Origin of the sequence: Streptomyces sp. NPDC014870 (assembly GCF_043081505.1) — a bacterium.
Taxonomy (GTDB): domain Bacteria; phylum Actinomycetota; class Actinomycetes; order Streptomycetales; family Streptomycetaceae; genus Streptomyces.
Genome location: NZ_JBIBWQ010000009.1, coordinates 238,910 through 293,692, shown reverse-complemented (window position 1 = coordinate 293,692; position 54,783 = coordinate 238,910). Strand labels below are relative to the sequence as shown.

The following is a 54,783-nucleotide window of genomic DNA, read 5'->3' as shown; positions in this document are numbered from 1 at the left end:
CCCTCGGCTGCGCGCCCATGGGCCGGCTCGAAGCCGCGCCCGTCGTCGGCGATGTCGAGCACGACCTGGTCGTCGAGGTAGGTCAGGGTCACGGCGGCGGAGCGGGCGTCGGCGTGCTCGCGGACGTTGGCGAGGGCGCCCTGCGCGATCCGGAGCAGCGCCGACTGGACGCGCTCGGGCAGCCGGACCGGTGCGCCGTCGACCCGGAAGGCGGCCGACTCGCGTCCCGCGACCGTGCGCAGCGCCTCTTCGAGGCCGCCGCCCTCGGCGAGGTCGGCGGGGGCGAGGTCGTGGACGAAGCGGCGGGCCTCGGCGAGGTTGCGCTCGGCGATGGAACCGGCCGTACGGACGTGCCTGCGGGCGGTCGACGGATCGCTGTCCCAGGTCCGCTCGGCGGCCTGGAGCAGCATCTGCTGGCTGGACAGGCCCTGCGCGAGGGTGTCGTGGATCTCCATCGAGAGCCGCTGGCGCTCGGCGAGGGTGCCCTCGCGGCGCTCGGTGGCGGCCAGCTCGCGCCGGGTGCGGATCAGGTCGTCGATGAGCGCCCGCTGCCGGTCCGCCTGCCGCTGCGCGTGGACGAAGACGGCGGTGGCGATGGCGGCGACGGCGGGCGGGGCGACGATCAGGTTGGGGTCGAAGCCGTCGTCCGAGAGCTGCACCTGCGCGGTGACGACGAAGACCGTGAGGAGCGTGACGAGGACGAGGGCGGCGCGGGGCGGGAGGGTGCGCATGCCGGTGTAGAAGAGCGGCACCGCGCACCAGGCGAAGCTCGGCGCGAGCACCACCAGGAGCATCCAGACGGCGACGACGGTGACGAGCCAGGCGATCCGGCGCGGGGTGGCGCGGCTGCCGAGCGCGGGGCCGAGGACGTAGAGCACGGCGAGGGCGCCGGAGAGGGCGACGATCCAGGGGCTGCGCTCCTCCCAGGGGTGCCGCAGCAGGAAGCGGACCAGGGACGCGCCGAGGAGGAGGAAGAAGGCGACGTGCATGACCCGCGCGAGCCAGCGCCCGTCCGGGTCGTCGTCCGCGTTCCTGCCCGTCACCGGCACTCCTGCACTCCTCTGACCTGGGGATACGTATCCATCCTGGCCCAGGAGGACCAGAGGGGCATCAACCGATCGGCTGACACCCCCGTCGTCCATCATGCGCGACGGCGGCAGCCGGTCCGTGGACCGTACGGGCCCGGTTTCGGCCGGAGGATCGATGGCAGAGCGAAGGAGCCGCCCGCCCCGGACGGAGCCGACCGCCTCGACCACGTCCCGACCACGGTCACTTCTCGACCACGGTCACCTCTCGACCACCGCCCCGGCCCACGCCGCCGCCGCCTCAAGGAGTACGCCATGAACAAGAAGATCGTCTTCGGTGCCGCCACCGCCGCCGTCGTCGCCGCCGGTACCTTCGGCGCCGTCTCCGCGAACGCCTCCGCCCCGGCCGCCGCGCCCGCCGTCGCCGCCAAGGCCGACGCGTCGAACCGGAACCTGCAGCAGACCACGCACCTGACGATCGAGGCCGCCACCAAGGCCGCGCAGGCCACCCTGGAGGCCGCCGAGGACGAGAACCAGCGCGTCTCGGTCGCCGTCGTCGACCGCAACGGCAACACCATCGTGACCCTCCGCGGCGACGGCGCCGGCCCGCAGTCCTACGAGTCGGCCGAGCGCAAGGCGTTCACCGCCGTCTCCTGGAACGCCCCGACCTCGGTGCTCGCCGGCCGCCTCGCCCAGGCCCCGAACCTGAAGGACATCCCCGGCACGCTGTTCCTCGCCGGTGGCGCCCCGGTGACCGTCAAGGGCGCCCCGATCGCCGGTATCGGTGTCGCCGGTGCCCCGAGCGGCGACCTGGACGAGAAGTTCGCGCAGGCGGGCGTCGCGGCGCTCGGCAAGTAACTCGCCAAGTAAGGCGCGAGGCGGTCAGGCCGACAGGCCCCGCCTGTAAGGCTCGGCTCGCCCGCGCGAGTCGTACGAGAGGTGCCGCCCGGACCCCCGCCGGGCGGCACCTTCGGCGTACCCCCGCCTAAGATCGATTCGTGGACATACGCAGTCGAACCGCCCTGGCGACCGCCCTCGCCGGGCTGCTCGCGCTCACCGGCTGCACCGCCGGCGCGGGCGGCGCGGGCGGGAGCGGAGGCGTGGACATCGGCGGGGTGCACGGCACCCCCGGTGCGGCCGGGCTCCGCGACCCGTACTTCCCCAAGCTCGGCAACGGCGGCTACGACGTCAGCCACTACGCGCTCGACCTCCGCTACGACCCGCGGAGCGGCCGGCTCGACGCGACGGCCATGATCACGGCCCGCGCGACCCAGGACCTCAGCGCCTTCAACCTCGACCTGACGGGTCTCACCGTCGAATCCGCCTCCGTCGACGACGCGCCGGCCGCCGTCAACCGCGCCGGGAACGAGCTGACGCTCCGGCCGCGCGAGGACATCGACAAGGGCGAGGAGTTCCGTACGAAGGTCACGTACGCCGGTGTCCCCGAGACGATCACCGATCCGGACGGCTCGGAGGAGGGCTGGCTGCGGACGGCGGACGGGGCCCTCGCGCTGGGGCAGCCGACCGGCTCCATGGCCTGGTTCCCCGGCAACCACCACCCTTCCGACAAGGCGACGTACGACATCACGCTGACCGTCCCGGCCGGGACGCAGGGCGTCGCCAACGGCGTCCGCACCTCCGAGCGGACCGCGAACGGCCGGACCACGACCGTCTGGCAGGTCGCCGAGCCGATGGCGAGCTACCTCGCGACGGTCGGGATCGGGAAGTACACGACGAAGGCGTCGGCGACCCCGTCCGGGCTGCCCGTGCTGACCGCCGCCGACCCGACGGTCGCCGAGCGGAGCGCGAAGCTGCTGGACCGTATCCCCGAGCTGATCGCCTGGCAGGAGGAGACCTTCGGGCCGTACCCGTTCGCCGCCGCAGGAGCCGTCGTCGAGCGGACCGGCGACGCGGGCTACGCGCTGGAGACCCAGACCCGGCCGGTCTTCCCGCTGGACGCGTTCACGCCGGAGATCCTCGCGCACGAGCTGGCGCACCAGTGGTTCGGAAACTCGGTCACGCCCGAGACCTGGCAGGACATCTGGCTGAGCGAGGGCTTCGCGGTGTACGCGGAGTGGCTGTACGCGGAGGAGTTCGAGGGCGTGCCCGCGCGCCGCAGCTTCGACGCGGCGTTCGCGAGCGACGCCAACTGGGCCTTCCCGCCCGCCGAACCGCCCTCGGCGGAGAACCTCTTCGACCCGCCCGTGTACCAGCGGGGCGCGATGGTCGTCCACAAGATCCGGGAGCGGGTCGGCGACGAGACGTTCTTCGAGATCCTGGCCGGCTGGCCGGCGACCCACCGTCACGGCAACGCCTCCACCGCCGACTTCACCGCCTATGTCGAGGACGTGGCGGGCGAAGACCTGGACGACGTGTGGGACGTGTGGCTGTACGGGGACGGGAAGCCGGCGCGGCCGGACGGGCCGTGAGTGCGACGGTCGTGAGCGCTAGGGTCTTTCGTTTGGATCAGGCCGGATCAGGGAGCGGGGCCTGGTGCATGGGGTCTCCCCAGGCCCTCTGGGCCTAGGGGACGGATCGCAAGGCGGAGGAGGGAGTCAACGCGGAGCGTTGGGGACTGACGACAACGCGGCTGGGGGTACCCCCTGCTCGAAGAGCTTGGGGGAGCGGTGCCAGGGCCCGCGAGCCCGGCGTGATCCAAACGAGAGGCCCTAGGACCCGCCGGCGCCCGACCTGAACAGGATGTCCTCGACCGTGCGCTGGTCGCGGTGCCAGTACGTGGACCTGGGGTCGGGGCCGACGTTGCCCGAGCCCATCTCCTTCGGGAACGGGACATCGAGCATGGCCACGTCGGCGTTGCTGCCCGGGGCGCGGTCCTGGTAGCCGATGGAGACGGCTTCCACGGCGACCGTCCGCTGTCCGCCCCGGAACAGGAACAGGCCCGCGTACGCCTTCTGCTTGGGACCGATCGTGACGATCGCCTTCGGCTTGGACCCCATGGCCGGGATCGGGCCGTCGATCGTGGCGCCGAAGCCGATGCGCGGGTAGTGGTAGAGCGTGCAGGGCGTGTCGGTGAAGTTGGTGGCCGTGATGAGCAGGTGCTGGCCCGAGTCCATCCGCCAGGCCGAGGTCGCGATCGACAGGTCGTTGTCGGTGCAGGCGGTGGCGGTCGACGTGCCGCCGTCCCCCGTGCCCGTGCCCTTGTCCTTGCCGGGTTCGGGAGCGGTGGTCGTGGCGGGTGCGGTGGGCGGTGCGGTGGTCGGTGGAGCGGACGACGGGGCGGCCGTCGAGGGAGTCGCCGATGCCGTCGTGGCGGCCGGCGTGGGCTTCTTGGCGTCGCCCGGACCGTCGTCGGACTGACAGGCGGTCGTCGTCAGGAGCGCGGCGGCCGCCGCGAACCCGAGCGGGCAGGTCTTCCATCTGGCTGATCGGGACGTGCGCATGGTAGCCCCCGTGTACCTTCGCTTGGCTCGAAACGTGTGCTTGACCGTTCGAATGTGCCCTGGGGGGAGCGCGGACATCCGTGGCCCGGGGGACCGTTACGCAGTCCGGACGGGAGGTCGACATTCCGCCGGGGCCGGGGCCGGGGCCGGGGCCGGGGCCGGGGGCGCGGCGGCGCGGGGCGCAGGCAGGGGAGAGCCCCGGTGCGCCGAGCGCACCGGGGCTCCCTCGGCCATGGGCCGTGCGTCCGTCAGGACGTCAGGTACGTCAGAGGTTGACGCCGAAGTCGCGGGCGATGCCCTCCAGGCCGGAGGCGTAACCCTGGCCGACCGCGCGGAACTTCCACTCCTGGCCGTTGCGGTACAGCTCGCCGAAGACCATCGCGGTCTCGACGGCGGCGTCCTCGGAGAGGTCGTAGCGGGCGATCTCGGCGCCGCCGGCCTGGTTGATGATGCGGATGTAGGCGTTCCGCACCTGGCCGAAGTTCTGCGAGCGGTTGACCGCGTCGTAGATGGAGACCGGGAAGACGATCTTGTCGACGGTCGGCGGGAGGGCCGCGAGGTTGACGTTGATCTGCTCGTCGTCGCCGCCGCCCTCGCCCGTGCGGTTGTCGCCGGTGTGGACGATGGTCTGGTCCGGCGTCGCCTTGTTGTTGAAGAAGACGAAGTGCGCGTCGGAGGCGACCTTGCCGGCGCCGTCGACGCCGATCGCGGAGGCGTCGAGGTCGAAGTCGGTGCCGGTGGTGGTACGGACGTCCCAGCCGAGGCCCACGGTGACGGCGGTCAGGCCCGGGGCCTCCTTGGTCAGGGAGACGTTGCCGCCCTTGGACAGGCTTACAGCCATGGGAAGTCCCTTTCTTCGTGCCTTGGTGAGGTCCTGCGTCAGGTCCTGCGTAGGTCCTGCGTTCGTCACCGGGGATAACGCGGACGGTGCCCCGCCGGTTCCATGGTGCCGAACGCGTACGAAAACAGGATGACGTGCGGGAGCACGTCCGGGGAACATGGACGCATGTCCGGTCCGTATCTGATCCGCGGCTCCGTCTCGCTTCCCGAGGCCGAGCTCATGTGGCGTTTCTCGCGGTCGTCGGGGCCGGGCGGGCAGCACGTCAACACCAGCGACTCGCAGGTGGAGCTCCGCTTCGACCTGGCGTCGACGGAGGCGCTGCCCGAGGTCTGGAAGGCGCGCGCGCTCGAGCGGCTCGCCTCGCGGCTCGTCGGCGGGGTGGTGACCGTCCGCGCGTCGGAGCACCGCTCGCAGTGGCGCAACCGGGAGACGGCGGCCGTCCGGCTGGCCGCGCTGCTCGCGGAGGCGACGGCCCCGCCGCCGAAGCCACGGCGGGCGACGAAGATCCCGCGCGGCATCAACGAGCGCCGGCTGCGGGTGAAGAAGCAACGCTCGGAGACGAAGCGCGGCCGCCAGGGCCGCGACTGGGGCTGACCCGCGCCCCCGAGCACCCCGCGCCCCCGAGCACCCCGCGTCCCGGAGCGCCGCGCGCCCCCGAGCACCCCGCGCCCCCGAGCACCCCGCGTCCCGGACCCGCCGCGCGCCCCCGTTCAGCCCAGCTTGCGGTACTTGCCGCGGAAGTACGTCAGGGGGTCGTCCTCCGTCGCCGTCGGGACCTTCGCCGTCAGGACGCGGCCCACGACCAGCGTGTGGTCGCCCGCCACCACCCGGCTCTCCGTACGGCATTCGAGCGTCGCCAGCGCGCCCGAGAGCAGCGGGGCGCCGCTCTCCTCGCCCCGGACGGACGGGACGTCCGCGAAGAGCAGGCGGTCGCTCACCCGGCCCTTCATCGCGAAGCGGCCCGCGATGTGGCGCTGGCGCTCCGAGAGGACCGAGACCGCCCACACCGGCACCTCGGCGAGCAGGTCGTCCATGCGGGAGCCGTTGCGCAGGCTCACCAGGACCAGCGGCGGGTCCAGGGAGACCGACATGAACGCGGTCGCCGTCATCCCGACGTCCTCGCCGCGCGGGCCGTCGTCCGGGTCGTGGGCCGTCACCAGGACCACGCCCGCCGCCAGGCGGGACATCGCCGCCCGGAACTCGTCGTTGCTCACCCCCTCAGCATGAGGGATCGCCAGATCCGAGGCGGGGGGCGGGGAAGGCGTCGTCGTCAGCACACCCGCACGCTAGCCCCGGCCCACGCCCCATTACATCGGGCCCCGGGACCAGGCCAAGCACCCCGCCGGTCCTAGGACCATCGTCCACGAGACCGTACGGTGTTGTTCGTCCCGCGTTCACGGGGGCGCAAAGCAGGGCGCGGAGGCGCGCTCCGGCGGCCCGCCGGGACCCCCTCCCACCCCTACCCGCCCCTTGTGACTTGAGTCACAGAGTGCAGTATTTGTTGACCCTGTGTACCGGGTGCACAGCTCGCTGTGATTCAGTGGCGGAGACAATGCAGCACGAGAGCCGATGAGAACCCCTGGAGTTGCTGTCGAGGTCTCGGGGAGAGCGAGCGATGGAGACCGAGTCGGAGCCGTACGTCCGTCTTGCGACCCTGCGGCAGCTGCATCAGGTCGTGGCCGACCTCAATACAGCCCGCAGTCTGGCGGACACCCTGCAGACCGTTGCCGACGGCATCGTCGCCGGGCTCAACTACGAGCTGGCCTGCGTCAACCTCGTCCGCCCCGACGGTGACCTGGTCGTCGCCGCCTTCGCCGGCAGCCCCGCCGCCGAAGCGCTGATCACCGGCCGGGTCGGCTCCCGCGCCTCCTGGGAACGCCGCCTCTCCATGGGTGTCGCCTGGGGCGACCTGCGGTTCATCCCGCACACCGAGGGCTGGGTCCTCATCGAGGACGACGTCCCGCAGTGGCACACCGACGGGCCCGCGCCCCGCTTCGAGGACGAGTGGCACCCGCACGACCGCCTCTACGCCCCCATGTACGCCTCCGGCTCCGGGCGCGAGCTGCTCGGCGTCATCTCCGTCGACCGGCCGCGCAACGGCCGGCACCCCGGACCCTGGGGCCAGGAGGCGCTGCAGATGTACGCCTCCCAGTCGGCGATCGCGATCAGCAACGCCCGGCTGCGGGCCAACATGCAACGGGCCCTTGTCCGGCTGGAGCGTGAGCAGCAGGCCCTGCGCGCCAGTGAAGAGTCGTTCCGGCAGGCCTTCGAGTACGCCCCCTCCGGCATGGCCATCGCGGAGATGGGCGGCGACCAGCACGGCCGCCTGCTGCGTACCAACGACGCCCTGTGCCGTCTCCTCGGCCGGCCCGCCTCCGTGATGCGCCGCTACTCCTTCGCCGACCTCGTCCACCCCGAGGACATAGGGACGCTGCTGCGCACCTCCGCCGAGGGCGGCCGCGCCGAGCTGCGCCTCGGCCGCCGCGACGGCACGTACGTCTGGGTCTCCCTGCGCAACTCCGTCGTCGCCGACACCGCCGACGGCCCGCGCTTCCTCATGACCCACGTCGAGGACATCGAGGAGCGCAAGCGCCACGAGCTCCAGCTGGCGCACCGCGCCTCGCACGACGCCCTCACCGGTCTGCCCAACAGCGCCGAGCTGCGCTCCCGGCTCAGCGCCCGGCTCTGCGAGCGCCCGCACGCGACGCCGGAGGCCGACTACGAGGCCCGGTACGGCCACGAGCACGGCTTCGGCTTCGACGCGGGGCCCGTCGCCGGTGGGCCGTACGACCACCACGTGCACACCGTCGCCCCGGCCGGCGGGGACGTCGATGACGGGACGAAGGGGCTCGCGGTCCTCTTCTGCGACCTCGACGGCTTCAAGTCGATCAACGACCGGTTCGGGCACCACACCGGCGACGCCGTCCTCATCGAGGTCGCCCGGCGCCTGACCACCGGCGTACGGGACGGGGATACCGTCGCCCGCCTCGGCGGTGACGAGTTCGTCGTCCTCGCCGACGGCCTCGGCGCGGCCGACGCCGCCGACCTGGCCGTGCGGCTGCGCAACGCGATCATTCCGCCGATCCGGGTCGACGGGCGGGCGGTCCGGGTCGGGGCGAGTTTCGGCATCGGCTGGGCCGAGTGCGGGATGACCGTCGAAGAGGTCCTGAACTCCGCCGACCAGCGGATGTACATCGAGAAGCGGTCCCGCGCCAAGGTCCACCGCCGCGCCGGATAAGGGTGCGCGGACCCCTTGCCTGTCAAGGTCCGGATCGCCGGGTTCCCCGTTCGGGGTAGGCTCGGCCGGTCGGCGACGGCTGGCGAGCATGGATAGGAGTGACCAGGGATGGCTGCCGGTAACGACGGCGCGAACACGCCCGAGGACGACGATCCGTTCGGCTACCTGTACGCGGACGGCCAGGCGGCAGGCGCCCAGCCGCCGAGTCAGGGTGGTGGCTACGGCTACCCCGGACCGGCCGCGCAGCCGGGCGTGCCCCGGACCTCGTACAACCAGGTCAGAACGGTCGGCGAGCGCCAGTACGGCGGTGCGCAGGGTTACGGCCAGGGGCCGCAGGGCGGCCCCGGCGGCTACCCGCAGCAGCCCGGCCAGCAGGTCCCGCAGCAGCCCGCGTACGGCCAGCCGCACCCGCAGTACGCCGCCCCCGAGACGTACCCGGGCGGTTCGCAGACCCGGCAGTCGCCGATCCCGCACCAGCGCGGGGGCGGTGGCGGCGGGCGCGGCCCGAACACCAAGGGGCTGCTGATCGGCGCGATCGCGGTCGTCGCCGTCGTCGTGATCGGTATCACGGCCGCCGTGATCACCAACTCGGGCGGTGACGACACCAACGGCGGCACCGCGGGTGGCAAGCCGACCGGCGGGTCCACGCAGGTCCAGGAGGACCCGACCCAGACGCCGAGCACGGAGCCGTCCGAGGCGCCGCTGCCGCAGCAGGACGCGGCCACGCTCAAGCTGGGCGGCCCGGCGTCCCTCGCCAAGGACATCAAGGGCGCGGAGAGCACGGGCGGCGCGTACGTGACCGGTTTCAACGCGGTCGGCGCGTCCGCCACGTGGCAGACCGAGGTGCCGGAGGCCGGCACCTACAAGATGTCCGTGCGCTACGCGGTCCCCGCGAAGGACGCGAACGCCACCGTGACCGTCAACGGCAAGGCGAACACGAACCCGATGAACCTGAAGAACTTCATCGGTTCCTCGGACCCGAACCTGGAGAAGAACTGGCAGACCACGTGGTCCCAGGTCTCGCTCCAGAAGGGGAAGAACACGATCATGCTCTCCTGCGAGCAGGGGAACCAGTGCGACGTGATCCTCGACTGGGTGAAGATCAGCAACCTCTGAGGCAGCCTCAGAGCGCCATCTGAGTGAGCAGCCTCTGTGCGACAGACGGTGGAAAGCCCCCCGGGACTTCGGTCCCAGGGGGCTTTTCGCTGCGTCACGCGGGTTCGTACGGCCGTTTTCTCACGCGGCCGCCGGCTGCTCCGTCACCGTCACGCGCGGGAGCAGGTCCTCGTACGCCGGGCGGTCGAACTCGCCCGCCACCGGGGCGAGGACCGTCGCCGCGGAGAGGGCGACCGCGCGGGTGAGGCGGTCCGGCCAGTCGAGCTTCTCGACCAGGGCCGACAGCAGGCCGGCGACGGCCGAGTCGCCCGCGCCGGTCGGGTTGCCCTTGACCGGGGACGGCGGGGCCGCGCGCCAGAGGCCGTCCGCGGTGGCGGCCAGCAGGCCGTCGGGGCCGAGGGAGGAGACCACGGCGTGCGCGCCGCGGCGGCGGGCGTCGCGGGTGGCGCGGTGGGGTTCGCGGGAGCCGGTGAGCTGGGCGAGTTCGTCGGCGTTGGGCTTGACGACGTCGGGGCGGGCCGCGATGCCGCGCCGCAGGGGTTCGCCGCTGGTGTCGAGGAGGACCGGGACGCCGGCGGTGCGGGCGAGCCGGATCAGCTCCGCGTACGCGCCGACATGGATGCCGGGCGGGAGGCTGCCGCAGAGGGCCACCGCGGAGGCGTCGGCGAGAAGGGTGGCGTAGTGCGTGGTGAGACTGGCCCACTCGGCGGAAGTGATGGCCGGGCCCGGTTCGTTGAGCTGGGTGGTGTCGCCGGTCGCGGAGTCGACGACCGCGACCGTGCGGCGGGTCGTTCCGGCGGTCGGGACCAGGGCGTCGACGACGGGGCCGCCCGCGAGGTGGGCGCGGAGGACCTCGCCCGTCGAGCCGCCCGCGAAGCCCGTGGCGACCGTCTCGTGGCCGAGGGCGGCCAGCACGCGGGCGACGTTGAGGCCCTTGCCGCCGGGGCGTTCGATGACCTGGGTGACGCGGTGGGAGGCGTGCGGGACGAGGGCCGGGACGCGGTAGGTGAGGTCGAGCGCCGTGTTGAGGGTGACCGTGAGAATCACCTGCCGTACCCCCGTACCTCGTCGAATGTTCTCGGAACAGCCGTTGAACACAGCCGTTGGAACAGCCGTGGAACGCGCCCCGATCATGCCAAAGAGAAGGCGGTTGGCCCAGTCCCCGGGCCAACCGCCGTACGTCCGATGGGGCGATATCACGCCAGGTCGGGTTCAACCACCCAGCTGCCCTTGCGCATCACGCCCTTGACGTCGAAGTCCGCGTCGAGGACGACCAGGTCGGCGTCCTTGCCGGGCTCCAGGGAGCCGACGCGGTCGTCGATGCCGAGCACCCGCGCCGGGTTGGCCGAGATGGCCTGGACGACGGACTCCACGGGGAGCTTGTCGATGGTGGCCGCGCGCTTGAACGCGCGGTCCAGGGTGAGCGTCGAGCCGGCGATGGAGCCGCCCTCGACGAGCCGGGCGACGCCGTCCTTGACCTCGACGGCCAGCGGGCCGAGCGAGTAGAGGCCGTCGCCGAAGCCTGCCGCGTCCATGGCGTCCGTGATGAACGCGACGCGCCGGGGCCCGGCGTGATGGAACGCCAGCTCCAGGGCGGCCGGGTGGAGATGGGTGCCGTCGTTGATGAGCTCGACGGTGATCCGCTCGTCCTCCAGGAGCGCGGCGATCGGGCCGGGCGTGCGGTGGCCGAGCGCGGGCATCGCGTTGTAGAGGTGGGTGGCGACGGTGGCGCCCGCGTCGATGGCCTCGACGGTCTGCTCGTACGTCGCGTCGGTGTGGCCGATCGCGGCGACCACGCCGTGCTCGGCGAGCAGGCGTACGGAGTCGATGCCGCCGGGGAGTTCGGTGGCGAGGGTGACCATCCTGGCCTGGCCGCGCGCGGCGTCGATCAGCTTGCGGACGTCGGCCGGGTCGGGGTCGCGCAGCAGCGTCTCGTCGTGCGCGCCCTTGCGGCAGGGGGCGATGAACGGGCCCTCGAAGTGGATGCCCGCGATCTCGCCCTGCTCGGCGAGTTCGGAGAGCAGCCCGGCGCGCTGGGTGAGGAAGTCCATCTCGCCGGTCACGAAGGAGGCGACGACGGTGGTGGTGCCGTGCAGCCGGTGGGTGTGGACGCCGGTGAGGATGTCCTCGACGGTGCCGGAGGTGAAGGAGGCCCCGCCGCCGCCGTGGTTGTGCATGTCGACGAAGCCGGGGACGACCCAGTGGCCCGTGAGGTCGAGCGTCGCCGCGTCGGCGGGCGCGGCGCCCGCGATGCGACCGCCGTCGACGATCACCCGTCCGTTCTCGACGATGCCGGTCGGCAGCACCACACGGGCCCCGGCGAGAACTGTGGATACGGCCATCAGGCGGATACCTCCGAGTCGAGGGAGAGAAGGTCCCAGGCGAGGAGGCCCGCGCCCAGGCATCCGGCGGTGTCCCCGAGGGCTGCCGGTACGACGGCGGGCAGCTTCTGGAACGTGACGCGTTCCTCGACGGCGGCCCTCAGTGGTGTGAACAAGGTTTCCCCGGCCTCGGCGAGACCGCCACCGATGATGAGCGTGCGGGGGTCGAGCAGGGTGAGCGCGGTGACCAGGCCGTCCGCGAGGGCGTCGACGGCCTCCTGCCAGACCTGGACGGCCCGCTGGTCGCCGTCCGCGACCGCCTTGGCGCAGTCGGCGGCGTCCGCGTCGGGGTCGCCGGAGGCGGCGGCCCAGGCCTGGGAGACGGCGGAGGCGGAGGCGTACCGCTCCAGGCAGCCGCGCTGGCCGCAGCCGCACTCCGTACCGCCGGGGCGGACCACGATGTGGCCGATCTCGCCGGCGTAGCCGTGGGCGCCGGCCTCGATGACCCCGCCGATGCCGATCGCGCCGGCGATGCCGGTGCCGAGCGGCACGAAGAGGAAGCGGTCGGCGCCGTTGCCCGCGCCGATCCGGCCCTCGGCGAGGCCGCCGGTGCGCACGTCGTGGCCGAGGGCCACGGGGATGCCGTCCAGGCGCTCGCTGAGCAGGGCGCGCATCGGGACGTCGCGCCAGCCGAGGTTGGCGGCGTAGACGGCGATGCCGCGGGCGGCGTCGACGATGCCGGGGACGGCGACCCCGGCGGCCGCGGCGGGCTCGCCGTACCGGTCGAGGCCGTGGGCGCGCAGTTCGGCGGCGAAGTCGAGGATCGTCTCGACCACGGCGTCCGGGCCGCGCTCGCGCCCGGTGGCGCGCCGTGCCTCGTGGAGCAGGGTGCCGTCCGCCCCGACGAGGGCGGCCTTCATGCCGGTGCCGCCCACATCGAGGGCGATGACGTGTCTCACGGGAACAGTCTCGCCCGTTCCTGCCCGAAAGGTCTAGTCCACTGGCCGATATTGTTGCGCTCGGATACAAATTCGAGAGCGGTACGCGTGACCAGGCGCGAAGGGCTTCACAAGGTCTTCACTCCAGACCGAGGACCTACCCAAGTGGTGTAGACCTTATGCTTCCTCTCCTGTGAAAATCACAGCTCAAGGACGAGCAGAGGGTGGGGCAACGCTGTGCAGCGGCGATTCATTGGACTGACCGCGACGATCGCCGCGCTGGGGCTGACCGCGGGCCTCTCCGGCTGTGGCCTCACCGAGAGCGCCGCCTCCGACGTCACCCTCAAGCTCGTCGCCGCCGACTACGACCTGAACGGCGGCGACACCACCAAGAAGTACTGGGACGAGCTGACCGCCGCCTACGAGGCCGAGCACCCGGGTGTCCAGGTCGAGGTCCAGATCGAGTCCTGGAACGACGTCGACCGCAAGGTCGCCGAGATGGTCAAGGCAGGCCAGGCCCCCGACATCGCCCAGATCGGCGCCTACGCCGACTACGCCGCCGCGGGTGAGCTCTACTCCGCCGACGAGCTGCTCTCCGTCCCCGTCCAGGCCAACTTCCTCGCCCCGCTCGTCGCCGCGGGCGAGCACAAGCGGACCCAGTACGGACTGCCCTTCGCCGCCTCCACCCGGCTGCTCTTCTTCAACCAGGACCTCTTCGACGAGGCGGGCATCAGCAAGCCGCCGACCAGCTGGGACGAGCTGGCCGCGGCGGCGAGGAAACTGAAGGCCAAGGACGTGAAGTACCCCTTCGCGCTGCCGCTCGGCCCGGAGGAGGCGCAGGCCGAGACCCTGATGTGGCTGCTCGCCGGCGGCGACGGCTACACCGACGGCTCCGACCGCTACCGGATCGACTCCGAGCAGAACATCAAGACCTTCGACTGGCTGAAGACCGAGCTGGTCCAGAAGGAGCTCACCGGCCCCGTCGCCCCCGGCAAGCTCAACCGCAAGGACGCCTTCGCCGCCTTCTCGCGCGGAGAGGTCGGCATGCTCAACGGCCACCCCTCGCTGATGCAGGAGGCCGAGAAGAAGGGCGTCAAGGTCGGCAAGGTCGCGCTGCCCGGCGCGGACGGCACGTCGAAGGCGTCCATGGGCGTCGCCGACTGGATCATGGGCTTCAAGCAGAACGGCCACCGCACGCAGATCGGCGACTTCCTCGACTTCGTCTTCAGCGACGAGAACGTCCTGAAGTTCGCCGGCGGCAACGACCTGCTGCCGCCGACCGTCAGCGCGTACTCCCGGATGGAGAACGACCCGGAGCACAAGGACCTCCACGAGTTCCTCTCCGAGCTGCCGAACTCGCAGCTCCCGCCGGTCGGCAAGACCTCCTGGGCCCAGGTCAGCGACCTGATCAAGCAGAACATCGGCAAGGCCGTCACCCCGGGCGCGAAGCCGGCCGACGTGCTGGGCGGGATAGCCCGCAAGGCGACGGCGGCCGAGAGCGCGGAGTAATAGGTTGGTCGTATGACTGGTACGACCGAAGCGAGCGCCCCCGGGGCCGGCGACGCCCCGGGCGACGACAGCGGGCTCGGGGAGCGGGAGCGGGCCGTGCTCGCCTTCGAGCGCCGCTCCTGGCCGGGCCCCGGGGCCAAGGAGCGGGCCGTCCGCGAGCGGCTCGGCCTCTCCGCGACCCGCTACTACCAGCTCCTCAACGCCCTCCTCGACGATCCGCGCGCCCTCGCGCACGACCCGGTCACCGTCAACCGGCTGCGCCGGGTCCGTGCGGAGAAGGAGCAGCGCCGCTGAAGGAGCAGCGCCGCTGAGGCCGCGTCGGTAGGGTCGTCGTATGGTCAGCAGCCTTCCGCACCCGACCACATCGACAGGCCGCGACGGCCTGGCCGCGCTTCTCGCCCGGCCGGAGAGAGCCGTCGTCGCCCTCGACTTCGACGGGACGCTCGCCGAGATCGTCCCCGACCCCGAACAGGCCCGCGCACACCCCGGCGCCGTCCCCGCACTCTCCGCCCTGGCGCCCAGGATCGCCTCGGTCGCCGTGGTGACCGGCCGCCCCGCGGGCGTCGCGGTCCGCTACGGCGGCTTCGCCGGCGTCCCAGGACTGGAACACCTCGTCGTCCTCGGCCACTACGGCGCCGAGCGCTGGGACGCGGTCACCGGCACCGTCCAGGCCTCCGCCGTCCACCCGGGCGTGGCCGCCGTCCGGGCCGAGCTGCCCGGCTTCCTCGACGGCGTCGGCGCCTGGCCGGGCACCTGGATCGAGGAGAAGGGCCGCGCGGTCGCGGTCCACACCCGCCGCTCCACCGACCCCCAGGCGGCCTTCGAAGCCCTCAAGGCCCCGCTCGCCGACCTCGCCGCCCGCCACGGCCTGGTCCTCGAACCCGGCCGCATGGTCCTCGAACTGCGCCCACCGGGCATGGACAAGGGCGTGGCACTCGCCGAGTACGTACGCGAGATCGGCGCCGGCTCCGTCCTGTACGCGGGCGACGACCTGGGCGACCTGCCCGCCTTCGCGGCCGTCGAGAAACTCCGCTCGGACGGCACCCCCGGCCTCCTGGTCTGCAGCGGCTCCACGGAGGTCCAGGAACTGTCCGACCGCGCCGACCTGTCGGTGCCGGGGCCTGCGGGGGTGGTGGGGTTCCTGACGGAACTGGCCCGCGCGATCGGGGAAGGGGCCTAGGAGGCCTGGCCCTCCGGGGTGTCCCCCCGGAGGGCCGCCAGCTGCTCCAGGAACCAGCGCTGCGGCGGCATCGCCGTCGCGGCGGACGCCAGGCGCTTGGTGCGGTCCGTGCGTTCGGCGGGGGGCATCGTCAGGGCGCGGTACAGGGCGCGGGCGGTTTCCGAGACGTCGTACGGGTTCACCGTCAGGGCGTCCTCGCGCAGCTCCTCGTAGGCGCCGGCGCCCGTCGAGAGGACCAGGGCGCAGCCTGCCTCCGAGACCACCGGGATCTCCTTGGCCACCAGGTTCATGCCGTCGCGGACCGGGTTGATCAGGGCCACGTCCGCGAGGCGGTACGCGGCGAGCGAGCGGGGGAAGTCGTCCTTCACCGAGAGCAGGACCGGCTGCCAGTCGGTCGTGCCGAACTCCGTGTTGATCTCCGCCGCGAGGTCGGCGACGGAGGCCGTGTACGCGCGGTAGACCTCCAGGTCCTGGCGGGACGGGTACGCCGAGGCCAGGTGGACGACGCCGCCGTGCCACTCCGGGTGGTCCCGGAGCAGCTCCCGGTAGGCCAGCAGGCCGCGGACGATGTTCTTCGACAGCTCGGTGCGGTCCACCCGCACGATCGTCCGCCGGTCGCCGATCTCGGCCCGCAGCGCGGCCAGCCGGTCGTCGACCTCGGGGGTGTGGGCGAGCGAGCGGAGGTCGTCGCCGTCCACCCCCAGGGGGAAGACGTGCACCCGGGTGCGGCGCGGCTCGCCGCCCGCCCTGCGGTGCTCCACCCCGCGCCAGGGGTCGTCGCTGCGCCAGAAGCCGTCGGCCTCGCCGTGCGGGCCGTGGATGTGGGCGCCGGTGATGAACGCCTGCGCCCATCCCCAGGTGTGGAAACCCAGCTCGTCCGCGCCGAGCATGCCCCAGAGCAGCTCCTCGCGGACGTCCTCGGGGAGCATCCGCATGTACTCCGGCAGCGCCCACGGCGTGTGCGTGAAGTGGCCGATCCGCAGGTCGGGGCGGAGCGTCCGGAGCTGCCCCGGCACCAGGGCCAGGTGGTAGTCCTGGACCAGGACCGCCGCGCCCTCGTCGGCGCTCGCAGCCAGCTCCTCGGCGAAGGCCCGGTTGTAGCTGCGGTACGACTCCCAGCGGCGCCGGAACTCCGCGTCGAAGACCGGCTCGCGGGGGATCTCGTACAGGTGGTGGTGGAGGAACCACAGCACCGAGTTGGCGATGCCGTTGTACGCGTCGGCGTAGATCTCGGGGGCGATGTCCAGCATCCGTACGCCCGGCTCGGACTCCCCGCGCCGGACCGCCTCCCGGTCGCCGTCGCCGAGGGCAGCGCACACCCAGACGCTGTCCTCGGAGGAGCCGGAGGAGCCGGAGGAGATCGTGCTCAGACCCGAGACGAGACCGCCCCCGCCGCGCCGGGCACGGAGTGTGCCGTCGGCGGCGAGGGCGTACGAGACGGGACCCCGGTTGGACGCCACGAGCACAGAAGCCATGTGGCGAACCTAGCCCGTGACGTAAACGCTCAAACGTACGTATACGACTCTGGCGCATCCTCGCCGTCGTCACGGTTCAGTCGTCACGGCTCAGTGGTCACGCCTCAGTGGTCGCGGCGTCCCCGCAGGGCGGCCTTGGCCACCAGACCGGTCGCGGCCAGGGCGAGCGCCAGTCCGCCGAGCAGCCAGAGCCGCTCACCACTGGAGCCGGTCTCGGCCATCGAGCCGCCGGGGCCGTGCGGGCCGCCGGGCTCATGTGGACCGGCGGGCTCGTGCGGCGTCGGGCGGGGCTGGTGGGTGGTGGGCGCCGGGGACGGTGTCGTATCCGACTCGCTGGGGGAGGGGGAGGAGGAGCGAGAAGGGGACGGCGAGGGGTTCACCGGGTCCGACGGCGTCGGCTTCGGACTCGTGCGGGACGGGCTCGGGCTCGGCTCGGGCTTCGGCGGCTCGACGACCGGGGTCACCGCGCAGGCCGGGTCCTCGCTGCCCTTGCCGCAGTTCGAGCGGGGCGACTCGACCTCGACGCTGTTGAGGAGCTTGCCGTCGCCGCGCACCGGGATCTCCAGGTCCGGCACCGGGACGGAGAAGGCCAGCGCGGAGGGCACGTACGTGTCACCCGTCGTCGTGAACGTCAGCTCCGCCGACCGCGCGCCCACCGGGATCGCGCCCTCCGGGATGTCGAAGGCCTTGGCGTCGATGGACAGGTTGTTCCGGAGCTTCGGCGAGACGGCGCCGTCGTCCTCGCTGACGAAGAAGTTGCTGGTGTTGCCCGTGTGGGCCTCGGTGACGTTCCTGCCGTCGACGAGGAACCTGTCACCCGGGGTGTTCCAGTCGCCCTCGTACGCCGTCACGCTCGCCCGCGCCCTGCCCGTCGTCCGGTGGAAGCCGTCGACGGTGACCGTGGTCGCGGGCGAGGAGGAGCGCTGGAGGACGTGCCCGCCGTAGACGTACACGGCGCGGCGGTCCGGCGCGTGGGTCGGCTCGGGGCCCGGGAACGCGTACACCACCGTCAGGGACCAGCCCGCGACACAGCCCTTGCCGTCCGGCGCCCAGATGTTGCCGACCGCCACCTGCGCGTCCGTCCCGGTCACGCCCGCGAACGCGGCCGTCACGTCCGACTCGCCGGTGTAGTAGTGCGGGCCGTTGGTGTCCGCCGGGTCGGTGACCAGACTGTCGATCGAGACCGGCGTCGCGGCCCCCGACCCGACCCTGATGTGCGGCGAGGTCGTGGCGTGGTCGCCCGGCGAGGTCGTCACATCGGCGCCGGAGATGTCGCAGCGCTTCAGCTGCGCCCCGCTCGGCCCTTTGTACGTACCGTCGTTGCCGCCCCAGAACAGCCGGGCGTACGCGACCCTCGCCCCCGCCGGGACGACGACGTGACCGGTGCTCGATCCGTAACCGGCGTCCATGGAGGCGGTGTTGATCCGCCGCATGACGAAGGTGTTGTTGTTGTCGCCGCCCTGCCCGGAGGCGGCGGTGGCGCAGCGCGCGGCCAGGTCGGCGGGGGCCGTGGGGCAGCCCATGACCGTGTTGCCGATGGTCGTGAAGTCGCCGTGCAGCGAGGCGTCGTAGCGCTTGCCGAAGGGCTCCACCACGTCCGCCGCGGCCGGACCGGCCGCGGCGAGCGTGAGCGGGAGCGAGCCGAGGGAGCCGGCGGCCAGCGCGAGGGCCGCCAGCGATGTGGTCATTCGATTGTCGAACCGCATAAAACGGAAATGTAGGCAAAAAGTACAATCATTCGGCGTTACGCCACGCGGCGGTGCGCGTACTCCGCGATCTCGACCATCGGCGGCCGCTCCTCCGTGTCCACCGGGTACGTGCGCGGGGTGAAGCCCTCCTCGCCGCGCTCGAACTGGGTCAGCAGCGGCCGCACCAGATGGCCCCGGGAGAGCCGCAGCTGCGCCGTACGGTAGATCGCCGCCGCCATCCGGCCGAGCGCCCGCCCGTCCTGGTGCCGGTGCTTGCGGACCCCGACGTCCACCTGCGCGAGCGCGTCCAGGCCGACCGTGTGCAGCGCGTCCACGAGCAGGCCCAGCTCCACTCCGTAACCGACCGGGAACGGCAGCCGTTCGAGCAGCGAGCGGCGCGCCGCGTACTCGCCGCCCAGCGGCTGGACGAAGCCGGCCAGCTGCGGCCAGTGCAGATTGAGCAGCGGCCGCGCCACCAGCTCCGTCACCCGACCGCCCTGACCTGGGGTGTCACCGAGCGGGCGGTCGTACATCGCCTTCACGAAGTCGACGTCCGGGTCGGTCAGGAGCGGGCCGACGATGCCGGTGACGAAGTCCGCGGAGAAGTCCCGCAGGTCCGCGTCGACGAAGCAGACGATGTCCCCCTCGGTCACCATCAGTGACCGCCACAGCACCTCGCCCTTGCCGGGCACGGCCGGTATCCGGGGCAGGATCGCGTCCCGCGCCACCACCCGGGCCCCGGCCGCTTCCGCCACCTCCGCCGTACGGTCGGTGGAGCCGGAGTCGATCACCACCAGCTCGTCCACCAGCGGAACCGCCTCGGTCATCAGCTCGCGCCGGATGACGGCCACGATCTCGCCGACCGTCGCCTCCTCGTTCAGTGCGGGCAGGACGACGCTGACCGTCGTCCCGTGCTTCGCCGCCAGGACGCGGTCGAGCGAACGGTCCGCCACGGACCAGGACCGCCGGCCCAGCCAGCGCTCCACTTCCTCCAGCACGTGATCTCCATCTCGCGGTTCGGACGGCAGGTTCAACCCTCCGGGCCTTCGGTTACAGTCTTGAACAACGCGGATGCCCGATGCATGTCGGGGTGCCGCCCGCGTCTCACAATCGAATACCGCTCATCCAGAGGGGCAGAGGGAAACGGCCCGTTGAAGCCCCGGCAACCCTCCAGTCGGTCACTCGTCCGCAAGCGTCGCCAGTCGTCGCCACTGCGCCCGCGAGGCTCCCGGCTAGGGAAGGTGCCAAATCCGTCTCATGGCGACGTTCGCCATGAGAAAGATGAGGAGAAAGGGCCTCGCCTCCATGGCTGTACAGACCGCTACCCCCGACACCGCTCAGAATGTCGACCTCGGTCCCGCTTCCGGCCTTTCCTGCCGGGAATGCGGTGAAGTCTTCGCACTCGGCCCGATCTTCGCCTGTGAGCTGTGTTTCGGCCCCCTCGAAGTCGCGTACGACCTCCCCGTCGGCGACCCCGAGGCGCTGCGCAAGCAGATCGAGGCCGGCCCCGCCAACATCTGGCGCTACGCCCCGCTGCTGCCCGTCCCCGCCGACGTCGCCGAGAAGCCGAACCTGAACCCGGGCTGGACCAAGCTCGTCCAGGCCGACAACCTCGCCGCCGAGCTGGGCGTCGAGCCCGGCAAGCTCTTCGTCAAGGACGACTCCGGCAACCCGACGCACTCCTTCAAGGACCGCGTCGTCGCCCAGGCCCTCGAGGCCGCCCGCGCCTTCGGCTTCACCACGCTCTCCTGCTCCTCCACCGGCAACCTGGCCGGCGCCGTCGGCGCCGCCGCCGCCCGCGCCGGCTTCCGCTCCTGCGTGTTCATCCCGCACGACCTGGAGCAGGGCAAGGTCGTCATGGCCGCCGTCTACGGCGGCGAGCTGGTCGGCATCGAGGGCAACTACGACGACGTCAACCGCTTCTGCTCCGAGCTCATCGGCGACCCGTTGGGCGAGGGCTGGGGCTTCGTCAACGTCAACCTGCGGCCGTACTACGGCGAGGGCTCCAAGACGCTCGCGTACGAGATCTGCGAGCAGCTCGGCTGGGTCATTCCGGACCAGCTCGTCATCCCGATCGCCTCCGGCTCGCAGCTCACCAAGATCGACAAGGGTCTCCAGGAGCTCATCAAGCTGGGCCTGGTCGAGGACAAGCCGTACAAGATCTTCGGCGCCCAGGCCGAGGGCTGCTCGCCGGTGTCCGCCGCCTTCAAGGCCGGTCACGACGTCGTACGGCCCCAGAAGCCGAACACCATCGCCAAGTCGCTGGCCATCGGCAACCCGGCCGACGGCCCGTACGTCCTCGACATCGCCCGCCGTACCGGCGGCGCCGTGGAGGACGTGAACGACGAGCAGGTCGTCGACGCGATCAAGATCCTGGCCAGGACCGAGGGCATCTTCGCCGAGACGGCGGGCGGCGTGACGGTCGGCGTGACGAAGAAGCTGGTCGAGGCCGGCCTCATCGACCCGACCCTCACCACGGTCGTACTCAACACGGGTGACGGCCTCAAGACCCTGGACGCGGTGGCCGACACCTCCCAGGCGACCGCCACCATCAAGCCGAGCCTGGACGCGTTCCGCGCCGCCGGCCTGGCCCACTGACCCCCACTCGTCCGTTCACGGAAGGCAGCAGCACATGAGCGTCAAGGTCCGTATCCCCACCATCCTCCGTACCTACACGGGCGGCCAGGCCGAGGTTCCGGCGGAGGGCGCGACCCTGTCCGAGGTCATCTCGGACCTGGAGAAGAACCACGCGGGCATCGCCGCGCGCGTCCTGGACGACCAGGGCAAGCTGCGCCGCTTCGTGAACGTCTACGTGAACGACGACGACGTGCGCTTCGAGCAGGGCCTGGAGACGGCGACGCCGGACGGCGCGGGCGTCTCGATCATCCCGGCGGTCGCCGGCGGCTGCTGATCGCCGACCACCGACCGCCGTGGAGTTACCCGGCGTAACCGAATTGCCCCCTCCGCGAGAGAAGCGGAGGGGGCAATTCTGCATGGTTGAGCGCGGTAGAGTTGGGGAAGTCCCCCCGGTTCCACCCCGCTGCTCCGTGCCAGACGCATATGAGAATGCGTCCCCACGTGACAAGAAGCAGTCAAAGTGTGCGCGCGATCTGTACCTTCTGCGTGCTTTGCCGGGCCCGACTTGCCCCGGAATTCAATAAATCCTCCGGAATTCTCCTTTACGGCGTGCCCAGAATTCTCGCCCGATTGACCTGTTGCAGAGGGCAGTTGGGCAGATACATTCAGCCGCGGTCGACGCGTTCCGGCGCAGGGTCTGACCCGGGTCCGTGAAGTGCGGCCCCGCGCAAGGGCCAGTAATAGGGGAGTTAGGCATGGCTCAGGGCACCGTCAAGTGGTTCAACGCGGAGAAGGGCTACGGCTTCATCGCGGTCGACGGTGGTGCGGATGTATTCGTCCACTACAGCGCGATCCAGATGGACGGTTACCGCACCCTTGAAGAGGGTCAGCGGGTCGAGTTCGAGATCTCGCAGGGCCAGAAGGGTCCGCAGGCGGACATGGTCAAGCTCGCCGTCTGAGCACGGCGCGATCGGCCACCACGTACGCACTCACGCGTTGGCGCGCTTTCGCAGGCGATCTCACGCGATCTCACGCCGAGGGGTCCGCATCCTGACCGGGATGCGGACCCCTCGTGCGTGCCCGGCGCGCGTCGGGGGCGGACGCCGCCCGGTCCGGGCCAAGGGGCGCCGCCCGGTCCGGGCCAAGGGGCGCCGCCCGGTCCGCGTCAGGACCGTCGCCCGATCTATGGGAGTCGCTTGCCCCCGCCCGTCACCCGACCGCCACCCCACATCGACGTCCCTACGGGACGGCCTTGCACTCTCCTGGGGCGAGTGCTAATCATTGGCGTTAGCACTCTGAAGGTGAGAGTGCTTACGAGGATCGGGCAGGCGAGGTCCGCGGCCAGGTGGGGCAAGGAACCACCGGGCACGCAGGCCGTCCGTCGCGGGCGTCGGCGCGGTCCTGGAGCGTTATCCACCCCATGTCCGGGAGGACCACTTCACATGGCCAAGATCATCGCGTTCGACGAGGAGGCACGGCGCGGTCTCGAGCGCGGGATGAACCAGCTCGCCGACGCCGTCAAGGTCACCCTTGGCCCCAAGGGCCGGAACGTCGTCCTCGAGAAGAAGTGGGGCGCCCCCACGATCACCAACGATGGTGTCTCCATCGCCAAGGAGATCGAGCTCGAGGACCCGTACGAGAAGATCGGCGCCGAGCTGGTCAAGGAAGTCGCCAAGAAGACGGACGACGTCGCCGGTGACGGTACGACCACCGCGACCGTCCTCGCCCAGGCGCTCGTCCGCGAGGGCCTGCGCAACGTGGCGGCCGGCGCCAACCCGATGGCCCTCAAGCGCGGCATCGAGAAGGCCGTCGAGGCCGTCTCCGGCGCCCTGCTCGAGCAGGCGAAGGATGTCGAGACCAAGGAGCAGATCGCTTCCACGGCCTCCATCTCCGCCGCCGACACCCAGATCGGCGAGCTCATCGCCGAGGCGATGGACAAGGTCGGCAAGGAAGGCGTCATCACCGTCGAGGAGTCCCAGACCTTCGGTCTGGAGCTGGAGCTCACCGAGGGTATGCGCTTCGACAAGGGCTACATCTCGGCGTACTTCGCCACCGACATGGAGCGTATGGAGGCGTCCCTGGACGACCCGTACCTCCTGATCGTCAACTCCAAGATCTCCTCGGTCAAGGACCTGCTCCCGCTCCTGGAGAAGGTCATGCAGTCGGGCAAGCCGCTGCTGATCATCGCCGAGGACGTCGAGGGCGAGGCCCTGTCGACCCTGGTCGTCAACAAGATCCGCGGCACCTTCAAGTCCGTCGCGGTCAAGGCCCCGGGCTTCGGTGACCGTCGCAAGGCCATGCTGAACGACATCGCCATCCTCACGGGCGGCACGGTCATCTCCGAGGAGGTCGGCCTCAAGCTCGAGAACGCGGGCCTGGACCTGCTCGGCCGCGCCCGCAAGGTCGTCATCACCAAGGACGAGACCACGATCGTCGACGGTGCCGGTGACAGCGACCAGGTCGCCGGTCGCGTCAACCAGATCCGCGCCGAGATCGAGAACTCCGACTCGGACTACGACCGCGAGAAGCTGCAGGAGCGCCTGGCGAAGCTCGCCGGTGGCGTGGCGGTCATCAAGGCCGGTGCCGCGACCGAGGTCGAGCTCAAGGAGCGCAAGCACCGCATCGAGGACGCCGTTCGCAACGCGAAGGCGGCCGTCGAGGAGGGCATCGTCGCCGGTGGTGGCGTGGCCCTGCTCCAGGCCTCCAACGTCTTCGAGAAGCTCGAGGCGGACCTGTCCGGCGACGAGGCCACCGGTGCCGCGATCGTGAAGCTGGCCCTCGAGGCCCCGCTGAAGCAGATCGCCGTCAACGCCGGCCTCGAGGGCGGCGTCGTGGCGGAGAAGGTCCGCAACCTGCCCGTCGGCCACGGCCTGAACGCCGCGACCAACGAGTACGTGGACCTCATCGCCGAGGGCATCATCGACCCGGCGAAGGTGACGCGTTCCGCGCTGCAGAACGCGGCCTCCATCGCCGCGCTCTTCCTGACCACCGAGGCCGTCATCGCCGACAAGCCGGAGAAGGCCTCCGCGGCCGCTCCGGGCGGCATGCCGGGCGGTGACATGGACTTCTGAGCCCCGGCTCAGTAGCTCCTCGCTGTACAGCTGTACGCGACCGAGGGCGGCACTCCCTGCTGGGGGTGCCGCCCTCGGGCGTTCGGGGTGATGCTGGTGGGGGAGGGGCGGCACGGCCACGGGCCAGGGAAGGCGGGAGCGAGCCATGATCACGCTGCTGACGACACCGACCGACCGCGAGCTGGTCATCACCCGCACCTTCGACGTCCCGCCCGCCCGCGTCTGGGAGGCCTGGACCAGGCCCGAGCACGTCCGCCAGTGGTACGGCGTGGCCGCGATGCCCACGACCCTCTGCGAGATCGACCTCAGGCCCGGCGGCGCGTGGCGCTGGGGCCAGAAGGCGCCCGACGGGCGCGAGATCGTCTTCTCCGGCACGTACGAGGAGATCCTGCCGAACGAGCGCCTCGTCTACACCGAGGTCTTCGAGCTCATGCCGGGCCCGCCGGTCCACGTCACCCTCACCTTCGACGACACCCCCGACGGCGGCACGGCGCTCACGAGCATGTCGATCTGGCCGTCGACGGAGATCCGTGACCAGGCCCTCGCGACGGGCATGGAGGCCGGGGTCAAGGAGGAGTACGACCGGCTCGCGGTGTACCTGGAGATGATGTGAGCCTCGACGTGCCGCGGCTCACCGCGGGACCGTACGAGCTGCGGGCCTGGGAGCGGGCGGACCTGCCGCTCGTCGAGGAGGCGTCGGCCGACCCGTACATCCCGCTGACGACCACGGTCCCGCCGGTGTACTCGGAGGGCGAGGGCGAGGCGTTCGTCCGCCGGCAGTGGAGCCGCGCCGAGACGGGCGCGGGCTACTCCTTCGTGGTCGTCCGCCGCCGTGACGTCCGCCCGGCGGGCATGATCGGCCTCTGGCTCCGCGACCTCCCGGAGGGCCGGGCGACCCTCGGCTACTGGATCGTCCCCTCCTGCCGGGGCGAGGGCGCGGCCACGGCCGCGCTGACGGCGGTGAGCGCCTGGGCGCTCGGTGAACTGGGCATCCCCCGGCTGCAGTTGCTGGTCGAACCCTGGAACGATGCCTCGGCGAAGACGGCCGAGCGGGCCGGGTTCGTACGGGAGGGCCTGCTGCGGTCCTGGCAGGAAGTGGGCGGCGAGCGGCGGGACATGTGGATGTACGGGCGGGTGCGGGCGGGCGGGGCCGGGTAGTCGGGCGGTCCACGTCGGTGGTGCGGGCGGGCGGCAGCGGGTGGTCCCGTGGCGGGTGCGGGCGGTCGACTCCGGGTAAGGGGTAGGGGGAACGAACCGGACCCGCGGGGGTGGAGCCGATGCGTCGCTCGGAATTACCGCACCTCTCCCACTACTGGGAGCTGTCAGGCCGCCAGGACGGCGAGGAGCAGGTCGTACGGGTCGAGGGGAAGGTCCGGGTCTTCGAGTACTTCCCCGACTACCTGCTGGCCGCGCGGTACGAAGGACCCTTCTTCTCCGTGCGCACGCCGGGCCTCCGTGACGCCACCGGGTCGCTCGTGCCGTGCACTCCGGAGCAGCGCCTCCGCTGGGTGAACGCCGCGGTCGCCCACGTCGGCACCGTGGACCGGATCAGCGCCGAACTCCGCGCCGCCCACGCCCGGGCCGTGCTCCTCCCGCTGTGGAGGCACCTGGCCCTGCGGCGCGCCCTGAGGACCTGGGAGGAGACCCGGGTGCGGTACGAGCGGGCGCTCCGGGAGGCCTTCGCGGCGTACGCGCCGGTCGGCGAGGAGATCCGCGCGGCGGTCCGGGCCGAGCAGGAGAGGGCGGCGGCCGCGATCCGCGAGCAGGACCGGCTGCGGGCGCAGGAGCGCGAGCGGCGGGCGCGGCTCGCGGAGCGGGCGGTGTGGGGCCGCCGCGTGCTGGGCGAGCCCGGGACGCCCGGGCGCACGGTGTACGTCTTCCGTCACGACGTCCCCGGGGAGGACGTGCCGGCGGCCCCGGCGCTGTCGGAGCGGATCCCGCGACTCGGCCTGGCGGCCCTCCGGCAGTCGCTGGTGAAGCTGCACCTGCCGGACGTGGTGTGGGACCGCGCCGCGCTCCGTGAGTCGGAGCGGGAGACGGGCACGGCGTTCGCCGTCTGGTGGCAGGAGCTGTTCCACGAGAACTACCGCACGCTCACGCAGCCCCCGCCGCCTTCTTCCCCCTCACGCGGGAGCACGGGCGGCAGCGGGACGAGCGGCTCGGGCGGCTACGGCAGTGGCTACAGCGGCTTCAGTTGCGTGGGCGGGTTCTGAGCGAAGCGCCCCGGGGTCGTGCCGACGTGCCGCTTGAAGTGGCGGGTCAGGTGCGACTGGTCGTAGAAGCCCGTCGCCGTGGCCACCTCGGCGACGGGACGGCCGGCGAGGAGGAGCCGGCGCGCCCGGGCGACGCGGCGGGACGTCACGTACTGGTGCGGGGCGATGCCGAAGGCCGCGGTGAAGGCCCGTACCAGATGGGTGGGGTGGGCGTGCAGGAGCCGCGCGGCCTCCTCCAGCGTCACGCCGTCGTCGAGCCGGGCGTCGAGCAGCTCCCGCAGCGTGTGCGCCACGCCCCGGGCCGGCGGCCGGGGCGCGTCCGGGCGGGCGAGGCGGGGCCGCAAATGGCCGCGGAGGCGTTCGGCGATCAGGGCGAGCCGGCTCTCCGCCTCCAGGGCGTCGCCCGGGTGGGCCAGCGCCGTGTGCAGCCGCCCGATCCGGGCGCGCAGCAGCGGGTCGGCGAGCTCGGGGCCGTCCACGGCCGGGCCGATGAAGCTCTCGTCCAGCTGGGTCAGGTCCAGGTAGAGGACCCGCTTGCGGAAGCCGTGGTCGGTGGCGGGGGAGCCGTTGTGCGGGACCTGGGGCGGCAGCAGCGACACCGTGTCGTGCGGGGTGCCGTGCTCGCGCCGGTCGAGGTCGTAGCGGACGGCGCCGTCGTCGACGATCAGGAGCGTCCACGCGTCGTGGACGTGCATCGGGTACGCGTGCTCGGTGAAGTGGGCGTGGAAGACCTCGACGACGCCCGGGATCCGCGGGCGCCACGCCGCCACCGATTCACGCGCCACCATGCCAGGAACGTACAAGAACGGGCAGGGGAGTGCGCGGCAGTCTCGGTCCATGAACTCTCAGCCCGTGAACAACGACATCGACGCGCCCGTCCGGTTCGACACCAAGATCGCCGTGCTGTTGCGGGAGGACCTGGAGACCTGGCAGCGGCTGAACGTCACCGCCTTCCTGGTCAGCGGCCTCGGCGCGGAGCTCCCCGAGGTGATCGGCGAGCCGTACGCCGACGCCGACGGCGTCCCGTACCTGCCGATGTTCCGGCAGCCGGTCCTCGTCTTCGAGGGGTCGAAGGAGACCCTGACCGCCGCGCACGGCCGCGTCCTGGCGCGCGCCCTGCCCCGCGCGGTCTTCACCGCCGACCTCTTGGCCACCGGCAACGACCGCGACAATCGGGCCGCGGTACGCGCGGTCCCGACGGCCGCCCTCGACGTCGTGGGTCTCGCCGTGTACGGCCCGCGCAACGCGGTCGACAAGGCGCTCAAGGGCGCCCGGATGCACCCGTAGGGTCTGCCCCGGGTTCCGTACGGAAGCGGTGGCGGTACTCGGTCGGGGTGGTGTCGAGGCGACGGCGGAAGGCCCGGATCAGGGTGTCGGTCGTGCCGAAACCGCAGGTGGACGCGATCCGTTCGAGGGTGTCGTCCGTCGTTTCGAGGGTGGCGCGGGCGCGTTCGACGCGGGCGGCCTCGACGTAGACGCCCGGGGTCATGCCGAGTTCGTCCTTGAAGATCCGGGTGAGCTGGCGGCTGCTGACGTTCGCGTACGCGGCCAGGTCGTCGACCGTGAGGGGTTCGGTGAGGTGGCGGGTGATGTGGTGGCGCAGGTCCTCCACGCGCCGGGTCGTCGACACCGGTTCGAGCGGGACGCTGAACTGGCTCTGACCGCTGGGACGCTTGAGGTACATGACCAGTTGGCGGGCGACGCGGAGCGCGACGTTCTCGCCGAAGTCCTCGGCGACGAGGGCGAGGGAGAGGTCGAGGCAGGCGCTGATCCCGGCGCCGGTCCAGACGTCGCCCTCGCGGATGAAGATCGGGTCGGCGTCGACCTCGACCAGCGGGTGTTCGGCGGCGAGCTGCCGGGCGGTGGACCAGTGGGTGGTGGCGCGCTTGCCGTCGAGCAGCCCGGCGGCGGCGAGGATGTGCGCCCCGACGCAGACGGAGGTGACCCGGCGGGCCCGGGCGGCGAGGGTACGGACCCGGTCGACGACCGCCGGGTCGGCGAGCGCGTGGACGCGGCGCTGCCCGTCCGCGTCGGCCCGGACCTCGACCGAACCGGGGACGAGGATCGTGTCCGTACGGCGGGTGGCCGCCTCGTCGAAGGTGACGTCCGGGAGGATCCGTACCCCGGCGGACGTCGTGACCGGGTCCATGGTCTCGGCGGCCAGGAGCACGCGGTAGCCGGCCGCGTCGTCCGTCTCGCGGCGCAGCAGCGCGAAGACCTCGGGGGGTCCGGTGACGTCGAGGAGGTCGACGCCGTCGAAGAGGACGATGACGACGAGGCGTTCCACAGGGCTCGGGCTCATGCTCGCGGGCTCCCTCTCGATGTCCGTATGTGCAAGTTGGTTGACATTGCCGACGTTTCCGGGTCGGCCATAGCGTTGCAGACGGAGCGAACACCGCTGAAAGAGGGGCTACTTCGATGAGTACGACCACGGCCGCCGCCGCGTCCACGACGCTGCGGGAGCTGAACGGCTTCGACGACTCGCCCGCGTCGCTCGCCGACGCGACGCTGATCCTCGTCGACTACCAGAACACCTACACGCGCGGCGTGATGGAGCTGCACGGCTGGCAGCCCGCGCTCGAAGCCGCCGCCGAGCTGCTCGGGCGGGCGCGCGAGGCGGGCGCGACGGTGATCCACGTCGTCAACGACGGCGGCGAGGGCACCCCGTACGACATCCGGGCCGAGATCGGCGCGATCCACCCGAGCGTGGCGCCCGTCGAGGGCGAGGCGGTCGTCGTGAAGCAGGTCCCGAACGGCTTCGTGAGCACCGACCTGGGCACGCACGTCGACGCGGCCGGTCACAAGGACGTCGTCATCGCCGGGTTCATGACCCACATGTGCGTGACGTTCACCGCCGAAGGCGCGTTCCTGCGCGGAAACCGCCCCACCGTCGTCGCCGCCGCCTGCGCGACGCGACCCCTGCGTACGGGGGTCGCAGGGGCCGCCGCCACGGTCGCCGCCGAGCAGCTCCACGACAGCGCGCTGGCGACGATCGGCGACCTGTACGGGGTGGTGGTGGCGTCGGGGGCGGAGCTGGGCTGAGCGGTCTGGGGAGGTCTGGGGAGGGGCGCCTCAGGGGGGCGTAGTCCTTGAGCGGACGAGCTGAACCGTCATGGTTGAGTCCCTTCTCGGGCGCGGATGGCCGCCGCGTGGGCGCGGACGCGGGCGGCGGGGAGGACGGCGGTGCGGCGGGCGGGCGCGGGTTCCCCGCGGCAGGGGCCGCATTCGCCGTCCCTGAGGAGGTCGGCGTAGGCCGGAGCACCGCACTTGGCGCACTCCAGGAGGCGGAGGGGTGGTCGGTCGCGGTGGTCGCGCGGGTCTCGGCGGATCGGTTCCGGTGGGAGCTTCGACGTCAGGCGGGTGCGGGCGAGGGCCGCCGGGTGGTGAACCGGGGTCGGGAGGCCGGTGGTGAGGGCGCGCGTGACGTCGTCCTCGGTGGCGTCCCGGGCGAACCAGTCGTTGACCAGGGGCGCGAGGGCCTGGCACTCGGCGTGGGAGAGGGACATCGCGGAGTTCGTACGGCCGAGGGCGGCAAGGAGGATGTAGGCGCGGGAGCGGGTGGGCTGCTGCTTCGGGACGTCGCCGCGCTGGAAGGCCGACCACCACGCGTCGTCACGTGCCGTACGGGACCACCACGTTCGGGTGATCCAGAGGCCGTCGAGGCACTCGCGTCCACGGCGAAGGTGGCCGGCGCGAGTGATGCGGGTGAGGGCGGTGCGCATCGCGCACTGGCCGTAGGGGAGGTGCTTGGCCAGCGTCTTCACCGAGATGTCGCTGCCGTCGGCCAGTCGGTCGATGTAGGCGGCGATGGCGGCTTCGCGGGGTCGGAGGTGCGCGAAGTCGGCGTCGGTGCGGGGCTGTTCGTACGGCGCGCAACGCTTGCCGTAGCCGGGGCTGGCGAGGGGATGGGGCTCAGCACTAAACTCGGCGTCAGCCATGGATCGATGGTCGCTTTCGATCTGGTTGGTGAGGCCCTCGCAGGTGTTGGTAGCGCCGGCGGGGGCCGTTCTTATGTCTTATGGGCGTCTTCGCTCACCGTAGAGGCATATGATGCTGGGTGGCAATTTGCTCGCGGAGAGTCAACTCCGGGGGTGGGTGGGTGGGTTGAACCCCTGTCCCGTACCCCTTCCGTAGAACAGCGCTCGAAGCTCGGAGCTTGAGCTTCGGGTCTCCGAGGGGCTCGTGGCCGGGGGTCTTCGCGAGCCTCTGGCGCCGGCCGCCCTCGTCTTGAGTGTGGCGACCTCCGGCGGTGCGTCAAGGGCGCTCCCTGCGGTCGCGTCGGCTGCGCCGATTACACCCTTGACCCACCACCTCCGGTCGCCGGTTTCTACTCGGGGGGCGGCCGGGGGGCGTGGCCACGGGGAAGGGCGGGGATCGCTGCGGTGGCGGGGCCGGCTTTCGGCGCGGTGGGTGGGGGGCCGGGTATCGCTCCGGCCGGGGTGCGGATTACGGCCGGTGGGTGGGGGCTCGGTTCGCGGCCGAGGCGAGGAAGCACGTAGCGGTCGGCTCGGGGTGCGCGGCAGTGGAATGGGGCGGTGGCGGCACCGGCTCAGCGGCGGACGGTCGGCGTCGGGCCGGGACTCATGCCCCGCCGGTGACTGTCCGGTGGGTGGTGGGGTCGCCTGGGCTCGTCTTGTGGCCCTAAGTGCAACGTACTCGCGGTGACGCTCTGGATATGCCGGGGCGGAGTGCTGATTCGGTGTCTGGGGTGGGAGTTGGGTGCGGTTAGGGCGTCCGGCGGCTATCCCAGCGTCAGAGTGCGTAGCGGTCTGCCGGTCTCGGGGTCGACGTCGATGAGATGGACCTGAGCCTCTTCCGCTGGGTCGCCGGTGACGATACGTATCCGGTCGGGGCCCACCCAGGACGCTTCGTGCAGGCCGTTGGTGAAGTCGTCGCCGTTGAAGTATCCGACCTTCCAGCGGCGTTGGGTCGGGCCCCAGCCCTCGTCGACGTAGACCCACCAGAGCGGGTCGATCATCGCCGATCCCTCCTCGATCACGAGGTGTCGGTCCGGTCGGCCGGGGGCCGTTCTGTCCGACGTCTCCGAAGGGATGGAAGCGAGGAGGGCGAAGGGCACCGCCGCGAACGCCGCGAGCGCGGCCGCGATGCCGGTGAGGATGCGGACGGCCAGGTTGCGCACCCCGACGAACACGGCCGCCGTCAGCAATCCCACGACCAGCACGCCGAACAGCAACGGGTGATGGAACAGCTTCGCCACCAGAACCAGACCGCCGTCCTGGCTGCACCACCAGCCGGCCAGCTCGGCGAAGCAGACGAGTACCGCCGCCAGCACAAGGGTGCGGGCTCGCTTCCGGGGATGCCGTGCCGTCGTTTCCACTGTGATCCTTGCTGATGGGCGGTCGGGTCACGTGAGTGTGGCGCACCCCCACCGGGCGGCTGTCAGCGGGGCATGAGTCCCGGCCCGACTCCGACCGTCCGCCGCTGAGCCGGTGCCGCCACCGCCCCATTCCACTGCCGCGCACCCCGAGCCGACCGCTACGTGCTTCCTCGCCTCGGCCGCGAACCGAGCCCCCACCCACCGAGGCGAGGAGTCCCCTTGCCGAAGCGATACCCCGCCCCCACCCCACCGGGCCGCAGGTCGCCCTGCCGCCGGAGCGATACCCGGCCTGCCCGCGTGGCCACGCCCCCGGGCCGCCCTCCGAGTGTGAAAGGGCGGGTGGAGGCGGTGGGTCAAGGGTGGCCGTAGGCCATCGCGGAGCGACGCGACCGTAGGGAGCGCCCTTGAGGCGCCGGTGGAACCCGCCACACTCGGAGAGAGGGCGGCCCCACCAGAGACTCACGAGGGCGGTTGGCCCGGGGCCGGTGGAGACCAACCAGGGTGGGCGGTGGCTGTGCGAGTGCCTGGCCGGCTGGTCCCCGACTCGGTTCAGTCAGCGGGATTCCGTGACGCCCTCGATGAACGTGGCCCACGCGGCGGCCCGAAACGCGAGCTTCGGGCCGTCGGGGTTCTTGGAGTCCCGGACGGGGATGACGCCGGGGTGGTGGACGGAGACCTCCAGGCAGTCGCCGCCGCTGGCATCGCTGAATGAGGACTTGCGCCAAGTGGCGACCTCGACGCAGTCGCTGCCGTCGCCCGCGCTGTAACTGGATTTGAACCAGACGGCAGTGCTCAGGTCGTACTCAGGAGCGTTGATCTTCATGGGCGTAATCCTCCGCCACGGACTCGATCAGAGCCAGGGAATCGCGGGGTGACAGCGCGGATGCGCTGAGGAGTTCGTAGGTGAGAGTGTGGCGGGCGACGGTGGCAGGGTCATCCTCCAGGCGGCCCGACCCGAGGCCCTGCAAGTACGCCAGGGGAGGGGCGTCTTCGAAGTACATCAGCTTGAGCGGCCCGCCCAGAGATGCGTGAGCACCCGCCGCGAACGGAAACACCTGCACAATCACTCTGTGGCGCCGTACCAGTGCTGCCACGTGCCGTAACGCCTCGGCCATCACAGCCGGTCCACCCACCACCTGGCGGAGCGCCGCCTCTCCCAGCACCATCCACAACAACGGCTTTGTTGGGTCGTCCAGCAGCCGGGCACGAGCCAGCCTTCCCTCGACGAGTTCGTCGATCTCTGCCTCGGTGGCCGTGGGTCGATACGCGCGAAACAGCTCCCGTGCGTACGCCGGTGTCTGCACCAAGCCGGGGATCAGCAGTGGTTCAAACTGCTTGATCGTCTCCGCGATCGCTTCCGCCTCCGCCGCCTCCGCGAAGTGGTCCGGGTACTTCGACTTGTTCGCCGCCCCGCAGTTCCGCGTGAAGAAGCCGCCCGTCCCCAACACCTCGTCCAGTTGGGACGCGATCTCCGGGCGGATCCGTCTCGTACCCGCCTCCATCTGGCCGATGTACGAGCCGCTCACGAAGAGCGCCTCGCCCAGCGTTTCCTGGCTCAGGCCCTTTCGGTCCCGCGCGTGGCGCAGTTCCGCGCCGATTATCGCTCTGGGTGAGGTCGACGGGTCTGGCTTCCTCGGTCCGGCCATGGCCATGGTCATCAACTCCCGCTTGCACATATGGGGTTGTTGGGGCTGCACCACTGTTCCCCAGTCTTCTCCATCCGGACACTCGGTGTAGTCGAAACCGATACACAGAGTGGAAAGGCCCGTAAGATGCCCACTTCGCTTGAGCGTCTCCAAGCCGTTCAGGAAGTCGTCCGTCAGCTCAAGGGTGAGTTCGACGCCCTCGGCGTCGCCCTGCCCTCCCTCGGGGTCGACCCGCTCACGATGGCTGGGACGGGGGAGGCGTATCCGCTGGTCGAGCTGGGGCGGTGCAATCTCGACACCGCGTTGCGGCTCGCGGCCGTCCTGAACGAGGTCCGCCGGTGAACGCCGGGGTGAACGCCGGGGCGTACGTCGTGGATGCCCGTGACGGGCGGATCGGTCGGGTCACGGGGTTCGTGGGGCCCTGTGTGCAGCTGAGGCCGCCCGGTGGTGGGCGGGAGTGGGACTGTCCGGCCGAGATGCTCAGTCCCGCACCGCCCGGGGACGTGCTCCGGGCCCGGGTGCGGGCGGTCAACCGTGACGGGAGACTGCCCTGAAGTCCCCAGTCGGCAGGTGGGGTTGACCCCACCTGCGATCCGCCTGCCGACCGGATGGGGCGTAGGTGGCTGATCGAAGAGGCTGCATCCATGACGACTTACGGACGCACCAGCCTGGTTCTCGCCCTCTCGGCCGCCGCCGTCGCGGCCACCCTCATCGCCGCCCCCGGCGCCACCGCCGCGGCGTCCGCCGCGCCCGGCCTCGACTGGTCGCCGTGCGGGCCCGTCGGTCTCGGGCAGGAATGCGCCACGCTCTCCGTGCCGCAGGACTACGCGGACCCGGCCGGGCCCCAGCTCTCCCTCGCTGTCTCCCGGATCCGCAGCGAGCGGCCCGAGGCGCGGCGCGGGACGCTGGTCGTCATCCCGGGCGGGCCGGGCAGCTCGGGGGTGCAGCGGCTCTCGCAGAAGGGGGCGGCGCTGAAGGCGGAGCTGGGCGGGGCGTACGACCTGGTGGCGTTCGACCCGCGCGGGGTCGGCGGGAGTTCGACCGCGAACTGCGGGCTCGACCCGGAGGACCGGCGGATGGTGACCCTGCGGTCGTGGCCGGCCGCCGACGGGTCGATCGACGAGAACGTCGCGCGGTCCCGGCGGACCGCCGAGGCCTGTCTGGCCAACGGCGGCGAGCGGTTGCGCAGCTTCACCACCGTGAACCAGGCCCGGGACCTGGACCGGTTCCGGCAGGCGCTCGGGGAGGAGAAGCTGTCGGCGTGGGGGGTGTCGTACGGGACGTACGTGGGGGCGGTGTACGCGACGAAGTTCCCGCACCGCACGGACCGTTGGGTCCTTGACAGCAGCGCCGACCCCGACCCGCGGCGGGTCGCCCGGGGTTGGCTCGCGGACATGGCGAAGGGCGCGGAGGACCGCTTCCCGGACTTCGCGAAGTGGGCGGCGGACCCGGCGCGCGGGGAGCTGCGACTTGCCGAGCGGGACGGGGGCGTAAGGTCGTTGATCCTGGATCTGGCGGCCCGCCTGGACCGTGAGCCGAAGGAGTCGACCACGCCGGGTGTCCCGCTGACGGGGAACATCCTCCGTCAGGCGCTGCAGAACGCGCTGTACTCCGACACCGCGTTCGCGTCCTTCGCCCAGCTCGTCCAGGCGGCCCGGGACCCGAAGGTCACGCCCGTCCTGCCCGCCCAGTCCTCCGCCGCCATGCCGGACTCGGACGCGGCGCTCAGCGTCGCCGTGATCTGCAACGACGTGAAGTGGCCGGCTTCGGTCCGCGCCCACGAGCGCGCCGTGGCCGCCGACCGCGCCCGCCACCCGCTGACGGCGGGCATGCCGGTCAACATGACGCCCTGCTCCTTCTGGCAGCCTCCGGCCGAGAAGCCCACCCGGATCACCGACCGGGGCCCCTCCAACATCCTCATGATCCAGAGCCTCCGCGACCCGTCGACCCCGTACGCGAGCGGTCTGAAGATGCGCGAGTCCCTGGGCGCCCGAGCCCGCCTGGTCACCGTCGACCAGGGCGGCCACGGCATGTACCTGGGCAACGGGAACGCCTGCGGCAACGCGGCGGTGACGACGTTCCTGAAGACGGGGGAGCGGCCCGCGGGGGACGCGTACTGCGGGTAGGGCGTCAGAGGGGGTGGGACGTCAGACGGGGTGGGACGTCAGAGGGAGTGGGGCGTCAGAGGGAGTGGGTCGGGCGGCGCCGCGCCAGCCAGGCGCGGGCCTCGCGGAGTTCGCGGGGGCGGTAGCCGGGGCCGCCGCAGCAGGTCTTGTGGAAGCCGACGCCGGCGTTCAGGAGCAGGGTGAGCGTCCGCCAGGCCGCCTTGTCGCGGCGGGGCGGAGGGGCGAAGGCGGAGCCGGCGTGGATCATCACGCGCGCGCAGCGCGGACACCGGCGCTCGCGCCAGGAGTCGTACGGCTGCTTGTACGAGGCGCGGCACGGCAGGCAGACGTAGGAGGTCTTGCAGTGGCCCATGGCGGCAGCGTAGGGGCGTCCTGGGTGGCGTGCCACCGAGTTCTCGTGGGGTGGGGGAACGGCTGAGGGCCGCCTCCGGTTCGTGCCGGGGGCGGCCCTCAGCCTTGGTGTCGTCCTCGTGTCGTCGGACGTCAGACCTTCGCCGGTTCCTGGACCGGGGTCGCGGGCGTCGGGCCGCCCGAGGCGACCGGGACCTCGACCGGGTCCGTGTCGACGTTGAACTCCTCCAGGAGGCGGGCGCTGAAGCCCCAGAAGTACGTCGCCACGAAGCCCACCGCGTAGCCGACCAGGAGGCCGCCCGCGTAGATCGCGATCGTCTCGCCGAGGCCCTTGTTGCCGTCGAGGAGCGGGAAGAGGGCCCAGCCCGAGGGGCCGATGGCGGTGGAGCCGACCTTGTCGCCCAGCATGTTGAAGAGGCCGATGAAGCCGCCGCCGAAGGCGCCGCCCACGCAGGCCGTGACGAACGGGCGGCCCAGGGGGAGGGAGACACCGTAGATCAGGGGCTCGCCCACGCCCAGGAAGCCGGCCGGGAGGGCGGACTTGATGGTGCGGCGGATGGAGCCGTTGCGCGGGAGCTTGAGGTAGACCGCCATGGCCGCGCCGACCTGGCCCGCGCCCGCCATCGCCAGGATCGGCAGCAGGACCGTGAAGCCCTGCTGCTCGATGAGCGTGGTGTGGATCGGGATCAGCGCCTGGTGAAGGCCGAGCATCACCAGCGGCAGGAACAGACCCCCGAGCACGAAGCCGGCGCCCGCGCCCGCGTTGGCCAGCAGCCAGTTGGCGAAGTCGCCGATCGCGGTCGAGATCTCACCGGCCACGAACATCAGGCCGAAGATCGTCACCAGGCCGGAGACCAGGACCGTCAGGGTCGGGGTCACCAGGACGTCCAGGGACTCCGGGACCCAGCGACGGCACCACTTCTCCACGTAGACGGCGAGGATCGCCGCGCCCAGCGCGCCCAGCACGCCGCCCTGGCCCGGTGAGAGCGTCTGGCCGAACGCGTCGATCTTGGCGACGCCGGGGAAGACGATGATCGCCGCCACCGCACCGCCCAGGATCGGCGTACCGCCGAACTCCTTCGCCGTGTTGAAGCCCACGAACACCGCGATCAGGGCCATGAAGCCGCTCGCCATCGCCGCCAGGGCCGGGGTGACGCCGGGCAGCCAGCCCAGGTTGATCAGGAGGCCGTTCAGGCCGGCGATGATGCCGCAGCCGATGAGCGCCGGGATCAGCGGGACGAAGATGTTCGCGATCTTGCGGAGGAAGAGCTTGAAGGGGGTCTGGTTCTTCGCCTTCTGCGCCGCCTTGATCGCCGCACCCTGCGCCGCCAGGTCGTCCGCCGACGGCTTCGGGGCCGCCGCCACCAGCGCCTCGAACTCCGGTGTCACGCGGGCGACCGTGCCGGGGCCGAGCACGATCTGGTACGTGTCGTCCTCCACCACGCCCATCACGGACGGCAGGGCCTTGAGGGCCTCGTCCTGGACCAGGGAGCGGTCCCGCAGACCCAGCCGGAGCCGGGTCATGCAGTGAGCCACCGAGTCGATGTTCTCGGGGCCGCCGACGAGCGGGAGGATCGCGGCGGCGATGGCGCGGTTCTTGTCGTCTGTGCTCATGTGCGGTGGTGCCTTGCTGTGCGGGGGTGGGGAGGTTCAGGGGCGAGCGGAGGTCGGGAGAGGTCGGGGCAGGCGGCGGTCAGGGCGCGGTGAGGGCGGCGCGGAGGTGGCCCTGGGTGTCGTGCAGCCGCTGGTCGGCGGTCTTGGCATCGATGTCGGCCAGGATCATCAGGATCGCGGTCTTCACCTCGCCGTCCGCCTCGGCGAGCGCGGTCTCGATCTGCTCGTCCGGCGCGCCCGTGGCGAGGGCGACGATCCGGCGCGAGCGGGCCTGCAGCTTGTCGTTGGAGGCGCGGACGTCCACCATCAGGTTTCCGTACGTCTTGCCCAGCCGGATCATCGTGATCGTCGAGATCATGTTGAGGACCAGCTTCTGGGCCGTGCCCGCCTTCAACCGGGTGGAGCCGGTGAGGAGTTCGGGGCCGGTGACGACCTCGATGCCGTGCTCGGCGGCCGCGGCGAGTGCGCTGTCCGCGTTGCAGGACAGGCCGATCGTCAACGCGCCCTTCGCGCGGGCGTGTTCGACCACTCCGATGGCGTACGGAGTACGGCCGGAGGCAGAGATCCCGACCACCGTGTCGTCCGCGGTGAGGTCGAGCGCGTCGAGGTCGGCCGCCGCGAGTTCCTTGGAGTCCTCCGCGCCCTCCACCGCCTTCACCATCGCCGACGGGCCGCCCGCGATCAGGCCGACGACCTCCGAGGGGTCGGTGTTGAAGGTGGGCGGGCACTCGCTGGCGTCGAGGACGCCGAGTCGGCCGGCGGTGCCCGCGCCCGCGTAGATCAGCCGGCCGCCGCGCGCCATGCGGGCGGCGGTGGCGTCGATCGCGGCCGCGATCAGTGGCAGCTGTTCGGCGACGGCCGCCGGGACGGTCCGGTCCTCGTTGTTCATCGTCCGGGCGATGGTGAGGGTCGGGAGCTGGTCGATCTCCGCGAGCTCGGGACGGAACGCCTCGGTGGTGAGGGTGGCCAGCTGGGCGCGGAGTTCCGAGTACGTGGCGGAGGGAGCCGAGGCAGCGGAGGAAGCGGAGGAGGAGGTGGAGGAAGCAGAAGACACGTGCGGCTCTTTCGCGTTTCCGGGTTTCTGGGTTACCGGGTGCGGGGTGAGTGGCGATGGGCCAGGGCTTCGTACGAGGCCGCGAGGGCAGGGGCCGCCGTCTCGTACGTACGTTGGGTGACGCAGGTGAACAGACAGTCCACGACCAGGAGTTGGCTGGTGCGGGACGACATGGCCGCGGGGCGCAGTTCGCTCTCGCGGGCGGTGGAGGTGGTGAGGATGTGGTCGGCGTACTGCGACACGGGCCCGTCCGGGCGGCCGGTGATCGCGACGGTCGTCGCGCCGTGGTCGAAGGCGACGCGCAGCGGCTCTATGACGTCGCCGGTCGAGCCGGAGTGGGTGATCGCGATGGCGACGTCGCCGGAGCGGAGCTGCACGGCGTTGGTGACGGCGAGGTGCGGGTCGCTGTGCGCGTGCGCGAGGAGGCCGATGCGCAGCAGTTTCTGGACGAGGTCCTGGGCGACGAGGCCGGAGGCGCCGACGCCGTAGACGTCGATGCGACGGGCGGCGGCGAGGGCGGCGACGGCGGCGCCGAGCTGGACGGTGTCCAGGCCGGCGGCGGTGTCGGCGAGGGTCTGCTGCTCGTCGTACGCGAGCTTGGCGACGACGTCGGCCACGGGATCGTCCACGGCGATGTCGGCGGTGACGGCGGGCGCCCGGCCGGACTGCTGCTGGGCCGCGAGGCCGGCGAGGGCGAGGCGCAGGTCGCGGTAGCCGGGGTAGCCGAGGAGGCGGGCGGTGCGGACGACGGTCGCCTCGCTGGTGCCGGTGAGCTCGGCGAGGCCGGTGACGGTGAGGGCGGCGCAGCCGGCCGGGTCGCCCGCGACGGCCTCGGCCACGCGCTGCATGGACCGGGTCATGGACGGCGCGAGCGTCCGCACCTTGGCCGCGAGTGCGGCGGGCGCGGGCGGTGCGGCTTCCTGCCCGGTCCCGGTCCCGGTGCCGGGGGCAGGGGCAGGAGCGGGGGCGGGAGTGGAGGGGGACGCGGCGGAGGGCGGGGTGCCGGGCGAGGGCACGGACCCGACCTGGCCGCTGAAACTTTCCTTCACGTCATTGGTCACACCTGAAAGATATTTTCGGCGACGGGAAGCGTCAAGACCCCATGAGTCCCGTGAAGTCCCGTGAAGTGTCCCGTGAAGTCCCGGCACGGTCCCGGATGCGGCAGGGACCTTCGCCCCCGAGGCTTGTCGGGTGACAATGTGCGCATGGACGACATCGACCCCCTGGAGCAGGCATTGCACGCCGCTCGCGCCCTGGTCCTCGCCGATCTCGCGGCGCGCGACGTGGCCGCCGCGGAGGTGGTGTCGATGGTCGAGGACGCCGTCACGCACCGGCGCTGGTGGGTCGAGCAGTGGCCCGACGGCATCGCGTACGTCTCCGGTCTCGTCGCCCAGGACGTCCAGGACGCCCTCCTCGAACGGTACGGCCGCTGGCCCCTCTGCCCCGTCTGCGCCACGGGCGACCCGCACGCCCTGGACGTCGAACCCGAACTCGGCCCCGACCCGCACTGGGTCTGCGGCAAGGCGGGCGTGGTCGTCGCCCCCGTGGGCGGCCTGACGTGACCCTCTACATCGACCCGCCGACCTGGCCCGGCCACGGCCGCATGTGGTCCCACCTGGTCAGCGACGTCTCCCACGACGAGCTCCACGCCTTCGCCGCCACGATCGGCGCCCCGCCCCGCGCCTTCGAGCGCGACCACTACGACATCCCCTCCGACCGCTACGCGGACGCGGTGGCGGCGGGCGCGGTCGAGGTCGGCTCGAAGGAACTCGTCCGGCTCATCACGGACGCGGGACTACGGCGGCCGAAGGGCCGACCGGGGGAGTGGCCGCCGGAGGCGTGACGGGGGCGTGACGGGGGCCGTCCGGCCCTCGGCCCCGGCCCGCCCGGAAAGCCTCATCCGTCCATCTGGCGCAATGCGGCCGGAACCCTCGGCGCTCTTCCCCGCCCCCGCTAGGGTGCGGCGGGAGCTGCACAGGCCGAGACACGGGGGGTCCGATGTCGGTGGAGATCGTCACCGCGGCGGCGGGAGTCGTCGGCAAGGCCACCGCGAAACCGCTGGCGGACGCGGCGATGCGGCGAGAAGCGGTGATCCGGGCGCTGAAGGCGGTCCGGCTCGACCCCAAGACCCCGCCCCAGGACTTCTTCAGCCTCTACGCGTACACGCTCATCGAATACTGCATCGGGCGCTCGCCGTCCGTAGCCGCGTTCTTCCGCGACGCATATGTGCGGGACGCCTTCCACAGCTCCTTTTCCTCAGGGAACTGGAGCCGGCTGCGCGAAGAGGCCACCGAAGCCGTCGCTCGTAACCGCGAGACGATGGAATTCGGCCATCTCGACCACGGATTCGAGGAGCACGTCGACGGCTTCCTCGCCGCCTTCCAGTCGCTGGTGGACCGCAGCCGGGCACCCCACGAGACGCGCATGGAGCAGAAGGTCGACGCCCTGCTGGAGCAGGTGAGCCGGACCCGTGTCGACGAGGAGAGCCACCGCGCGCGCACCGAGCCGGGGCGGTCCGAACTCTCTCCCGCGCAGCGGCTCATGCAGGACGTGCACGAATGGTTCACCGCGGTCGGCTACGACGTACGGCGCACCTGGGAGCCGGCCCAGGACTGTGTCGCCCTCCTCGTCGACATCCCGCAGCGCCGCCGCGGGAAGTTCGACCGCACGGTCATGCTCTGCGTCGAGGGTGAACTGCTCCCGCACCACATGCGCCTCCTGGGGGAGCTCGTCGCCTCGGAGACCGCCGCGGAGGGGTGGGGGCTCGCCCGTCTCCGGGTCAGCGAGGCGGCCCGTCGGCACGCGACGGGCAGCGATGACGTGCTGTTCTGCTACTCCTTCGACGAACTCGTCGATCTGGAGGCCGACTTCGAGCCGTACATCGAGTGGATCGAAGCCGAGGTGCGCCGCCGGGGTGTCGACTCCCGGTACGTGCCGGTCTCCTGTCGCAAGGAGGAGATCGACCCGGCGACGCAGCGTCCCCTCGACACCAGCACCTACGACTGGCGGGACGGCGGGCTCGGCGCGTACGTGGAGGGCTGGCTGCAGGAGCCCGCGAAGCGGCACCTGTCCGTGCTCGGCGAGTTCGGCATGGGCAAGTCGTGGTTCGCCCTGCACCTCGCGGGCGAGATGGCCCGCGGCTGGCGCGACGCCAAGCTCAAGGGGGTGCCCCGCCCCCGGATCCCGCTGCTGATCCCCCTGCGTGACTACGCCAAGCAGACCACGGTCCAAGGTCTGCTCTCGGAGTTCTTCTTCAACCGACACAAGATCGATCTACGGAGCTACGACGTCTTCCGGGTCCTCAACCGGATGGGCCGCCTCCTGTTGATCTTCGACGGCTTCGACGAGATGGCGGCGCGCGCGGACCGGCACACGGTGATCTCGAACTTCTGGGAACTGGCCAACGCCGTGGAACCCGGCGCCAAGGTTCTGCTCAGCAGCCGCAAGGAGCACTTCCGCGACGCGGACGAGGCGCGCGACCTGTTCGGCGCGAAGGTGGGTGTCGCGGCGACCGCGCTGCCGAAGGACGGACCGGCCTTCGACATCGTCGAACTGGTCCGGTTCGACGACGAGCAGATCGAGCGCATGCTCCGGCACGACCTCGCCGAGGACAAGGTCCGTCTGATCATGGCCAACGAGGACGTACGCGAGCTGATGGGGCGGCCCGTCATGTCCGAGCTGGTCATCGACGCGTTGCCGGAGATCGAGCGAGGGGCCGAGATCGACCTCGCCCGCATCTACCTCTACGCGATCCAGCGCAAGATGGACCGTGACGTGAAGGCCGAGCGCACCTTCACCTCGCGCGGGGACAAGCTCTTCTTCCTGTGTGAGGTCGCGGAGGAGATGCTCTCCACCAACAGGCTGAGCCTCAACTACCGGGACTTCCCCGACCGTTTGAGGTCCTGCTTCGGTGCTGCGGTGCAGAGCGCGAAGGACCTGGACTTCTGGGAACAGGACATGCGCAACCAGGGCATGCTCGTGCGCAATGCAGACGGGGACTACGGGCCCTCCCACAAGTCGCTCCTTGAGTTCCTGGCCGCGTTCAAGTACGCGGCCGAGCTGGGGCTGCTCGGCGGGGACTTCCTCGCTCTGATCCCCACGGCGGGGACGCACGTCGAGAAGGAGGAGGCGGCGGAGACGGAGGAGGAGTGGACGTGGTCGCGGTTCTTCGCCGCCCGGTCCGCCGAGGGAGAGTTTCCCCCGCTCAAGGGATTCACGGCCGAGCCCCCGGCCGTGCTCGGCGCGACCTTCGGCGTACTGGAGCAGAACGAGGCGGTGTACCAGTTCCTCGACACGATGGTGCGCGAACGGGAGGACCGCAGGGAACGGCTCCTCGACGTGGTGCGGGCGACCGTCGAGGTACAGGAGTCCACGGGCAGACTCGTGGCCAACTGCCTGAACCTGATCCTTCAGTCCGGCGGGAGTCTGGAGCAGGCTGACCTGAGCGAGGTGGACCTGCGGGACTTCGCCCCGTGGGGCGAGAACCGAAGGGCTTCGCTGGCAGGGGCGAACCTGCGCCGAGCGGATCTGCGCAAGTCCGAACTCCATGGTGTGGATCTTTCCGGAGCCGACCTCACCGGCGCTCGGCTGCGCGACGGCGAGCTGCTGGACGACGGCTGGTTCGGGCAGCCGGTCCTCGCGCACAGCAGCGGGGCCGTGGTGGTCGCCGGACGTACCGAGGTGCTGCACTGGCCGGCGGGACGGCTCGACGAGCCGCCGCTGAGTCTGCCGCTCAACGGGGATTCCGAAACGGTACGACTGTTCGATTGGGACGCCACGACCTGGTGGTGTGGTGACGCCACGGGCGGCCGTCTCATCGACGCGACGACGGGCGCGGTGGTCCGGACGGTCTCGGCCGACGAGGGTGCCCAGCCCGTGCTGTGGCGAGGGCGCCGCGACCTGGCGGAGTACCACTTCCTGGATGGTCGGCTCACCGTCGTGGAGTCGGAGTCGGGGCGGCTGGTCCACGAGGTCGACTTCCCTCCGCTGCCGCGGACCAGGACGACGGTGTTCATGCGGGGAGGGAACGGTCTCGTCGTCCTGGCCCAGGACGACGACCACCTGCACGTGCTCACCGCCGGTGGCGACGAGGGGGAGGGCTGGCAAACCCTCCGGACGGAGGAATGCCCGCCGAGCGTCGGCAGGACCATGCTGAACACGACGTCGGACAGTGCTCTGCTCGTGCTGGACGACCGGGCTGTCGCGGCCGTGGACGCGTGGGGGCCGACCGCCCTCCTCGACGGCCGGGGGCTGCCGTTCCCGCTGCCGCTTGACGGACACACCGAGGCGTTCGTCTTCCGAGCCTCCTCGCAGATGGCGGCTCTGTCGATCGACGGGAGCCTGTACGCCTGGCGTCTCGAACCGTCCGTCGTCCCTGAGCTCGCCTGGAGGATGCCGCCGGTGCCCAGCGGGGTCCGGGCCCTCAGGTCCGCCCAGGACGGCAACCGGCTCGTCGTCCTGACGAACATGGGCGAGCTGTGGACGTGCGACTTCCGTACGGGCGAGATCCTCTCCCGCACGACGGTTGGCAGCCGCCTCCGGGGCACCCGGTTCTCGGTCGACTGCGGCCTCGACCCGGCGGAGCTGGACGCGATCCGCAGGGTCGGGGGCGTCGTGGAGGGCTAGGGTCTGTCCGGCGGATCAGGGCCGGACAGGCCCTACGAGGTACGGCAGGCGGCGAGGTCGTCCTGGGGCACGGGGGACGAGGTCGCGGAGGCGACGACCTTGCTGCGGGATGTGCGGCGGGTCAGCCGGAGCGACAGCCCGACCGTGCCCAGGGCCACCACCGCCATCGCCGCGCCCGCCCAGGCCGTCGAGGCGAAGCCGAGGCCCGCGTCGATCGTGGTGCCGCCGAGCCAGGGGCCTGCCGTGTTGCCCAGGTTGAAGGCGGCCGTCGTCGTGGCGCCCGCGAGGGTCGGGGCGGCGCCGGCCACGTTGAACATCCGGGCGTTGAGGGCGGGGGCCGTGTAGAAGGCCGAGACGCCGAGGAGGAACGAGAGAGCGATCACGGCGACCGGGCTGGAGGCGAACAGGGCCAGGGCGACCAGGAAGACCGTCGAGGCCGTGATACCGCTGAGCAGGACTCCGAAAAGGTGCGCGTCCGCGACCCGGCCGCCGATCATCGTGCCGATCAGGGCGCCGATGCCGAAGAGGCCGAGGATCGCGGAGACCCAGCGCGCGTCGATCCCGGCCACGCTCGTGATGACCGGCGAGAGGTACGAGAACGCGCAGAACACGCCGCCCGCCGCGAGCGCCGTGATCACGATCGACAGCAGCACCTGCCGGTCCCGGTAGATCGCCAGCTCCCCCTTGAGGCGCGGCTTCGTCTCCGGGAGCGGGATGTGCGGGATCCGGGTGACCACGCCGACCAGGGCGATCGCGGAGGCGACGCCGACGGCCCAGAACGCGGCGCGCCAGCCGAGGTGCTCGCCGAGGAAGGCGCCCGCCGGGACACCGAGGACGTTGGCGATCGAGAGGCCGCCGATCATGACCGCCATCGCGCGGGCCCGAGCGCCGACCGGCACCATCGCGATGGCGACGGCCGCCCCGACGGCCCAGAAGCCGGCGCAGGCGAGCGCGCTCAGGACGCGGGAGGCGAAGAGGACCGCGTAGTTCGGCGCGAGCGCGCCCGCGACCTGGCCGATCCCGAAGACGGTGATCAGGGTGACGAGCGTCGTCTTGCGGGGGAGGCGGAGGGTCGCGACGGCGAGCAGCGGGGCGCCGACGACCATGCCGATCGCGAAGGCCGAGATGAGGAGCCCCGCCCGGGGTATGGAGACGTTCATGTCGGCGGCGATGGACTCCAGGAGCCCGGACAGCATGAACTCGCTCGTGCCGAGCGCGAACACCGAGAGGCCGAGGATGTAGACGGCCAGCGGCATGCGGGTGGAGGCGGAGGCGGAGGCGGGGGCGGACGGGGGAGCTGTCTCGGCGGGGGTTGACGGCATGACATGCGTCAACCCGCAGGTCACCCCTGTCATTCCCCGGCGCCGGAGTGTCTCGCCATACGGACACCGGCCCGCCCCCGCCCGGAGGCAGGGGCGGGCCGGCGCCCGGTGTTGTCAGGCGATGTGGTGGCCCGTGCCGCCGACGTACGGCAGGGAGGCCAGCTGCTTGCCGCGCAGCGGCGCCTTCCAGCTGCCCGTGCCGCCGTAGAGGTACTGGGCGCCCGTCGGGCTGCTCGCTACGAGGTCCGGGCGGCCGTCCCGGTCGCCGTCACCGATGGCGACGAGCTGCTGGTACGTGTTCCAGCCGGCGCCGACCTTCGTACGCGGCGTGAACGTGCCGTCACCCCGGCCCGTGTACAGCCACAGGACGCCGGTCTTGTCGCGGGCGAGCAGGTCGCCCGCCGGTCCGCCCGCGATGTCGCCGACGGCCACGAGGTCGTTGTAGATCTCCCAGCCGCTGCCGATCTTCGTCCGTCCGGAGAACGGGGTGGTCGCGGAGCCCGTGCCCTTGTAGAGCCAGAGCGCGCCCGCCTTGTCGGTGGCGACCAGGTCGGGCCGGCCGTCCCCGGTCAGGTCGCTGCCGGCCGCGATCTTGTCGTAGATCTGCCAGCCCGCGCCGACCTTCACCCGGGTGGCGAAGCCGCCGCGGCCGTTGCCCTGGTAGAGCCAGAGCACGCCGGTCTTCTCCCGCGCCACGAGGTCGCCGACGGCCGAGCCGCCGAGGTTGCCCGTGGCCTCGATCCGGTCGTAGATGTTCCAGCCGCCGCCGATCAGGCGACGCGACTGGGCGGTGAGCTGGCCGAAGTCCTTGTAGTAGGTGGTGTCGCTCGTCCACAGGCGGCCGGAGGGGTCGCGGTTGAGCACATCGGCGCTGCCGTTGTCGTCGAAGTCGTGCGGCGCGGTCTTGCGGACGACCTTGAAGGTGCCGGAGGCGGAGGTGTCCGGGCCGATGCCGTTGAGCGGCTTCGCCGTCATCTCCCAGGTGTAGTCGCCGTTGTAGGCGTTGGTGAAGTCCGCTCCGATCTGGCCCTTCCAGTCGACCGTCACGCTCGGGGTCTCCGGGTAACTCCGGCTGAATTCGCGGCTCAGTCCGGTCCGGACGTGGCGCAAGGTGATCAGCACCTCGACGCTGGTCCGGGAGAGCTGCCAGGTGAAGCTCGCCGTGCCGTCGTTCTGGTCGAGGTCGACGCTGGCCGGGATGTTGTTGGCGCCGATGACGACGTGCGTGGGCTCGCCGGTGGTCGCGACCTGGGTCACGACCGGGGCCGCGCCGTTCGCGCCGGGCGCGAGCTTGTACAGACCCTCGCCCTGGGCGAGGGTGCCGCCGCGGACGTACAGGGCGTCGGGGGCGGCGGCGGACGAGGTGAGGTGGTCGAGGAGCTTGACCTTCGCGCCGGTCTTCGGGTCGTACGCGGTGAGGGCGTACAGCGGGTTGATGTCGGTGTTGGCGATTCCGCCCGCCTCGCCGTACACCACCCAGCCGCCGACCAGGCCGATCTGGAGGTCGCTCGTCCAGCCCGTGTCGGTCGGGACAATGGTGACCTTGTTCGTGGCCCGGTCCAGGAGGAGCACCATGGGCTGCCTGGTGTTGTCGCCCTCGGTCCAGGCGACGTGCGTCTCGGAGACGGCGATGTCGCCGCCCGCCGAGCCCTCCGCGCGGTCGTGGATCTCGTCGACGGCGCCGGTGGCGAGGTCGAGCAGGCCCCACTTCTTCGCCGTGCCGTCGGTGAAGGTGACGAGGGCGTCCTCGGGCGTACCGGGGGCGACGTAGATGCTGGTCGCGTCGGCCGGGAGGCCGGTGACGTCCACCGTGCCGCCCTCCGTGTCGAGCCGGTGCATCCGGAGGTTCGTTCCCTTGGCGGACTTGGTGAAGGCCGCGTGCCCGGCCGAGCCGGCGTACATGATGCCGTCGGCTTCGAGCCCCACGCGGATCTTGAGCGTGGCGTCGGTGCTCAGGTTCTTGAGCGTGAGGAGCCTCTGCTCGTCGGAGACCAGGTAGTCCGTGGTCCGCGAGGAGCGCAGGTAGTTCCACCAGCCGAGGCCCCGCGAGGAACCGTCGGCGTAGCGCGTCCAACGCTGGTCGGACGTCCCCTTGGCGCGCGAGAAGAAACCGGTCAGCCCGGCCTCCGTCAGCCTGGCGTCCTTCGGGAACGGGACCGGAGCCGCGTCGTTCGTGGCGTCCGTCCGCGAAGCCGTCCCGCCGTTCGCCGCGCCGTTCGCCAGGTCGGCGGCGTTCGTGGCGCTCGCGGGCAGCGTGGTCAGCGTGCCCGCCCCGAGCGTGACGGCCAGGACGGTGGTGGCGGCGGCCAGGAGCCGACGCCGGGTCGAGCGTGAGCGTGCGTGAGGCACGTGAGGCACGTGAGGTTCCCCCTCAGATGAAACAGAAGTGTGCGGGCGCACCAGGCGCCACCTGAGGAGACTCACGAAACGGCGGAAAGTTGTACGAAGATCGGGCGCGTTTTCGTCAGGCCTCCAGGCCCGCCAGCTCCCCCTCCATGTTCCGCCGCGCCCGCGCCTCCCAGTGCGCCGCGCCGTACGCGGTCCGGAACAGGCGTGGCAGGGCGAGGAGTTGGCGCAGGACCGCCGCGCGGCCCTGGCGGAACGCGTCGTCCGGGACGAAGCTGTACTCCTCGCGGACCGCGCGTACATACCCCCCGTACGTATCCTCGTCCGTCGCCAGGATCGCCAGGTCCGCGTCGCACAGGATCTCGCCGTCGACATCGCCGTCCGCCGGGTCGTGTGTCACCGTCAGGCGGACCAGGCGGGCCACCTCCGTCACCTGGTGCGGTGTCAGGCCGGCTTCCGTCAGGGCCTTCTCGGCCAGGGTCGCCGAGCGTTCCTCGTTCTCGGAGCGGTCCGGGCGGTAGACCGCGTCGTGGAACCAGGCCGCCAGCCTGATCAGCTCCACGTCACCGCCCTCGTGCGGCAGTTCGTCGATGCGGTCGAGGACCGCCTTCAGGTGGTCCACCGTGTGGTAGCGGCGCTGCGGTTCCGACCAGCGCGCCAGCAGGTTCCTGCCGTACGGCTCCGGGGGCGGGCCCTCGCCTCCTCCCCTCGCGGTCAGCAGGGTCGACGTCCAGCGGGTGAGGAGTGCGTCGTGTGCGGCCGGGTCCACGTCTGAGGTCATGCCGGGAATCATCCCTCGGATCCTGGCCGTCCACTCCGCCTTACATACCCCCCATGGGTATGCTACGGTGCTCCGCGAAGGTACCCCCTAGGGGTATACGTCGAGCGAAGGAGCAGGGCAATGTCAACCGTCAATCCCCGGCGCTGGTGGGCACTTGTCGTGCTCGCCGCCGCCCAGTTCATGGTCATCATGGACACCTCGATCATCGGCGTCGCGCTGCCCGAGATGCAGAAGGATCTCGGCTTCACGCAGAGCGAGCTCTCGTGGATCTTCAACGCGTACGTCATCGTCTTCGGCGGGCTGCTGCTGCTCGGCGGGCGCCTCTCCGACCTCGTCGGAGCGCGGAAGATCTTCGTCACCGGCTGGGCCGTAACGATCGCCGGATCCGTGGTCGCCGCCGCCGCGCAGACCGCCTGGGTCGAGATCGTCGGCCGCGCCGTCCAGGGTGTCGGCGGTGCGCTCATCGCGCCCTCCGCCATGACCCTGCTGATGATGCTCTTCATGCACGACCCGAAGGAGCTCGGCAAGGCGATGGCGCTCTACGGCGCGGCCGCCCCGGCCGGCGGTACCGCCGGTGTGTTCCTCGGCGGTGTCTTCACCGAGTGGATGAGCTGGCCGTGGGTCTTCATCATCTACATCCCGATCGGCCTCGCCACCCTCGCCGCCACCAAGCTCCTCCCCGACGTCCAGTCCCGCCGCGGCTCCGTCGACATCCTCGGCGCCGTCGCCGTCACCGCCGGTCTCGCCCTCGCCGTCTTCGCCGTCGTGCGCGCCCCCGAGGTCGGCTGGGGATCGACCGGGACCGTGCTGCAGCTCGTCGGGGCCGCGGCCCTGCTCGTGGTGTTCTTCCTCGTTCAGAAGGGCGTGCGCGAGCCGCTCATGCCGCTCTCCGTGTGGCGCGTGCCGCGCCTCGGCTCCGCCAACCTGGCCATGACGCTGCTCGGCGCCGCGTGGATCCCGATGTGGTACTTCCTCAACCTCTACCTCCAGCAGGTCCTCGGCTACGGCGCCTTCGCCTCCGGCGCCGCCCTGCTCCCCATGACCGTGCTGCTGATGATCTTCATGACGGCCATCACCGCACGCCTCATGGGCCGTTACGGCGCCAAGCCGCTGATCGCCGGCGGTCTGCTGGTCCTCGCGGCCGGGCTGGTCTGGCTCGCCGCCGTCCCGCCGACCGGCACCTTCCTCGTCGACGTGCTGCCCGCCTCGCTGGTCGCCGCGCTCGGCATGTCCCTCGCCTACATCCCGGCGATGATCGCCGCGATGTCCGGCGCCCCGCAGGAGCAGGCGGGTCTCGCCTCCGGCATCGTCAACACCACCTACAACGTGGGCTCCGCCCTCGGTCTCGCCGCGCTCACCGCGCTCGCCATGTCCCAGGGCGCCGACCGGCTCGGTGACCTCCCCGCGCTGACCGAGGGCTTCTCGGCCGCCTTCGTCGGGGCCGCCGTCATCGCCGCCGTCGGCGGTGTCGTCACCCTCCTCGTCATGAAGAGCGACAAGGCGCTCGCCGCCGGTGCGCCCGCCGAGTCCGCCCCCGCGGGCGACAAGGTCTCCGCCTGACCGTCCCCGTACGCCACATCCCAGGGGCCGTCCGACTCGTCGGGCGGCCCCTTTCCCGTACCGGAGTACCGGAAGAACCGGGAGGCTCCTCATCTACCGCTGAAACCGCTGAAACCGCTGAAACCGCTGAAACCGCCGAAACCGCTGAACCCGCTGACCCGGCGCGGGCGCTCGTTCGGCCGTCCCGTCGTGCGGGAGGGGTGGGCGGCTGGTGAGCTGGTGGGGATGCCATCCCCTACGTACGGGAGCAACAGCATGCCGGTCATCGTCACCGTCGAGATTCCGGGCGGTACACAGGAGATGTACGAGCGGGTCAACGACCAGATCAACGCCGCGCCCTGGTGGCCGCCCGAGGGGTTCATCGCCCACGCGGCGGGGCCCGACGGGAGCGGCGGCTGGCGGGTCGTGGACTTCTGGGAGTCCCGGGAGGCGTTCGTCGCGTTCACCGAGCAGGCGGCGTCGATCTTCCAGGCGGGCGGGATGCCGTCGATGATCCCGAAGGTCCAGGACGCGGTGAACGTCATCACCCGGTAGACCACCGCGCCGGGAAAATGCGTTGCCGGGCCGACGTACCGGAGGCCACCCTCGGCGCATGACTTCCCATCCCCTCTCCCCGGCGCACCCGGTCGCGGACCTGTTCTCCGCCGAAGGCCGCCTGAAGGCGATCCCGCGCAGGGCCCCGCGCCGTGCGCAGCTCCTCGCGCACCTGGCCGAGACCCTCTTCGAGCCCTCGCGCTCGTACAGCGAGCGCGAGGTGAACGAAGCGCTGCTCACCGTCCACGAGGACTTCCCGGCGCTGCGCCGCTATCTCGTGACCGGCGGCGAACTCTCCCGTACGCGGGACGGCTCCGCCTACCGTCGTGCCCGTAGCCTCCACCAGCAGCAGCCCGGCTCCCCCGGAGGCGCGATCCCCGCCGTCGCGTGAGCGCGGCGCTGGTGGCCGGCCTGCTGGCCGGTTACGGCATCGCGATCCCGGTCGGCGCGGTGGGCGCCTGTCTGGTGGCGGTCACCGCCCGCGCGGGCTGGCGTACGGGAGCGGGCGCGGCCCTCGGGGTCGCGACGGCGGACGGGGTGTACGCCCTGGTGGCCGTCCTCGGCGGCTCGGCCCTCGTCCCGCTGCTCGCCCCGGTGACGACCCCGCTGCGCCGGGCCTCGGCGGTGGTCCTGGTCGCCCTGGCGGCGCACGCGGCCTGGACGGCGATCCGCGCGTACCGTGCGCGGGAGCGGGCCGCGCGGGACGACGCCCACGAGCGGCGCCCGACCCCTCTGCGGGCGTACGCCACCTTCCTCGGCATCACGATCCTCAACCCGATGACCGTGATCTACTTCGCGGCCCTGATCCTCGCGACAGGGCCGGACGGCCCCTCGACGCCGCTGGACCGCACGGTCTTCGTTCTCGCGGCCCTGGCCGCGTCGGCCAGCTGGCAACTGTTCCTGGCCTCCGGCGGGGCGCTCCTCGGCCGCGGCCTGACAGGCCCGAGGGGACGCCTCGCGACGGCCCTGGTGTCGAGCACCTTGATCGCGGGCCTCGCGGTGCACCTCGTGAGCTGACCGGAACCCTGAAAGGATAGTTTCCATATCCTTTCAGGGACGGGGGAGTTGGCATGGCGGGGGCTGTCGGGCAGCTGGTCGGTGGGCGCTATCGACTGGTCGAGGCGGTCGGGCGCGGCGGCATGGGGCGCGTGTGGCGGGCCCATGACGAGGTGCTCGACCGCGCGGTGGCGGTCAAGGAGGTGCTCTTCGAGGCCGTACCGCCGGAGCTGCGCGCGGAGTTGGTCGCCCGTACGGAGCGGGAGGCTCGGACGGCGGCGCGGCTGCGGCATCCGGGGATCGTGACCGTGCACGACGTGACGGAGTTCGAGGGCGCGCCCTGGATCGTCATGGAGTTCGTCGAGGGCCCGTCGCTGGGGGCGCTCGTGGCCCGTGAGGGCCGGCTGTCGTGGGAGCGTACGGCCGCGATCGCCGCCGCCCTGGCCGACGCCCTCGCACACGCGCACGCGGCGGGGGTGGTCCACCGGGACCTGAAGCCGGACAACGTGCTGCTGGCCGACGGCGGTCGGCCGGTCGTCACGGACTTCGGGATCGCCCGGGTCCTGGACTCCACGCAGCAGCTGACCCGTACGAACACGGTCATCGGCACACCCCAGTTCATGCCGCCCGAGCAACTGGAGGGCAGGCCGGTCGAGGCGGCGGCGGACATGTGGGCGCTGGGCGCCACGCTGTACGCGGCGCTGGAGGGCCGTCCGCCGTTCGACGGCCCGTCGCTGACCGCGATCATCGTGGCCGTCCTCACCCGTCCCCTTCCGGAGCCCCGGCATGCCGGGCCGCTGGCCGAGCTGCTGTCGGCGCTGATGTCGAAGGCGGCGGAGGACCGCCCGGACGCGGCGGCGGCGGGGGAGTGGCTGGCGAGGCTGCGCACGGAGGACCGGACTCCGCGGGATCCGCGTGTCCCGCGTTTCCCCCGGGTGCCGACCGTGCTCGACCTGCCGGTGGACGCCCAGGAGACGGTGACGGCGGCCCCCGCCCCTGCCGGCCCGGTGTCCGCCCCGAGCCGTCGGAAGCTGCTGATCGGCGGTGTCGCGGCGGTCCTCGGTGCCGGCGGGGCGTCGGTCGCGGCGGTCCGGCTCGGCGGCCGGAAGACCGGGGACGGCTCAGGGCGGAACGGCGAGGGCGGTGCGGGGACGTTCCCGACGACCCAGACCGTTTCCCTGCCGAGCCCCTCAGGGGAGATCACCTCGGTGGAGTTCAGCCCTGACGGCAGGACGATCGCGGCCGGGACGAGGGCGAGCGCCGTCCATCTCTGGACCAGCGCGGACTTCGCGACTGCTCCGGTGCCGCAGACGATCACCACGGATGCGTACACCGCGGAGGAGGTCGCGTTCAGCCCGGACGGCACGATCCTCGCCACGGCGGCCAACGAGCGCACCGTCCAGCTGTGGGACACGGCCGTTCGGCGGGCGCTCGCGACGCTCACCTGCCCGCCGGCGAAGCTGAACTCGAAGGACGTCGGTCAGTACGTGTCGACCCTCGCGTTCAGCCCCGACGGAAAGCTGCTCGCCGTGGGCGGAGGCGGCACGGGCACCGTGTGGCTCTGGGACGTCCGTACCCGAAGGCTCGTCGCGACCCTCGACCGGTTCGTCGCCACCCCCTCGGCGATGGCCTTCTCCCGCGACGGCAGGACGCTGGCCGTCGGCACGCACGACGAAGGCGTGATGCTGTCCGACCTGACGCCGGGCAAGCCCCTTGTCGTCCTGCGCGATGCCCCGGAGGACAGGAACGGATGGATTTACGGGCTGGGGTTCAGCCCTGACGGCACGAAGCTCCACACCCTCGCCGAAGACCTCGAGGAGTGGGACGTCACCACGCGCAGGCGTACCGCCTTCACGGGCTTCGCCCTGGGCGCCAGGGACGTCGCCTTCGGCGAGGACGGGAAGACCGTCGTCACGGTCGGCGACCGGCTCGAGCTGTGGGACTCCACGACCCGGACCGAGCGACAGACGATCACGGAGTCCGCCAGGGCCGACACGGTCGCCCTCAGTCCCGACGGCCGGTTCATCGCCGTCGGGAGCGAAGGGACGGTCGACCTCTACCGCCGGACCTGAGCTCGCCCCTGTGCGTCCTACGGCGCCCCGAGCGGCTGGCGCGCCGCCTCGGTGTGCAGGACCGCCTCGCCGTTCTCGTCGATGACGCAGCTCTCGGTGGCCGCCTTCGCCCTGAGTCGGGAGCGCACGTCGCTCTGGTCGCCCGCGATGCAGAACTCCGCCCGCAGCGGGGCCGTGCCGAAGTAGACGCCGTTGTCGCCCGGGCAGTCGAACACGGCCGGGTTGGGTGCGGCGCAGCTGCTGCCGGCCGGAGGGTCACGCCGCTTGGGGTGGGTGAACCCCGCGCAGTGCACCATCTCGTGGATGAGCGTCTGGGAGATCTCCTCGTCGCCCTGCGGGAAGAGGACCCCGAAGTTGACGTTCAGTTGCGAGCCGCCGACCGTCGCGCTCGCGTTCACGCCGGCCTGGTTGAGGGTCGTGTGGTGAATGGCCCGGTCGTAGGCCTGGTGGAGTTTCGTCCGCTCGTCCGCGGACAGGTTGCCGCACGCCGCGATGCGCGTCAGCGCGAACCTGTGCCGGTCGAGGGTGCGCTGCCGGTTCGCCGCGGAGATGTCGCCGGCGAAGGTGAAGTGCCCGAGGGAGAAGTTCATCGGGAACCCCGGCCCCACCGTCGTGCCGTTGATGTCGTGTGCCCAGACGCCACCATCCTGGGTCGTCACGATGATGCGGTTGCCCGCGGTGACGACGAAGCGGTCGAACGCCCCGTTGAAGGCGACCTTGGATCCGCTGAAGGCGAAGCCTTGGCCGACGGTGTTGCCGTTGATGTCGTGGCCGAAGACGCGGCCGTCGTGGGTGATGACGATGATGCGGTTGCCCATGGTGACG

General features: G+C 71.7%; 52 protein-coding genes and 1 riboswitch (1 of these 53 running past the window's edge). Of the genes, 28 read left to right on the top strand and 24 right to left on the bottom strand.

Annotated elements, in window-relative coordinates:
- Positions 1-989: the 5' portion of a sensor histidine kinase gene (locus ACF09C_RS26105; RefSeq protein WP_392094977.1), read on the bottom strand. The gene continues 148 nt to the left of window position 1, outside the view; 989 of the gene's 1,137 nt are visible here — the first part of the coding sequence; the start codon lies at positions 987-989; its stop codon lies off the left edge, out of view.
- 351 nt (positions 990-1,340) lie between these two features.
- On the opposite strand from ACF09C_RS26105, the gene ACF09C_RS26100 reads away from it, so the two are divergent.
- Both ACF09C_RS26100 and ACF09C_RS26095 read left to right on the top strand, forming a co-directional pair.
- Positions 1,341-1,883: a heme-binding protein gene (locus ACF09C_RS26100; protein WP_392094788.1), complete on the top strand. Its 543-nt coding sequence runs from the start codon at positions 1,341-1,343 to the stop codon at positions 1,881-1,883.
- A gap of 140 nt (positions 1,884-2,023) precedes the next feature.
- Positions 2,024-3,454: a M1 family metallopeptidase gene (locus ACF09C_RS26095; protein ID WP_392094786.1), complete on the top strand. Its 1,431-nt coding sequence runs from the start codon at positions 2,024-2,026 to the stop codon at positions 3,452-3,454.
- 240 nt (positions 3,455-3,694) lie between these two features.
- On the opposite strand, the gene ACF09C_RS26090 is transcribed toward ACF09C_RS26095, so the two are convergent.
- Both ACF09C_RS26090 and ACF09C_RS26085 read right to left on the bottom strand, forming a co-directional pair.
- Entirely contained in the window at positions 3,695-4,426 is a 732-nt protein-coding gene (locus ACF09C_RS26090) for a DUF4232 domain-containing protein (RefSeq protein ID WP_392094784.1), read from the bottom strand.
- A gap of 265 nt (positions 4,427-4,691) precedes the next feature.
- Positions 4,692-5,267 carry a TerD family protein gene (locus ACF09C_RS26085; RefSeq protein WP_362420399.1) on the bottom strand — a complete coding sequence of 192 codons (576 nt, stop codon included), beginning with the start codon at positions 5,265-5,267 and terminating at the stop codon, positions 4,692-4,694.
- A gap of 165 nt (positions 5,268-5,432) precedes the next feature.
- On the opposite strand from ACF09C_RS26085, the gene arfB reads away from it, so the two are divergent.
- Positions 5,433-5,861 (top strand): alternative ribosome rescue aminoacyl-tRNA hydrolase ArfB, encoded by a 429-nt coding sequence (gene arfB, locus ACF09C_RS26080; RefSeq protein WP_362420396.1) that lies wholly within the window; start codon positions 5,433-5,435, stop codon positions 5,859-5,861.
- Between the two features lie 116 nt (positions 5,862-5,977).
- On the opposite strand, the gene ACF09C_RS26075 is transcribed toward arfB, so the two are convergent.
- Complete coding sequence (locus ACF09C_RS26075; protein ID WP_392094782.1) at positions 5,978-6,544, bottom strand: flavin reductase family protein; 567 nt, start codon at positions 6,542-6,544, stop codon at positions 5,978-5,980.
- Positions 6,545-6,882: 338 nt separating this feature from the next.
- On the opposite strand from ACF09C_RS26075, the gene cdgB reads away from it, so the two are divergent.
- Positions 6,883-8,505: a diguanylate cyclase CdgB gene (cdgB, locus tag ACF09C_RS26070; protein ID WP_392094780.1), complete on the top strand. Its 1,623-nt coding sequence runs from the start codon at positions 6,883-6,885 to the stop codon at positions 8,503-8,505.
- 108 nt (positions 8,506-8,613) lie between these two features.
- Positions 8,614-9,621: a CBM35 domain-containing protein gene (locus ACF09C_RS26065; RefSeq protein ID WP_392094778.1), complete on the top strand. Its 1,008-nt coding sequence runs from the start codon at positions 8,614-8,616 to the stop codon at positions 9,619-9,621.
- Positions 9,622-9,741: 120 nt separating this feature from the next.
- Here the strand turns inward: ACF09C_RS26065 and ACF09C_RS26060 are convergent, their stop codons facing one another.
- The 3 genes from ACF09C_RS26060 to ACF09C_RS26050 all read right to left on the bottom strand — a co-directional run bounded on the left by ACF09C_RS26060 (position 9,742) and on the right by ACF09C_RS26050 (position 12,901).
- Entirely contained in the window at positions 9,742-10,668 is a 927-nt protein-coding gene (locus tag ACF09C_RS26060) for a 1-phosphofructokinase family hexose kinase (protein ID WP_392094776.1), read from the bottom strand.
- Positions 10,669-10,817: 149 nt separating this feature from the next.
- Positions 10,818-11,963, bottom strand: a complete 1,146-nt coding sequence (nagA, locus tag ACF09C_RS26055) for an N-acetylglucosamine-6-phosphate deacetylase (protein ID WP_392094774.1) — start codon at positions 11,961-11,963, stop codon at positions 10,818-10,820.
- Complete coding sequence (locus tag ACF09C_RS26050) at positions 11,963-12,901, bottom strand: ROK family protein (RefSeq protein ID WP_392094772.1); 939 nt, start codon at positions 12,899-12,901, stop codon at positions 11,963-11,965. The genes nagA and ACF09C_RS26050 overlap by 1 nt, the downstream gene beginning before the upstream one ends.
- A 216-nt stretch (positions 12,902-13,117) precedes the next feature.
- On the opposite strand from ACF09C_RS26050, the gene ACF09C_RS26045 reads away from it, so the two are divergent.
- From ACF09C_RS26045 to otsB, 3 genes are read left to right on the top strand one after another with little or no spacing between them, the layout of a single operon-like run.
- Complete coding sequence (locus ACF09C_RS26045; protein WP_392094770.1) at positions 13,118-14,389, top strand: ABC transporter substrate-binding protein; 1,272 nt, start codon at positions 13,118-13,120, stop codon at positions 14,387-14,389.
- Positions 14,390-14,401: 12 nt separating this feature from the next.
- Positions 14,402-14,683, top strand: coding sequence for a DUF3263 domain-containing protein (locus tag ACF09C_RS26040; RefSeq protein WP_392094768.1), 282 nt, complete (start codon positions 14,402-14,404; stop codon positions 14,681-14,683).
- Between the two features lie 40 nt (positions 14,684-14,723).
- Positions 14,724-15,569 carry a trehalose-phosphatase gene (otsB, locus tag ACF09C_RS26035; RefSeq protein WP_392094766.1) on the top strand — a complete coding sequence of 282 codons (846 nt, stop codon included), beginning with the start codon at positions 14,724-14,726 and terminating at the stop codon, positions 15,567-15,569.
- Here the strand turns inward: otsB and ACF09C_RS26030 are convergent.
- The 3 genes from ACF09C_RS26030 to ACF09C_RS26020 form a co-directional block, all read right to left on the bottom strand.
- Positions 15,566-17,044 carry a trehalose-6-phosphate synthase gene (locus tag ACF09C_RS26030; RefSeq protein ID WP_392094764.1) on the bottom strand — a complete coding sequence of 493 codons (1,479 nt, stop codon included), beginning with the start codon at positions 17,042-17,044 and terminating at the stop codon, positions 15,566-15,568. The two genes, otsB and ACF09C_RS26030, sit on opposite strands and share 4 nt — an antisense overlap.
- 104 nt (positions 17,045-17,148) lie before the next feature.
- A complete protein-coding gene (locus ACF09C_RS26025; protein WP_392094763.1) occupies positions 17,149-18,732 on the bottom strand; it encodes a hypothetical protein in 1,584 nt (527 codons plus the stop codon).
- Between the two features lie 56 nt (positions 18,733-18,788).
- Positions 18,789-19,730, bottom strand: a complete 942-nt coding sequence (locus tag ACF09C_RS26020) for a glucosyl-3-phosphoglycerate synthase (RefSeq protein ID WP_392094761.1) — start codon at positions 19,728-19,730, stop codon at positions 18,789-18,791.
- 120 nt (positions 19,731-19,850) lie between these two features.
- Positions 19,851-20,020, top strand: a riboswitch (SAM riboswitch).
- Between the two features lie 17 nt (positions 20,021-20,037).
- Between ACF09C_RS26020 and thrC the strand changes: the two genes are divergently transcribed.
- From thrC to ACF09C_RS25985, 7 genes are all read left to right on the top strand, one after another.
- Positions 20,038-21,330: a threonine synthase gene (gene thrC, locus ACF09C_RS26015; protein WP_392094760.1), complete on the top strand. Its 1,293-nt coding sequence runs from the start codon at positions 20,038-20,040 to the stop codon at positions 21,328-21,330.
- Positions 21,331-21,364: 34 nt separating this feature from the next.
- Positions 21,365-21,643 (top strand): MoaD/ThiS family protein, encoded by a 279-nt coding sequence (locus tag ACF09C_RS26010; protein ID WP_361960523.1) that lies wholly within the window; start codon positions 21,365-21,367, stop codon positions 21,641-21,643.
- Positions 21,644-22,064: 421 nt separating this feature from the next.
- Positions 22,065-22,268, top strand: a complete 204-nt coding sequence (locus ACF09C_RS26005) for a cold-shock protein (protein ID WP_005315736.1) — start codon at positions 22,065-22,067, stop codon at positions 22,266-22,268.
- 483 nt (positions 22,269-22,751) lie between these two features.
- A complete protein-coding gene (gene groL / locus ACF09C_RS26000) occupies positions 22,752-24,380 on the top strand; it encodes a chaperonin GroEL (protein WP_392094758.1) in 1,629 nt (542 codons plus the stop codon).
- 145 nt (positions 24,381-24,525) lie between these two features.
- Entirely contained in the window at positions 24,526-24,993 is a 468-nt protein-coding gene (locus tag ACF09C_RS25995) for an SRPBCC family protein (RefSeq protein ID WP_392094756.1), read from the top strand.
- Entirely contained in the window at positions 24,990-25,538 is a 549-nt protein-coding gene (locus ACF09C_RS25990) for a GNAT family N-acetyltransferase (RefSeq protein ID WP_392094754.1), read from the top strand. Before ACF09C_RS25995 ends, ACF09C_RS25990 begins: the two co-directional genes overlap by 4 nt.
- A 119-nt stretch (positions 25,539-25,657) precedes the next feature.
- Positions 25,658-26,593: a hypothetical protein gene (locus tag ACF09C_RS25985; RefSeq protein ID WP_392094753.1), complete on the top strand. Its 936-nt coding sequence runs from the start codon at positions 25,658-25,660 to the stop codon at positions 26,591-26,593.
- Here ACF09C_RS25985 and ACF09C_RS25980 read toward each other — a convergent pair.
- A complete protein-coding gene (locus ACF09C_RS25980) occupies positions 26,560-27,381 on the bottom strand; it encodes an AraC family transcriptional regulator (protein ID WP_392094752.1) in 822 nt (273 codons plus the stop codon). The two genes, ACF09C_RS25985 and ACF09C_RS25980, sit on opposite strands and share 34 nt — an antisense overlap.
- Before the next feature lie 49 nt (positions 27,382-27,430).
- On the opposite strand from ACF09C_RS25980, the gene ACF09C_RS25975 reads away from it, so the two are divergent.
- Complete coding sequence (locus ACF09C_RS25975) at positions 27,431-27,880, top strand: DUF2000 family protein (protein WP_392094751.1); 450 nt, start codon at positions 27,431-27,433, stop codon at positions 27,878-27,880.
- Here ACF09C_RS25975 and ACF09C_RS25970 read toward each other — a convergent pair.
- Positions 27,855-28,895 carry a GlxA family transcriptional regulator gene (locus ACF09C_RS25970; RefSeq protein ID WP_392094749.1) on the bottom strand — a complete coding sequence of 347 codons (1,041 nt, stop codon included), beginning with the start codon at positions 28,893-28,895 and terminating at the stop codon, positions 27,855-27,857. The two genes, ACF09C_RS25975 and ACF09C_RS25970, sit on opposite strands and share 26 nt — an antisense overlap.
- 116 nt (positions 28,896-29,011) lie before the next feature.
- Between ACF09C_RS25970 and ACF09C_RS25965 the strand changes: the two genes are divergently transcribed.
- Positions 29,012-29,635: a cysteine hydrolase family protein gene (locus ACF09C_RS25965; protein WP_392094748.1), complete on the top strand. Its 624-nt coding sequence runs from the start codon at positions 29,012-29,014 to the stop codon at positions 29,633-29,635.
- 68 nt (positions 29,636-29,703) lie between these two features.
- Here the strand turns inward: ACF09C_RS25965 and ACF09C_RS25960 are convergent, their stop codons facing one another.
- The 4 genes from ACF09C_RS25960 to ACF09C_RS25945 form a co-directional block, all read right to left on the bottom strand.
- Positions 29,704-30,531, bottom strand: coding sequence for a hypothetical protein (locus tag ACF09C_RS25960; RefSeq protein WP_392094746.1), 828 nt, complete (start codon positions 30,529-30,531; stop codon positions 29,704-29,706).
- Between the two features lie 803 nt (positions 30,532-31,334).
- Positions 31,335-31,931, bottom strand: coding sequence for a hypothetical protein (locus ACF09C_RS25955; protein ID WP_392094744.1), 597 nt, complete (start codon positions 31,929-31,931; stop codon positions 31,335-31,337).
- Between the two features lie 553 nt (positions 31,932-32,484).
- The gene (locus tag ACF09C_RS25950) at positions 32,485-32,754 is read right to left on the bottom strand and encodes a DUF397 domain-containing protein (protein WP_392094742.1); all 270 of its coding nucleotides are present in this window, start codon (positions 32,752-32,754) and stop codon (positions 32,485-32,487) included.
- Complete coding sequence (locus ACF09C_RS25945) at positions 32,735-33,577, bottom strand: helix-turn-helix domain-containing protein (protein WP_392094975.1); 843 nt, start codon at positions 33,575-33,577, stop codon at positions 32,735-32,737. The genes ACF09C_RS25950 and ACF09C_RS25945 overlap by 20 nt, the downstream gene beginning before the upstream one ends.
- A gap of 126 nt (positions 33,578-33,703) precedes the next feature.
- Between ACF09C_RS25945 and ACF09C_RS25940 the strand changes: the two genes are divergently transcribed.
- From ACF09C_RS25940 to ACF09C_RS25930, 3 genes are all read left to right on the top strand, one after another.
- Positions 33,704-33,919, top strand: a complete 216-nt coding sequence (locus tag ACF09C_RS25940) for a hypothetical protein (RefSeq protein ID WP_392094741.1) — start codon at positions 33,704-33,706, stop codon at positions 33,917-33,919.
- Positions 33,916-34,131, top strand: a complete 216-nt coding sequence (locus tag ACF09C_RS25935) for a hypothetical protein (RefSeq protein ID WP_392094740.1) — start codon at positions 33,916-33,918, stop codon at positions 34,129-34,131. Before ACF09C_RS25940 ends, ACF09C_RS25935 begins: the two co-directional genes overlap by 4 nt.
- Positions 34,132-34,221: 90 nt before the next feature.
- Positions 34,222-35,703 carry an alpha/beta hydrolase gene (locus ACF09C_RS25930; RefSeq protein WP_392094738.1) on the top strand — a complete coding sequence of 494 codons (1,482 nt, stop codon included), beginning with the start codon at positions 34,222-34,224 and terminating at the stop codon, positions 35,701-35,703.
- A gap of 55 nt (positions 35,704-35,758) precedes the next feature.
- Here ACF09C_RS25930 and ACF09C_RS25925 read toward each other — a convergent pair whose 3' ends face one another.
- From ACF09C_RS25925 to ACF09C_RS25910, 4 genes are all read right to left on the bottom strand, one after another.
- Positions 35,759-36,055, bottom strand: coding sequence for a deoxyxylulose-5-phosphate synthase (locus ACF09C_RS25925; protein WP_392094736.1), 297 nt, complete (start codon positions 36,053-36,055; stop codon positions 35,759-35,761).
- A gap of 131 nt (positions 36,056-36,186) precedes the next feature.
- A complete protein-coding gene (locus ACF09C_RS25920) occupies positions 36,187-37,668 on the bottom strand; it encodes a PTS transporter subunit EIIC (protein ID WP_392094735.1) in 1,482 nt (493 codons plus the stop codon).
- 79 nt (positions 37,669-37,747) lie between these two features.
- On the bottom strand, positions 37,748-38,722 hold the full coding sequence (gene murQ, locus ACF09C_RS25915; RefSeq protein WP_392094733.1) for an N-acetylmuramic acid 6-phosphate etherase: 975 nt from the start codon (positions 38,720-38,722) through the stop codon (positions 37,748-37,750).
- A 32-nt stretch (positions 38,723-38,754) separates the two neighbouring features.
- Positions 38,755-39,603, bottom strand: a complete 849-nt coding sequence (locus tag ACF09C_RS25910; RefSeq protein WP_392094973.1) for a MurR/RpiR family transcriptional regulator — start codon at positions 39,601-39,603, stop codon at positions 38,755-38,757.
- 324 nt (positions 39,604-39,927) lie between these two features.
- Here ACF09C_RS25910 and ACF09C_RS25905 point away from each other — a divergent pair, with 324 nt between their 5' ends.
- The 3 genes from ACF09C_RS25905 (at position 39,928) to ACF09C_RS25895 (ending at position 44,347) form a co-directional block, all read left to right on the top strand.
- Entirely contained in the window at positions 39,928-40,284 is a 357-nt protein-coding gene (locus ACF09C_RS25905; RefSeq protein ID WP_392094731.1) for a hypothetical protein, read from the top strand.
- Positions 40,281-40,565 carry a DUF4031 domain-containing protein gene (locus tag ACF09C_RS25900; protein ID WP_362420299.1) on the top strand — a complete coding sequence of 95 codons (285 nt, stop codon included), beginning with the start codon at positions 40,281-40,283 and terminating at the stop codon, positions 40,563-40,565. Before ACF09C_RS25905 ends, ACF09C_RS25900 begins: the two co-directional genes overlap by 4 nt.
- 155 nt (positions 40,566-40,720) lie before the next feature.
- Entirely contained in the window at positions 40,721-44,347 is a 3,627-nt protein-coding gene (locus ACF09C_RS25895; RefSeq protein ID WP_392094729.1) for an NACHT domain-containing protein, read from the top strand.
- A 32-nt stretch (positions 44,348-44,379) separates the two neighbouring features.
- Here the strand turns inward: ACF09C_RS25895 and ACF09C_RS25890 are convergent, their stop codons facing one another.
- The 3 genes from ACF09C_RS25890 to ACF09C_RS25880 all read right to left on the bottom strand — a co-directional run bounded on the left by ACF09C_RS25890 (position 44,380) and on the right by ACF09C_RS25880 (position 48,796).
- A complete protein-coding gene (locus tag ACF09C_RS25890; protein WP_392094971.1) occupies positions 44,380-45,603 on the bottom strand; it encodes a Cmx/CmrA family chloramphenicol efflux MFS transporter in 1,224 nt (407 codons plus the stop codon).
- Positions 45,604-45,783: 180 nt separating this feature from the next.
- Positions 45,784-48,018, bottom strand: a complete 2,235-nt coding sequence (locus ACF09C_RS25885; protein WP_392094727.1) for an FG-GAP repeat domain-containing protein — start codon at positions 48,016-48,018, stop codon at positions 45,784-45,786.
- A 115-nt stretch (positions 48,019-48,133) separates the two neighbouring features.
- Positions 48,134-48,796 (bottom strand): hypothetical protein, encoded by a 663-nt coding sequence (locus ACF09C_RS25880; protein ID WP_392094726.1) that lies wholly within the window; start codon positions 48,794-48,796, stop codon positions 48,134-48,136.
- Positions 48,797-48,916: 120 nt separating this feature from the next.
- Here ACF09C_RS25880 and ACF09C_RS25875 point away from each other — a divergent pair, with 120 nt between their 5' ends.
- The 5 genes from ACF09C_RS25875 to ACF09C_RS25855 all read left to right on the top strand — a co-directional run bounded on the left by ACF09C_RS25875 (position 48,917) and on the right by ACF09C_RS25855 (position 53,958).
- The gene (locus tag ACF09C_RS25875) at positions 48,917-50,356 is read left to right on the top strand and encodes an MFS transporter (RefSeq protein ID WP_392094724.1); all 1,440 of its coding nucleotides are present in this window, start codon (positions 48,917-48,919) and stop codon (positions 50,354-50,356) included.
- Between the two features lie 255 nt (positions 50,357-50,611).
- A complete protein-coding gene (locus ACF09C_RS25870) occupies positions 50,612-50,890 on the top strand; it encodes a hypothetical protein (RefSeq protein WP_392094723.1) in 279 nt (92 codons plus the stop codon).
- A gap of 58 nt (positions 50,891-50,948) precedes the next feature.
- A complete protein-coding gene (locus tag ACF09C_RS25865) occupies positions 50,949-51,281 on the top strand; it encodes a DUF2087 domain-containing protein (RefSeq protein ID WP_392094721.1) in 333 nt (110 codons plus the stop codon).
- Positions 51,278-51,907: a LysE family transporter gene (locus tag ACF09C_RS25860; protein ID WP_392094719.1), complete on the top strand. Its 630-nt coding sequence runs from the start codon at positions 51,278-51,280 to the stop codon at positions 51,905-51,907. Before ACF09C_RS25865 ends, ACF09C_RS25860 begins: the two co-directional genes overlap by 4 nt.
- A gap of 53 nt (positions 51,908-51,960) precedes the next feature.
- Entirely contained in the window at positions 51,961-53,958 is a 1,998-nt protein-coding gene (locus tag ACF09C_RS25855) for a WD40 repeat domain-containing serine/threonine protein kinase (RefSeq protein ID WP_392094717.1), read from the top strand.
- Positions 53,959-53,975: 17 nt separating this feature from the next.
- Here ACF09C_RS25855 and ACF09C_RS25850 read toward each other — a convergent pair.
- A partial coding sequence (locus ACF09C_RS25850) for a hypothetical protein (RefSeq protein WP_392094715.1) occupies positions 53,976-54,783 on the bottom strand: 808 nt, incomplete at its 5' end.

What these genes read in the sequence shown, in the direction of transcription:
- ACF09C_RS25965 (WP_392094748.1), top strand. Translation starts at nt 29,012, where the DNA reads ATGAGTACGACCACGGCCGCCGCCGCGTCCACGACGCTGCGGGAGCTG.
- ACF09C_RS25930 (WP_392094738.1), top strand. Translation starts at nt 34,222, where the DNA reads ATGACGACTTACGGACGCACCAGCCTGGTTCTCGCCCTCTCGGCCGCC.
- ACF09C_RS25855 (WP_392094717.1), top strand. Translation starts at nt 51,961, where the DNA reads ATGGCGGGGGCTGTCGGGCAGCTGGTCGGTGGGCGCTATCGACTGGTC.
- ACF09C_RS25905 (WP_392094731.1), top strand. Translation starts at nt 39,928, where the DNA reads ATGGACGACATCGACCCCCTGGAGCAGGCATTGCACGCCGCTCGCGCC.
- ACF09C_RS25940 (WP_392094741.1), top strand. Translation starts at nt 33,704, where the DNA reads ATGCCCACTTCGCTTGAGCGTCTCCAAGCCGTTCAGGAAGTCGTCCGT.
- ACF09C_RS26010 (WP_361960523.1), top strand. Translation starts at nt 21,365, where the DNA reads ATGAGCGTCAAGGTCCGTATCCCCACCATCCTCCGTACCTACACGGGC.
- groL (WP_392094758.1), top strand. Translation starts at nt 22,752, where the DNA reads ATGGCCAAGATCATCGCGTTCGACGAGGAGGCACGGCGCGGTCTCGAG.
- thrC (WP_392094760.1), top strand. Translation starts at nt 20,038, where the DNA reads ATGGCTGTACAGACCGCTACCCCCGACACCGCTCAGAATGTCGACCTC.
- arfB (WP_362420396.1), top strand. Translation starts at nt 5,433, where the DNA reads ATGTCCGGTCCGTATCTGATCCGCGGCTCCGTCTCGCTTCCCGAGGCC.
- ACF09C_RS26040 (WP_392094768.1), top strand. Translation starts at nt 14,402, where the DNA reads ATGACTGGTACGACCGAAGCGAGCGCCCCCGGGGCCGGCGACGCCCCG.
- ACF09C_RS25950 (WP_392094742.1), bottom strand. Translation starts at nt 32,754, where the DNA reads ATGAAGATCAACGCTCCTGAGTACGACCTGAGCACTGCCGTCTGGTTC.
- ACF09C_RS26005 (WP_005315736.1), top strand. Translation starts at nt 22,065, where the DNA reads ATGGCTCAGGGCACCGTCAAGTGGTTCAACGCGGAGAAGGGCTACGGC.
- ACF09C_RS26025 (WP_392094763.1), bottom strand. Translation starts at nt 18,732, where the DNA reads ATGACCACATCGCTGGCGGCCCTCGCGCTGGCCGCCGGCTCCCTCGGC.
- ACF09C_RS25865 (WP_392094721.1), top strand. Translation starts at nt 50,949, where the DNA reads ATGACTTCCCATCCCCTCTCCCCGGCGCACCCGGTCGCGGACCTGTTC.
- ACF09C_RS26090 (WP_392094784.1), bottom strand. Translation starts at nt 4,426, where the DNA reads ATGCGCACGTCCCGATCAGCCAGATGGAAGACCTGCCCGCTCGGGTTC.
- otsB (WP_392094766.1), top strand. Translation starts at nt 14,724, where the DNA reads ATGGTCAGCAGCCTTCCGCACCCGACCACATCGACAGGCCGCGACGGC.
- ACF09C_RS25870 (WP_392094723.1), top strand. Translation starts at nt 50,612, where the DNA reads ATGCCGGTCATCGTCACCGTCGAGATTCCGGGCGGTACACAGGAGATG.
- ACF09C_RS26100 (WP_392094788.1), top strand. Translation starts at nt 1,341, where the DNA reads ATGAACAAGAAGATCGTCTTCGGTGCCGCCACCGCCGCCGTCGTCGCC.
- ACF09C_RS25985 (WP_392094753.1), top strand. Translation starts at nt 25,658, where the DNA reads ATGCGTCGCTCGGAATTACCGCACCTCTCCCACTACTGGGAGCTGTCA.
- ACF09C_RS25875 (WP_392094724.1), top strand. Translation starts at nt 48,917, where the DNA reads ATGTCAACCGTCAATCCCCGGCGCTGGTGGGCACTTGTCGTGCTCGCC.
- ACF09C_RS25895 (WP_392094729.1), top strand. Translation starts at nt 40,721, where the DNA reads ATGTCGGTGGAGATCGTCACCGCGGCGGCGGGAGTCGTCGGCAAGGCC.
- ACF09C_RS25970 (WP_392094749.1), bottom strand. Translation starts at nt 28,895, where the DNA reads ATGAGCCCGAGCCCTGTGGAACGCCTCGTCGTCATCGTCCTCTTCGAC.
- ACF09C_RS25890 (WP_392094971.1), bottom strand. Translation starts at nt 45,603, where the DNA reads ATGCCGCTGGCCGTCTACATCCTCGGCCTCTCGGTGTTCGCGCTCGGC.
- ACF09C_RS26065 (WP_392094778.1), top strand. Translation starts at nt 8,614, where the DNA reads ATGGCTGCCGGTAACGACGGCGCGAACACGCCCGAGGACGACGATCCG.
- ACF09C_RS25880 (WP_392094726.1), bottom strand. Translation starts at nt 48,796, where the DNA reads ATGACCTCAGACGTGGACCCGGCCGCACACGACGCACTCCTCACCCGC.
- nagA (WP_392094774.1), bottom strand. Translation starts at nt 11,963, where the DNA reads ATGGCCGTATCCACAGTTCTCGCCGGGGCCCGTGTGGTGCTGCCGACC.
- ACF09C_RS25925 (WP_392094736.1), bottom strand. Translation starts at nt 36,055, where the DNA reads ATGGGCCACTGCAAGACCTCCTACGTCTGCCTGCCGTGCCGCGCCTCG.
- ACF09C_RS25995 (WP_392094756.1), top strand. Translation starts at nt 24,526, where the DNA reads ATGATCACGCTGCTGACGACACCGACCGACCGCGAGCTGGTCATCACC.
- ACF09C_RS25960 (WP_392094746.1), bottom strand. Translation starts at nt 30,531, where the DNA reads ATGGCTGACGCCGAGTTTAGTGCTGAGCCCCATCCCCTCGCCAGCCCC.
- ACF09C_RS25920 (WP_392094735.1), bottom strand. Translation starts at nt 37,668, where the DNA reads ATGAGCACAGACGACAAGAACCGCGCCATCGCCGCCGCGATCCTCCCG.
- ACF09C_RS25945 (WP_392094975.1), bottom strand. Translation starts at nt 33,577, where the DNA reads ATGGCCGGACCGAGGAAGCCAGACCCGTCGACCTCACCCAGAGCGATA.
- ACF09C_RS25975 (WP_392094751.1), top strand. Translation starts at nt 27,431, where the DNA reads ATGAACTCTCAGCCCGTGAACAACGACATCGACGCGCCCGTCCGGTTC.
- ACF09C_RS26085 (WP_362420399.1), bottom strand. Translation starts at nt 5,267, where the DNA reads ATGGCTGTAAGCCTGTCCAAGGGCGGCAACGTCTCCCTGACCAAGGAG.
- cdgB (WP_392094780.1), top strand. Translation starts at nt 6,883, where the DNA reads ATGGAGACCGAGTCGGAGCCGTACGTCCGTCTTGCGACCCTGCGGCAG.
- ACF09C_RS26030 (WP_392094764.1), bottom strand. Translation starts at nt 17,044, where the DNA reads ATGGCTTCTGTGCTCGTGGCGTCCAACCGGGGTCCCGTCTCGTACGCC.
- ACF09C_RS25980 (WP_392094752.1), bottom strand. Translation starts at nt 27,381, where the DNA reads ATGGTGGCGCGTGAATCGGTGGCGGCGTGGCGCCCGCGGATCCCGGGC.